Below are 55,195 nucleotides of genomic sequence, written 5' to 3'. Positions count from 1 at the left end.
ACCCGGGCGCCCACTTCGGCGACCCGCCGGACTTCGTGGAGTGCTGGCCGCGGCACTGCGTGGTGGGCACCCCGGGCGCGGAGTTCCACCCCGACCTGGCCACCGACCGGATCGAGGCGATCTTCCACAAGGGCGAGTACGCGGCCGCGTACTCCGGCTTCGAGGGGCACGCCGAGGGCGGCGAGAGCCTGGCCGACTGGCTGCGCCAGCGTGGCGTGGACCGGGTCGACGTGGTGGGGATCGCCACCGACCACTGCGTACGGGCAACCGCCCTGGACGCCGCCCGGGAGGGCTTCGCCACCACCGTCCTGCTGGACCTCACCGCCGCCGTCGCCCCGCCCACCACGGACGTCGCGCTGCGGGCGATGGACGGCGCCGGGGTGACCCTGCGTGGGGAGCCTGTGATCAGGGCCGCATGAGGCCGTAATTCGTTGGCGGGTGTCGTACCTCCGGCCGAGGATGTCCGGCGGAGGTACGCACCGACATGAACCTGAAGCCTTACCGGGAGGCGCTCGCCCTGCCCGGTCTCCGGTCGTTGCTGCTGGTGTCGGTGCTCGCCCGCGTCCCGCTCACCGCCACCGGGGTGACCCTGACGTTCTACGTCGTGCTCGACCTCGGGCGCGGCTACGGAGCGGCCGGGCTCGTCGGCGCGGCGATCACCGTGGGAGCCGCGATCGGCGGCCCGCTGCTCGGCCGCCTGGTCGACCGGCGCGGCCTGCGGCCGGTGCTCGTGCTGACCGGGATCGCCGAGGCGGTCTTCTGGTCCACCGCACCGATGCTGCCGTACCCGGTGCTGCTGCCCGCCGCGTTTCTGGCCGGCTCGCTCGCCCTGCCGATCTTCTCGGTGATCCGGCAGTCCATCGCCGCGATGGTGCCGCCGGAGCGGCGCCGCCCCGCGTACGCGCTGGACTCGATGTCGGTGGAACTGTCGTTCATGGTCGGCCCCGCGCTGGCCGTTGCGGCGGCCACCGCGATCTCCCCGCGCACCACGCTCCACCTGGTGGGCGCCGGCATCGTCGCCGCCGGCATCGCGTTCTGGGTGCTGAACCCGCCCATCCGCGGCGGCGGCGAGCCGGCCGGCCCGCAGCCGCGGGTGCCCCGCCGGTCGTGGCTCACCCCGCGCCTGCTCGCCGTGCTGGCGGTCAGCGCCGCCGGCATGCTGGTGCTCGGCGGCACCGACGTGGCGGTGGTCGCCGTGCTGCGGGAGAACGGCGACGTCGGGTGGACGGGCGTCGTCCTCGCCGTCTGGGCGGTCGCGTCGCTGGTCGGCGGCTTCGCGTACGGGGCGGTCACCCGCTCCTTCCCGCCGCTGGTCCTGATGGCCGCCCTCAGCCTCTGCACCATCCCGGTCGGGCTGGGCGGGGCGCACTGGTGGCTGCTCTGCCTGGCGCTGATCCCCGCCGGGGCGCTCTGCGCGCCGACCATCGCGGCCACCTCGGACGCGGTCAGCCGGCTGGTCCCCGCCTCCGTACGCGGCGAGGCGATGGGCCTGCACGGCTCGGCGGTCACGATCGGCATGGCGATCGGCGCACCCCTCGCGGGCGCCGTCATCGACGCCTCCGCACCGGCCTGGGGCTTCGCGGTCACCGGCGCGGTCGGGGCGCTGGTGGCGCTGGCCGTGCTCCCGATCGAGCTGCGCCGCCGCCGCACCGCCGCCACCCTCGCGCCCACCCCCGAACTCGTCCCGACCCCCGCCACCTGACCCGGCGCCCCCGGCCCGACGGCCCTGGCTGAGCGGCCCTGGGCCGATCCCGGCAGTCCGGCGGGGCACCGGGCAGGCGACAAGATCGGTTGATGCCCAGCCGGTGTCCATGCGCCGTGTGGCCCGGTTCTCCATCAACTGATCAGGAGGCCCGCGCTCAGGCTGTGGCGCTGGGCGGGGCCGCCGGGGTGGGCGGCAGCGGAGGGGTCAGGGCGACCCGGTCCGGGTCGTCAGCGCCTGCCCCCGCCACGGGGCGTACCCCTCGCAACGCCGACGGGCGCCGCCCCGGGTGGGGTGGCGCCCGTCGTACGTGGTGCGGAGCGTCAGCGCCGGTCGGCGTCGCTCGCGGTGTCCTCGCGGTAGCTGGCGCCGCCGTCGGACTCGCTGGTCAGCGGCTTGGCGCCGCCCTCCGGCGGGCCGGCCAGGCTCTGGCCGCCGGCCGCCAGCTCGGGGAACTTGAGGTCGAACGCCGGCCGCTCGGAGCGGATCCGCGGCATCCGGTCGAAGTTCCGCAGCGGGGGCGGGGAGCTGGTCGCCCACTCCAGCGAGTTGCCGTGACCCCACGGGTCGTCGACCTCGACCACCGGGCCGGCCTTGTACGACTTCCAGCAGTTCCAGATGAACGGCAGGGTCGAGATGCCGGTGATGAACGCGCCGATGGTGGAGACCATGTTCAGCGTGGTGAAGCCGTCGCCGGGCAGGTAGTCGGCGTACCGGCGCGGCATGCCCTCGTTGCCCAGCCAGTGCTGCACCAGGAACGTGGTGTGGAAGCCGATCATGGTCAGCCAGAAGTGCACCTTGCCCAGCCGCTCGTCGAGCATCCGGCCGAACATCTTCGGGAACCAGAAGTAGATGCCGGCGAAGACGGCGAACACGATCGTGCCGAAGAGCACGTAGTGGAAGTGGGCCACCACGAAGTACGAGTCGTGCAGGTGGAAGTCGATCGGCGGGCTGGCCAGCAGCACGCCGGTGAGACCACCGAAGAGGAAGGTGACCAGGAAGCCGATCGAGAAGAGCATCGGCGTCTCGAAGCTGATCTGGCCGCGCCACATGGTGCCGATCCAGTTGAAGAACTTCATACCGGTCGGCACGGCGATCAGGTAGCTCAGGAAGCTGAAGAACGGCAGCAGCACCTGGCCGGTGGAGAACATGTGGTGCGCCCAGACGCTCATCGACAGGCCGGCGATGGCGATGGTCGCGGCGACCAGGCCCTTGTAGCCGAAGATCGGCTTACGGGAGAAGACCGGGATGATCTCGGAGATGATGCCGAAGAACGGCAGCGCGATGATGTACACCTCGGGGTGGCCGAAGAACCAGAAGAGGTGCTGGTAGAGCATCGGCCCGCCGGTCGCGGGGTCGTAGACGTGGGCGCCCAGGAGCCGGTCGGCGGCGAGCGCCATCAGCGCGGCGGCCAGCAGCGGGAAGACCAGGATCACCAGGAGACCGGTGACCAGGATGTTCCAGGTGAAGATCGGCATCCGGAACATCGTCATGCCGGGCGCGCGCAGGGTCAGGATCGTGGTGATCACGTTGACCGCGCCGAGGATCGAGCCCAGACCCGAGATGACCAGGCCGACGACCCACAGGTTCGCGCCCACGCCGGGCGAGTGCTCGACGGAGCTCAGCGGCGCGTACGCGGTCCAGCCGAAGTCGGCCGCGCCACCCGGGGTGAGGAAGCCGACCATGGTCATCGTGCCGCCGAAGAGGAACAGCCAGTAGGCGAAGCTGTTCAGCCGGGGGAACGCCACGTCGGGCGCGCCGATCTGCAGCGGCACCACGTAGTTCGCGAAGGCGAACACGATCGGCGTCGCGAAGAACAGCAGCATGATCGTGCCGTGCATGGTGAACAGCTGGTTGTACTGCTCGGGCGACAGGAACTGCAGCCCGGGTCGGGCCAGCTCGGCCCGCATGATCAGGGCCATCAGGCCACCGATCATGAAGAACGCGAACGCGGTGACCATGTACATGATCCCGATCTGCTTCGCGTCCGTGGTACGCAGCAGCCGCGCGATGGCCGACCCCTTGACCGGCGCTCGGACCGGCCAGGGCCGGGTCACGACCGGCTTGGGTGCGACGGTGGTCACGAGTGGCCTCCGGTTCTGGGTTGTCCCGCTCGGCACGCGCTGGTTATCTGCGGGCCGTCATCCGCAAGGAGGATAGTCCCCGGCAGGTGGCTACGCCGCGTGGGGTGGTCGGGTAGCCTGCACGGCCCCGACGCACCGGGCCCTCGGCCGCCGGCCGCTACAGCGGGCCGAGCAGCAGCCGGTAGTGCTCGCCGAAGATCCGGTCGCCGCGCCCGCGCAGCAGCGGGTCGCGCAGCGCCGGCGGCACGTCCCGGGTCCGGTTGCGGTCCCGGGTCCGGTCCCGCACCCATCGCGTACGCGGGCGACGACGACTCTCGTACGCCGCCAGGGCCGCCTCGACGTCGCCTCCGGTCGCGTGGAGGGAGTCGGCGAGCACCACGGCGTCCTCCAGCGCCATCGCGGCGCCCTGGGACAGCGTCGGTGCGGTGGCGTGCGCGGCGTCCCCGACGAGCAGCACCCGTCCCCGGGACCAGCAGCCCAGCTCCACCTCCTCGGTGACCGCGACGTGCACCCGGTCCAGCGCCTCCAGCACGGCGGGCACCGGTCCGCCGTAGTCGCCGAAGAGCTCGCGCAGCCGGGCCGTCGGGTCGGCCGGCGCGACGGTGCCGGCCTCGTCGGCGTAGCAGTGCAGCCGTCCGGCGCCGATCGGCACGACCAGGAAGCCGGCGCGCTGGCCGAGCAGGGCGGTCCACTCGGCAACCGGGGGCCCGTCGCGCACCACGCTGCGGTAGACGACCTGGCCGGCGGGTCGGGGCGGACCGCCGAGCGCGGCCAGGGCCCGGATCGAGGAGCGCGGCCCGTCGGCGCCGACGACGAGGTCGTACTCGGCGGCGGTGCCGTCGACGAAGGTGACGCCGACGGAGTGCGGCAGCAGGTCGACGGCGCGCACCTCGGTGCCGTGCCGCACGGCGCCGCCAGCGCCGGTGAGCAGCACCCGGTGCAGTTCCGTCCGGGGCAGCGCCCGGCACTCGCCGACCCCGGACCAGAGCGCGTCGAGATCCACCTCGCACAGCGGCGCCCCGGCCGCGTCGAGGAACCGCTGCCGGTGGATGACGTGCCCGAGCGGGCGTACGGGCCCGTCGAGGTCGAGGCGGCACAGCGCCCGGGCCGCGTTGCCGGGTAGGTAGAGACCGGTCTCGGCGTTCTCGCCCGGGGGCAGCCTCTCGGTGACGTCGGGGCGGAAGCCCGCCATCCGCAGCGCCCGGGCCACGGCCAGACCGGCGATGCCCGCGCCGACGACGAGGATGCGCAGGGGAGAGCCACCCATGGTGGTGTACGCCTCCGGAGGGGTTCGGCACGCGTTGGAGGCAAGACACTACTCGGCGCAATCGGCACACACCAGAGTCAATCGTCCCAGGCGAAACACTCCTCGGCGCCCGCCGCGCCCGCTTCGGAGGACGACCTGCCGCCGAGCGACTCGGGCGTGACAAACCTCACTTACCTCTCCAATACCCCAGGCCCGTTGCGCTGCGGTTTCAGAGATGTAAATGTGTCGAAGGGTTGTGGGAGCGCTCCCGCGCCCGCCGACCGACTCCGTCCGGCGTTCCGCGCCGAAGCCGAAGGAGCATCATGAAACGTCCACTCCGGGCCCTCGCGGCAGCCGCGCTGCTCGCCGCCGGCTCGATCGTCGCCGTGGCCCTCGGCGGCACCGCCAGCGCCGACACGCAGATCTGCGAGCAGTACGGCTCCACCACCATCCAGGGCCGCTACGTGGTGCAGAACAACCGCTGGGGCACCACCGCCCAGCAGTGCATCAACGTCACCGGCAGCGGCTTCGAGATCACCACCCAGAACGGCAGCAACCCGACCAACGGCGCGCCGACCGCGTACCCGTCGATCTTCCTCGGCTGCCACTACACCAACTGCTCCCCGGGCACCAACCTGCCGATCCAGGTCAGCCAGATCAGCAGCGCCACCAGCAACATCGCCTACCGGTACGTCAGCAACGCGATCTACAACGCCTCGTACGACATCTGGCTGGACCCGTCGCCGAAGCGCGACGGGGTGAACCAGATGGAGATCATGATCTGGCTCAACCGGCAGGGGCCGATCCAGCCCATCGGCTCCCCGGTCGGCACCGCCACCATCGACGGGCGGAGCTGGGAGGTCTGGCGCGGCAGCAACGGCTCCAACAACGTCATCTCCTACCTGGCGCCGTCGGCGATCAGCAGCGCGAACCTCAACCTGCTGGCGTTCATCAACGACACCCGCAACCGGGGCGCGATCACCAACTCCTGGTACCTGACCAGCATCCAGGCCGGCTTCGAGCCGTGGCAGGGCGGCGCCGGCCTCGCGGTGACCTCGTTCTCGGCGGCGGTCAACGGTGGCGGCAACCCGCCGCCCACGACCGCGCCGCCCACCACGCCCCCGCCGAGCACTCCCCCGCCGGGCGGCGCCGGGTGCGCGGTGAAGTACACGCCGAACTCGTGGAGCAACGGCTTCACCGCCGACGTGCAGATCACCAACACCGGGTCGAGCCCGATCAACGGCTGGACGCTGGCCTACAACCTGCCCGCCGGGCAGCAGATCACCAGCTCGTGGAACGCCACGGTGAGCCAGAGCGGTTCGGCGGTGACCGCGCGGAACATCAGCTGGAACGGTTCGCTCGCCCCGGGCGGCACGGCCAGCTTCGGCTACCAGGGCACGCTGAGCGGCGCGTACGCGTCCCCGACCAGCTTCACCCTCAACGGGGTCACCTGCTCACGCGCCTGAGGACGCACCGACACGGTGCGGGGGCGCAGCCTTGCGGCTACGCCCCCGCACCGTTACGAACGCCTACGTCCCCGGAGTGCCGGGGCAACAGCATCACCATTGCCCCGGCCGCCCGTTCGGAACCAGCTATGAATCGCCACCTCTGCGATGCACGACGCTCGACAGCTGCTTCATGAAGGAGCCCAGCCTGTCCGACATGTCGTCCGGCACCGTCTCCACCTTCGCACCAGCGGCGACATGCTCACCGAACGCAAAGAGAGCCTCCCACAGCCACGAGGCCGTCACTCCTGGAACAGCGGGTTCACCGCCGACGTGCAGATCACCAACACCTCGTCGAGCACTATCAACGGCTGGACGCTGGCCTACTCCCTGCTCTCCGGGCAGCGGGTCACCAACTCCTGGAACGCCACGGTGAGCCAGAGCGGCCAGGCGGTGACGGCGCGCAACATCAGTTGGAACGGCACGCTCAGCCCCGGCGGCACGGCGAGCTTCGGCTACCAGGGGACGCTGAGCGGCGCGTACTCCTCGCCGACCAGCTTCACCCTCAACGGCGTGGCCTGCTCCCGGTCCTGACAGCGTGATCGAGAGGGCGTGACCGGCCGCCGGTCACGCCCCCTCGCCCGTTCCCCGGTCCACCGCACGTTTCAGCACGGCGGTCGCCTCCCGGAAGGCCGCGATCAGCCTCGATCTCTCCCGGCCGACCATCGCCACCCGTCCGCCCGCCGCCCGGTGCGCCTTCTGGAAGTCGATCCACGCCTCGTACGTGGTCCGGACGGCCTCGCCGGTCTCCCGCCCCACCTCGAACCGCCGACGTAGCGGCAGGGGCGGATCAAGGCGGCCCATCCACAACTCGAGCCGGGCCTCCGCCGCGAGGAACTCCGCCGCGACCTCCACGATGTCGTTACCGGCGATGTTGCTGCCGATCACCTGGACACCGAGGTTCAGCGCAGGTGAGACAGTCGGAGCATGCAGATCGTCGGGAGCCTCCCACTTCGGAGGCTGATCCTTGAGCCACTCCCAACCCTCTGACGGCACGCCCACCCCTCCCGCCCACGAGCAGCACCCGTGGGGTGATCTCTAGCGTCTATCCGTCCGGGCCAACCCGGCGGGCTTTCGAGCAGAAAGAGGGAGACGTGGACTCGGCCACGTCTCCCTCTTTCACTTGCCGCTTATCTAATTATTCAAGGCACTCAGACAGGTGCTATTCGGTCAGCTCTTTGGCGGGAACACCACTCCGGCGCCCCGCACGACGGACCGGAATCAGATTCCTCCCGAGAAGTCCGTACCCGAAGATGCATCCTGTGCTGTGCGCTCGTTACCGCCACCACCCTTGCCGCGAATGGTGCCCTTTTTGCCACGACGCTCGCTCGACATCTGTCGTATGGCACGTCGAGCAGCCTCCCTACGAGCTTCAGGATCGTCCTCGACGCGGACTCTGCGCCTTCGTCTGAGAAGTAGCAGACCTCCCGCCAACGCCCCTCCGCACAGGAGCACAGCGAGCATCAGCCAGATCGACCTACCCACGACATCCTCGTTCGATCGACGACCGGGTCATCGTACTCGATGTCGACGCCACCTAGCGACCCCTGTTTTTCCACTTGGCCCAGACGCCGAGCACGAGAATAATAGCTCCGCCCACTGGATCCGTTTGACCCTTGACGTTTTTGATCGCATTCATCTCGGCGTTGATACCGCGGGCGATCGAGGTACGGGTGGTTTCTTGCGTGCGCAACTCATCCGCGAAGGTGATGCGCCGGTTTGCCTCCTCGGGAGCGCCCTCGTCAAGCCCCGGCGCCCCATCAGTTGCGGGCGCCCCGTCCGGACAGGTGCACTGCTGCGGTTCACGCAGGTCACCACTCGGCAGGCCAGTGGGGCCTCCGTGCACCGCACAAGACGAGTTGTGCACAAGGAGCGACTTCTCACCAGCGAGCACATAGTACGTGTGGATGTCGTCGACAGTCAGGTTGTGGACCTGTGCCGGCTCCGTCCACTGCCGGGTCGCGCTGATCTGCACGTGGGTACCGGCCGAGGTGCGCAGCCACTGACCAGCCTTCAGATCGGCGGCCTCAACCCACTCACGGAGTTCGGGCACCCAGAACGGGTGGTTACCAGTGGCGACGACAGTTCCGGTGGCGTCGCCCTCGTCGCCGTCGGGGTCGATGGTGACCTCGACCAGTGCTTGGTGCCCTGGCCGATGATGGTCGCCACCACCGGTTTGGTCGTCGTCTTGCCGGTCACCGGATCGGTCACCAGCACGACGTCACCGGTCTTGACGTCCTCGATCGGCTTGCGCGACCCGTCGGCCATCACCACCAACGTGCCCGGCACGAAGCTGTTCTTGCACTTGATGAATGCCTTCGCCTTGTCGACCAGATCGACGAGCAGGCCCTTGACGCGGCTGGCCAGCGCGGCGGCCTTCTCCCACTTCCATGGCGCGCCGTACCTGGCGGCCAGCTTGCCGAGCGCACCACCGAAGGCCGACGACACCACGTTGACCGCCGTGGCTATGCAGCCGTCCATGTCGCCCTTGAGGAAGCAGTCCAGGGCATCGGTGATGCCCAGCTCCTCCATCGCGATCTTCCCCAGGGCCTTGGCGATGTTGAGCATCCTCGCCTTGGCCTCGGCGATGCGGCGCTGCCGCTCCTTCTCCGCCGCCGCCCGTGCCGCCGCGGCCCGCTCCTCGGCCGACGCCCGCGGGTTGTTGTGCACGTTCTTCGTCGGCTCGTCCGGGTCGTACGCGCCCGAGCAACCACCGCAGCCGTCGTTGTGGCCCTTGACCTTGTGGTAGTTGCCGTACATGTCCTCGTAGTCGGCGCCCGGGCCGCAGACGTCGTCGGAGCACGCCTTCAGCCCGTCGGGGTCCGAGTACGAGATCGGGTTGTTGTTGGCGTACGCGTACCCGTTCATCTGCTGCGGGTCGTTGACGTCGATGATCGGGTCGACCGAGATGAACCGGCCGGCGATCGTGTCGTACTCGCGAGCGCCGATGTTCACCAGGCCCGTCGTCGAGTCGATGTTCCCGTTGACGAAGCCCTTCTCCGTCGGCCATTGACCCGGCGCCGGTGCCGTTCCCCGGCTCTCCCCGAATGGGGTGGTCCGCCGGTGCGTGATCGCGCCGGCCCCGTCGACGGTCGCCTGGCCGGTGCCGTGGTGGTCGCTCGCCACGTACCGGATGCCGTCGGTCTTGCGGACCAGCGTCCCGCCACCCGGCAGGCCGTAGTAGCGGGTCGCGTCGGTGACCCGGGTCTGATGGTTCAGCCGGATCTCCATGCCCGGCAGGTAGAGGGTGGTGGCGTTCGGCTCCTTGCGCAGTATCCGGGAGCCGTCGACGTCGTACGTGAAACTGGTCTTCTTGCCGGCGGCGTCGGTTACCGATTCGAGGTTGCCCTCCGCGTCCCAGACCAGGGTCTGGTCCTCGCCGGTCCTCGTCCGCTTCGTGGTGTTGCCGGCCGCGTCGTACTGGTAGGAGTGCAGCCGGTCACCCGCCGGGGTCGACTCCGTCATCTGGCTCAGCGTGTGCGGCTGCGCCTGGCCGGCGGCGGGGTAGGTGTAGGCGTGGTGGTACGGCGCGAGGCCGCCCACGCCGGTCACCGAGGGGCCGCCGGCGCAGGGGTCGGTCGCGGTGCTCGCCGACGTCCACGCCCGGTCCACGCGGCGCAGGTAGTCGTAGGTGAAGCACTGCGTGTCCTGCGTACCGGACGGGTTGTTCACGATCCGCTGGATGTTGCCGGACGCGTCGTAGGTGTAGCGGGCGTCGATGTCGACGATCGGGGCAGACTCGCGGTCCAGCCGCTGACGGGTGAGCCGCTTGGAGCCCTGCTCGTACTCGCCGGGAGGCGATTCTCGGCGCAATCCCCGGCTGTCGCTCGGGACACTTCTCCCCGCCCCGTCCACTCACACCGGAACAGCTGCCGGAATCCCCCACGACAGGGTGCGCCACGGTCCCCGGAATGGCACCGCGACCATGGCACGGTCGCACTCCCGCGGGCCGCGGAGAACGACGAACCGACAGGTCGGAGCCGAAGTGAGGCGGACGGCACCGGCCACCGTGGAAGCTACGGTGATCGCCGTCGGCCACGCCCACGCGACCCGGGCCGGAGGGCGACCGCCCCTCGGCACCTCGCCCCCTCATCAAGACGTGCGTACGGCGGCTCCCCGTCCCCCGGGAGCCGCCGTACGCGAGGGGTGGTCGGCCCGTCAGACCCGGGTGAGCCGGACGGCGTCGGCGATGACGAGGCCGGCGGCGGAGCTCCACCGGCTGACCGCGACCCGGTTGGCGTCCCCGGCCGGCAGCGTGAACGTGCCGAGGGAGCGCCACTGCCCGCCGGTCGCCGCCTGGTTGACGATGACCGTCCGGTTGCCGGTGGTGGTGGCAACGATGTACGGCGTCGCCGTGTTGTAGCCGGAGACCGCCGGCCACCAGGCGTCGACCCGGTAGTTCGCGGTCGCCGGGACGTTGAACTTGTACCAGGCGGCGTCGCTGGCGGCGACGGGCTGGGCGAAGCGGTAGTCGGTCCCGTAGCGCTGGGCCGAGTACGCCGAGGTGCCCCAGCTGGCGCTGGCGGTGAAGCGTCCGGCGGTGGAGTTGTCCACCACGGAACTCCAGGTGTTGCCGCCGCCCGCCATCTTCGCGGCGACGTCGGCGCGCATCGTGTTCAGGTCGATGAAGGACGGGTCGATCTTGCCGCTGGTGCTCGTCTCGCGGTGGCCCCGGGCGTAGCTGGCGTCCTTGCCCAGCCGCTTGAGCACGGCGGCCGTGGCGGCGATCGACGCGTTGTACTGCGCCGCCGTCATCTCCTGGTTCACGCCGTTGTAGTCGATCTCCCACCCGATCATCAGGGTGTTGCCGTCGCCGGCGGGGATCGGCCCGCTGCCCCGGCTGACGCCCGCGTGGTTGCAGCGCCCGGCGGAGATGACGTGGAAGACACCGTGGTAGTCGACGAGGGCCTGGCAGAGCGGGCCGGGCAGGTCGGAGCGGCCGTTGATGCAGACGTTGAGCGCCGGGTGCGGGTTGCTGGCGCTGGAGGTGGCGGCGGTGTGGTGCCAGAGCACGCCGATCGGGTCGAACGAGCCCGCGCGCATGCGGTTGAGCCAGTCGCCCTCGACGACGACCTGGACGCCCGCTCCCCGCAGGACGTCCACCAGCCAGGGAATGGTGGCCATCAGGACTCCCCGAGCAGGTCGGCGAGGCACTCGGCCTTCGGCGCGGCGAGCGGCGCGGCGCTCGCCGTGGCGGGCTTGGCGGCTACGGCCACCGCGGTGGCCACCAGGGCCGACATGCCCAGCACCCCGCGTCGGGGGAGGCGGGCGGGTCGTGACGCGTTCATGGCGCTCCTTCAGACAAGGGCGGAGGGGTTCCGACTCATCGATGAACTGGTGACGCGCACGGTATATCGTCACGAGCATCTATGTCGATACCCTTCATCGCCCCTATTCAGGCTGAAGGAATTTGGCAAAGACGGACCCCGGACCGGGCCTTCGCTCCGGGTGCCGGAAGGGGTTCGTCAGGGGTTGCCGAGGGCGTCGATGTCGCGCATCTCCTCGGCGGTCAGCGAGAAGTGGAAGATGTCGGCGTTGACGCGGATCCGCTCCGGGGTCACCGACTTGGGGATGACCACGATCTCGTGGTCGACGTGCCAGCGGAGCACCACCTGGGCCGGGGAGACGTCGTGCGCGGCGGCGATGCGGGTCAGCACCGGATGGGCGAGGTCGCTGGTCTTGAACGGGCTGTAACCCTCCAGCATCACTCCCCGGTCCCGGTGCTCCTTGTGCCGCTGCCGGTCGTACAACGAGGGGCTCCACCGGATCTGGTTGACGGCCGGGTTCTCCTCGGTCGCCTGGATCAGCTCGTCGAGCTGGCCGGTGCCGTAGTTGCTCACCCCCACCGCGCGCGCGAGCCCCTCGTCCCGGGCGGCGAGCAGCTCGCGCCAGACGGGGATGTTGTCCGCCGGATTCTCCGGCGGCCAGTGGATCAGCCACAGGTCGACGTGGTCGGTGCCGAGCGCGGTCAGGCTGGCCTCGAGCGTCTCCCGCTCCCGTCCGACCCGGTCCGGCGGCAGCTTGGTGGTGACGAAGACGTCCTCGCGGCGCAGCCCGCTCTCCTGGACCGCCCGGCCGACCTCCTCCTCGTTGCCGTACATCGTGGCGGTGTCGACGTGGCGGTAGCCGGCGTCGAGCGCGGCGAGCACCGCGTCGTACCCGGCCTGGCCGGTGGCCTGCCAGGTGCCGAAGCCGAGCAGGGGCATCCGCCCCTCGCCCGGGAGCGCAACAGTGGGCTGGTCCTCGTGGTCCATGCCGCGGTCTACCCGTGATGACCCACGACATGCCCGGGCAACCGGACACCCGGGCGGCCGGCGGGTCGGCGCGGATTGCCGGAGAATGCGGATGTGGCTGACCCGCTGGAGGAGTACCGGCGCAGACGGGACGCGGCGCGCACCCCGGAGCCGGTGCCGAAGCGGCCCCCGGGGAGTAAGCGGCCCGCCGACGGCACGGCCCGGTTCGTCATCCAGCAGCACCACGCCCGGAGCCTGCACTGGGACCTACGCCTGGAGCACGAGGGGGTGCTGGCCTCCTGGGCGGTGCCGCGCGGGCTGCCCCGCGACACCGGCCGCAACCACCTCGCCGTGCACACCGAGGACCACCCGATGGAATACCTCGACTTCCACGGCGAGATCCCGGCCGGCGAGTACGGCGGCGGCCGGATGACCGTCCACGACCAGGGCACCTACCACTGCGAGAAGTGGCGCGACGACGAGGTGATCGTCGTGCTGGACGGCGAGCGCACCTCCGGGCGGTACGTCCTCTTCGCCACCGGCGGCAGGGGCGGGCGGGACTGGATGGTCCGGCGCACCGACCCGCCGCCCGAGGGCTGGACGAGCATGCCGGAGCTGGTCCGTCCGATGCACCCCACCCGGGCGGCGAAGCTGCCGGCGGACGAGCCGGAGTGGGGCTACGAGCTGCGCTGGGACGGGGTGCGCGCCGTCGCGTACGTCTCGGGTGGGCGGCTGCGGCTGCTCGCGGAGGACGACGAGGACGTCTCCGGGACGTACCCCTGGCTGCGAGAGCTGGCCGAGGAGCTGGCGCCCACGGAGGCCGTGCTGGACGGCGTCCTGGTGCGCATCGACCGGGCCGGCCGGGTGCGGCCGGCGCGCGGCGGACGCCGGACCCCCGACGCCCAGTACCTGATCTTCGATCTGCTCTGGATGGAGGGCGTGACCAGCCTCGACCTGCCGTACGCGCAGCGCCGGGAGCTGCTCGACGGCCTGGCGCTCGCCGGCCCGCACTGGCAGACTCCGCCGTGGTTCCCCGGTGCCGGCCGGGAGGCGCTGCGGACCGGGCGGGAGCAGGGGCTGCCCGGGGTGGTGGCGAAGCGCCTGGACTCGGTCTACGAGCCGGGCGGGCGCAGCCGGCGCTGGCTGAGCATCGACGCGAGCCGAGACACGAGCTGAGACGGCGAGGAGCATCGTGTACCTGACGCACCTGGAGTGCCCGCGCTGCGGGCGGGAGCACGACGCCGCCAAGCTGACCAACCTCTGCGACTGCGGGTCCCCGCTGCTGGCCCGCTACGACCTGGCGGCGGTGGCGAAGGTGCTCACCCCGGAACGGTTCCCGCTGCGCCCGGCCGACCTGTGGCGCTACCGCGAGCTGCTGCCGGTGGCCGACCCCCGGCACGAGACCACGCTGGGCGAGGGCTGGACGCCGCTGCTGCGCACCCCGACCTACGGCGCGGAGATCGGCATCGCGGACCTGCTGGTCAAGGACGAGGGGTTGACCCCCACCGGCTCGTTCAAGGCGCGCGGCGCGGCGGTGGGCGTCAGCCGGGCCCGCGAGCTGGGCGTGACGCGCATCGCCATGCCCACCAACGGCAACGCGGGCGCGGCCTGGGCCACCTACGCCGCGCGGGCCGGGCTGGGCGCGACCATCGTCATGCCGCTGGACGCGCCGGCCATCTGCCGGCGCGAGTGCGTGGCCGCCGGGGCCGACCTACGCCTGGTCGACGGGCTGATCGGCGACGCCGGACGGCACGTCGCGGGGCTGGTCGCCGACTCCGGCGGCGCGATCTTCGACGCCGGCACGCTGCGGGAGCCGTACCGGCTCGAAGGCAAGAAGACGATGGGGTACGAGATCGTCGAGCAGCTCGGCTGGCAGGTGCCGGACGTGATCATCTATCCCACTGGCGGCGGGGTCGGCCTGATCGGCATCCACAAGGCGCTGCACGAGCTGCGCGAGCTGGGCTGGATCGAGGACAAGCTGCCCCGCCTGGTCGCGGTGCAGTCGACGGGCTGCGCGCCGATCGTCCGCGCCTTCGCCGCCGGTGAGCAGCGGGCGCGGCCCTGGGCCGACGCGCACACCGTGGCGTTCGGCATCACCGTGCCCGCCCCGCTCGGCGACGAGCTGATCCTCGACGCGCTGCGCGCCAGCGCCGGCACCGCGATCGCCGTGGACGACGCCGAGATCCTGGCCGACCTGCGGGACTTCGCCGCCCGCGAAGGGCTGCTGCTCTGCCCGGAGGGGGCCGCCTGCCTGACCGCCGCCCGGCACCTGCGCGCCGGCGGCTGGATCCGGGCCGGCGAACGCGTGGTGGTGCTCAACACCGGAGCCGGCGTGAAGTACCCGGAGACGGTGGACGTCACCGACGTGCCGGTGCTGCCGGCGTGACGTGTCAGGAAGGGACCTCTTCCGGTGGGGGCCCTTCCTGAGCCCGCGGTCAGTCCGTGGTGGGGTCGGTCAGCCGCCAGGCGGCGCTGACCAGGCCGATGTGCGACAGCGCCTGCGGGGTGTTGCCGAGCTGCGCGCCGGAGCGCGGGTCGATCTGCTCGCTGAACAGGCCGATGTCGTTGGCGTGCCCGAGCAGCCGCTCGAAGAGCGCCTCGGCCCGGCCCTGCTCACCGGCCAGGACCAGGCACTCCACCAACCAGAACGAGCAGGGCAGGAAGCCCGCCGGGTCGGTGTCCCAGCGGCGGAGGAGTCCGGCCCCGGCGCCCAGCCCGCGCTCGACCGCCTCGATGGTCGCGCGCATCCGCGGGTCGGTCGCCGGCAGGAACCCCACCAGCGGCAGCAGCAGCACCGAGGCGTCCAGCTCCGGCGAGCCGAACGCACCGCCGTACGCGCCGGTCCGCTCGTGCCAGCCGTCGCGCAGCACGGCGGTCCGGATCTCGTCGCGGATCCTCGCCCACCGCCGGGCGTCGGCCCGGTCGCCGAGCCGGGGCGCGAGCCGCACCGCCCGGTCCAGCGCCACCCAGCAGAGCACCTTCGACGTGAGGTAGTGCCGGTCGGTGTCCCGGGTCTCCCAGATGCCCCGGTCGGGCAGGTGCCAGGTGGCGGCGACCTGCTCGGCCAGGCCGAGCACCATCTCGCGCAGCTCGGTGTCGAGCGTCTCCCCCAGGTGGTCGCGCAGCCGCCAGACCGCCGAGAGCACCTCGCCCGGCACGTCGAGCTGGCGCTGCCGCCAGGCGTCGTTGCCGACCCGCACCGGCAGGCTGCCGCCGTAGCCGCGCAGGTGGGCGCACTCGTGCTCGGAGACGTCCCGCTCCCCCTCCAGGCCGAAGAGCACGGGCACGGGGTCGGGGCCGACCCGGCCGATCGAGCGGGCCGCCCAGGCGAAGAGCCGGGACGCCTCGGACGGGCAGGCGGCCACCCAGAGGGCGCGCAGCGTCATGGCGAAGTCGCGCAGCCACGAGTAGCGGTAGTCGTAGTTGCGGCCGCCGCCGATCCGCTCCGGCAGCGACGTGGTCAGGGCCGCGGCCACCGCGCCGCTGCGGGCGTACGTGAGGCCGGTGAGCACGGTCGCGCTGTGCCGGACCTGCTCCCGGTAGCGGCCGTCGTAGTGGTGCGACTCGCGGTAGGCCTGCCAGGCCTGCACCGTCTCGGCGAGCGCGGCCACCGGCTCCAGCCGGACCGGCACCGTCCCGTACGCCTGCCCGTACGCCACGTCGAAGCCGACCACCTGCCCGGCGGAGACCTCGAACTCCTGCCGGACCCGGTCCCGGTCGACGTGCGGCGGCACCCCGCCGGTGTGCAGGGCCAGCACCACCGGACCGGCTGCGGCCAGCACCCCGCCGTCGGGCTGCCCGTGCAGGTACGGGGTGAGCAGGCCGTACTCCGGGCGGGGGCGGAAGTCGAGCGACATCCGCACCCGCCCGGCCAGTCCCTCCACGACCCGTAGCAGCACCGCCGGGGAGTTCATCCCCAGTTGGTGGCCACGGGCGCCGAGCTCGGCGGCGAGCGCGTCGGTGACCGCGACGCTCCCCTCCGGCGTGTGGTGCACGGTGCGCAGCACCAGCGTGTCGGCCACGTACGCCCGCTCCACCCGGTGCCCGGGAAGCCCGGCGGCGGTGGGCGCCAGCCGGAAGTGCCCGGCCTCCGTGTCGAGCAGGCGGCCGAAGACCGACGGGGAGTCGAACCGGTCCGGACACCACCAGTCGATCGAGCCGTCCCGACCGACCAGGGCACCCGAACGGCAGTCGGAGAGGAACCCGTAGTCGGAGATCGCCAGTTGGTCCACCCGCTGCGGGTACCCCGTTCCGGCCGCCTCAGGCGGCACCGACGGTCAGGAGGTGGGCGGCTCGTCCTCGCCGGCGGCCTCGGCGGCGTCGGCCTCCTCCTTGGTCCGGTGCACCGCCTGGTCGGCGTGCTCGGGCGGGCCGTAGACCGTGTAGAGCACCAGCGGGTTGGGGCCGGTGTTGACGAAGTTGTGCTTCGTGCCGGCCGGCACCACCACCAGGTCGCCCTGCACGACCTCGCGCTTCTCCCCCGCCACCTGCGCCTCGCCCGTACCGCTGACGAAGGTCAGGATCTGGTCGATGTCCTCGTGGACCTCCTCGCCGATCTCACCACCCGGCGGAATCGTCATGATCACCAGCTGGGTGTGCTCACCGGTCCACAGCACCCGCCGGAAGTCCGGGCTCTTCTCGGCGACGGTCGCGATAGTGAAATGCTCCATGCCGACGCACATACCCGCTGCGGCCCGACGCCACGCCGGGACTCGCAGATGGTGGAATTCGCCACTCCTCGGGGGTTTCGATCCCTGATGGACGGGGATCGAGGGAGTAGCCGGCGCACGGTGGCCGGTCGAGCCAGGTCCCCGCTGGCGTACCGCCGTACGGCTGCGGTGGTGGGAGACGGCCAGAGCGCGGCGACGTTCCGATCCTCGGGATCCGAACGGCGCCGCGCGCTCGTGTCCGGTTCAGTCGTCGTCCTCGACCGACACCGGCTCCAGCCCCACGCAGCGCAGCTTCAGCTCGAACTCCCCGGACGGGCCGGCGAAGGCGACCTCCACGTCGTCGTCCGGCCCCGGCTCCGCGTCCGAGACCCGGTAGCCCGGCGCGGGCGTCCAGGAGACCAGCCGTACCCCGCCCGGCCCGCACTCGACCACCGCGCTGCCACCCGTCGTGGCGAAGGCCCGACGTGCTCCCGCCGGGGTCGAGCCCGTCGCTCCCGGCGACGGCGGCCCGCCGGTCCCGCCCGCCGTCGGGGACGACGGGCCGCCGGCCCCGGGGACGGTGGGCCCGGGCGAGGCCAGGGCCCGCTCGATCTCCTCCTGGCTGAGCACCCCGCCCGGGGTGCCGGCGATGCTCTCCCCCACCCACCGGATCGCGGCCACCCCGATCAGGGTGGCGAGGGCGGCGGTGGCCAGCCACCCGGCGACGGCGAGGAACGAACGGCGGCGCATGCCCCGAGTCTGACCGATCCGAGGTTGGGACGGGCACCGGACGAGGCTAAGGGAGGGTTAACGTCCGGGCCGGCGCGCCGCGTGGCGGCTAGCCTGCCACCTGTGGCCCGCCTGCTGCTCATCGAGGACGACCTGACGATCCGCACGCCGCTGCTGCGGGCACTGCGCGAGCGGGGGCACGCGGTGGCCGCCGCCTCGACGGCGATGACCGGCCTGCGCGACGCGCTGGACGACCGGCCCGACCTGGTGGTGCTCGACCTGGGACTACCCGATCTGGACGGCCGCGAGCTGCTGCGGATGCTCCGCGCGGTCAGCGCCGTGCCGGTGATCGTCGCCACCGCCCGCGACGACGAGACCGAGATCGTCGGAGTGCTCGACGCCGGGGCGGACGACTACGTGGTGAAGCCGTTCACGGCCGCGCAGCTCGACGCGCGGATCCGGGCGGTGCTCCGGCGCGGGAGCGGGTCCGCCCCGGAGGAGGACCCGGCACTGGTGGTGGGCGGGCTGCGGGTCGACCCGCGGTCGCGGCAGGTCACCCTGGACGGTGCGCCAGTCGAGCTGACCCCGCGCGAGTTCGACCTGCTGCACCACCTCGCGGGCCGGCCCGGCCAGGTGGTCACCAAGCGGGAGCTGCTCGCCGAGGTGTGGCGGGTCCCGTACGGCGGCGCCGACAAGACCGTGGACGTGCACCTGTCCTGGCTGCGACGCAAGCTCGGGGAGAGCGCGCAGGCGCCCCGCTACCTGCACACCGTCCGGGGCGTCGGGGTCCGGCTCGAAGCGCCGGGGAGCGCCGGATGAGGGCCCGGCTGGCGCTGCTGGTCGCCGCGGTCAGCGTGCTCACCCTGGTCGCCTTCCTGGTGCCGCTGGCGCTGCTGGTGCGTACGGTCGCGGCGGACCGGGCCACCGTGCGGGCCACGGCCGACGCGCAGAGCCTCGTCACCGTCGTCGGTACCGCCGACACCGCGACGATCCGGCTGACCGTCGACCAACTGGCCACGGAGTCCGCGCGGCCGGTCACGGTGTTCCTGCCAGACGGCACCGTGCTCGGCGCCCCGGCCCCCCGTACGGCCGCCGTGGCGCTGGCGGAGCGGGGGCAGAGCCTCACCGCCGAGTCCGGGCGGGGGCGCGAGGTGGTGATCGCCGTGCAGGGCCGCCCGGACGGCACCGGCGTGATCCGCACGGTGGTACCGCCCGCCGAGCTGACCGCCGGGGTGACCCGGTCCTGGCTGGTCCTGGCCCTGCTCGGCGTGCTGCTGGTGCTGATCGGGCTGGCCGTCGCCGACCGGCTGGCCCGCACCCTGGTCCGGCCGATCGGTGAGCTCTCGGCGGTGTCGCACCGGCTGGCGAACGCGGAACTGGCCGCGCGCGTCACGCCCGCCGGGCCGCGGGAGCTGCGCGAGGTCGCCGGCGCCCTCAACCACCTCGCCGGCCGGATCCAGGTGCTGCTGGTGCAGGAGCGGGAGGAGGTCGCGGACCTCTCGCACCGCCTGCGCACCCCGCTGACAGCGCTCCGCCTGGAGGCCGAGTCGCTGCGCGACCCGGAGGACGCCGCCCGGGTGACCGCGGCCGTGGACGGGCTGGAGCGGGCGGTCACGGGCCTGATCCGACAGGCCCGGTGGCGGGTGCCGACGGCCGGAGCGGCCAGCGCCGACGCGGCGGCCGTGGTGGCCGAGCGGGTGGCGTTCTGGTCGGTGCTGGCCGAGGACACCGGGCGGGCCGTGACGCTCGACCTGGCGCCTGGGCCGCTGCCGGTGGGCGTACCCGCCGACGAACTGGCGGCGGCGGTGGACGCCCTGCTCGGCAACGTCTTCGCGCACACCCCGGACGGCACCGCGTTCACCGTCCGGCTGACGGCAGAGGAGGCGGGCCGGGCGGCGCTGGTCGTGGCGGACGAGGGCCCGGGGATGCCGCCCGGCACGATCGGCCGGGGCGCGAGCACGGCCGGCTCGACCGGCCTGGGCCTGGACATCGCCCGCCGCGCCGCCCAGTCCAGCGGTGGCCGCCTCACCCTGCACGCCGCGCCCTCCGGGGGCGCCGAGGTGCGCCTCGAACTGGGCCCGCCCCCGTCCTGACCCGTCCTCCGGTCCGGGCCCGGACAGGCTTAACCCGGCCTTAGCGTTCGGGCAGCGTGGCGCTATCCGGACGGGCGCGATCCTGGGAACCAGCAACCGAGGAAGGGTGAACGAGATGAAGCGCAAGTCCCTGATGCTGGCGTCGCTCGGAGGCGCGGCCGTGCTCGTCGTGACCGGTGCGACCTTCGGCGTCGCGGCGGCCGACAACGGCGCGGCCCGGGCGACCACCCTGGCCGCCGCCACCACCGCCCCGACGACCCCGGCCACGCCGGGCACCCCGAGCGGCACCGGGAGCAGCGCCCCGGCGACGAGCGGCGCCCCGACCGCCAGCGGCACCCCGGCGGCGCCCGGCTCCCCGTCGGGCAGTGCTGCGCCGGCCACCGGCGGCGACGCGGTGAGCGAGCAGCGGGCCGGCGAGATCGCGCTGGCCCGGGCGGGCGGCGGCAAGATCGTCGAGGTCGAGCGCGAGGACGAGGACGGCCGGGCCGTGTGGAGCGTCGAGATCGTGGCCGGGCAGACCGAGCACGAGATCGACGTCGACCGGGGCGACGGCACGGTGGTCAAGGCCGAGCAGGAGCCGGTCGACGACGACGATGACGACGACGACCGGGACGACGACGATGACGACTCGGACGACGACGACGGCGACGACGACTGACCCGTGGCCGGTAGCGCCGCCGTCCCGCACTGCGGGGCGGCGGTGTCGTCGTTGCGGGCTGCGGCGGCGGTGTCGTCGTTGCGGGCTGCGCGGCGCGTGGGTGCGGCGGGCGGGCCCGGCCCAGGAAACGGCGCCGGCGACCCGACGCCCTCCGGGCGAGCTGTCGCCGCCGGATGCCGCCCGCCCCGGCGGGCGGGACGGGCCGGTCGGCCCTGTGACCGACACCGATGTCTGGCTACATTGGGGTATGGTGCCCGCCCACGAGGGCCGGGCGGCGGAACCGGTCTACCGCCCCATCCTCGCCAATCGGCGGGGTGAGCTGGAGGCGCTCGGTCATCTCGACGACGTCGTCGCCCCCCTGCTCGCCCCGGTCCTCCAGGTGTCCGTCCTCGACCAGTTCACGCTTGACGTGCTCCGTCGGCTGCCCGACGGGCTGCTCACGGCGGTCGACGTCACCGGCCTGCCCGACGTCCCGGAGGCCGAACTGGTCCGCTGGGGCGTACCGCTGGTGCCGGTGATCGGGCTCGCGGACAGTGACCGGCGCCTGGTGGCGCACGGTGCCGCGGCCCGGGCCCACGCCCAGCGGGCGGTCGTCCGGCTGCGGGTCGGGCACGATCGCGCCGGCCCGGACGCGGCCACGGCGGCGGCGGAACGGGTCTGGCGGCTCACCGGCCTGGTGCCCGAGCAGTGCGACCTGCTCCTCGACGCGGGCGACGTGTGCTGCCGGGCCGACGTACGGGTGGCCGAGCCCCGGGTCCGCCGGTTGTCGGAGTGGGCCCGCCGGCACGCCTGGTCCTCCGTGAGCGTGGCGGCGGGCGGGATGCCCCCGGCGGTGTCCGCCCTGCCCACCGACGAACCGGTGCGCGTCGACCGCTGGGACTGGCAGCTCTGGCAGCGGCTGGCCGACCTCGGCGTCGGGTACGGCGACTACGGCGTCGGCTCCGCGGTGCCCGGCGCCGACCAGGCGGGAGACCGGCTGCCCACCGTCCGCTACACCACCGACGGCGCCTGGTGGGTGTACCGCTGGTCGCGCCGGGGCGGACGCGGCGACGACCGGTTCGCGGACCTGTGCCGCACCGTGGTCTCGGCGCCGCACTGGCCGGCCACGGGCGCGGCCTTCTCCTGGGGTGACCACGAGATCCTGCGGCGGGCCCGCCGGGGTGCCGGTGCCGGGTCCGCCAGCAACTGGGCGGCGTGGAGCACCTCGCACCACCTGGCGCACGTGCTGGCCGCGCTGCCGCAGCGGGGGCGGGAGTCCCGGCCGTGGCGATCCGATCAGGCGCCGCCGGAGCGGGGCCGTCCCGCCCGGCCGCACCGCAACGGGGAGACCCGCCGGGCCGGCTGAGCGTCTCCCCGCCGGGCACCGGTGCGGAGGCGGCGCCCGGCCGTCACTGCTTCTCGGTGAACCCGAACTGCACGATGCCCTCGTCGTCGACGCTCGCGTCCACCGACGCGTCGCCGAGCAGCTCGGCGGCGTCGGAGTCCAGGAAGATGCGGGCGCCCTGGTTGTCGACCACGTGGTCGCCCTCGATCGGTTCGGCGACCAGTTCGACGGTGAGCGAACCCGCGTCGGTGTCGGCGGCGATCCGCACTCCGCCGTCCTCGGCGACGTCCTGCTGGTTGGCGAGGTCTCGGATGACCAGCACGGCGTTGTCGGTCATGGTGAGCATGGCGGAACTCCTCGTGGATTCTCGGATTCGCGGTGCGGGACCGGGACTCGGCCCGCGGGCGAGCACACGTGGGAGGCGATGGAAGGGCGACACTCACATCGCCGTCGCGCTTCGGGGCAGCTCAGGGCCCCTCCACGGCCTACGGTGCCCCCTGCCGGGGCATCCGTCAAATAGAGCGGGGTCAGTGCACGGCACGGGCCGGGGCGAACCGGGCCCGGATCTCGCGTACCGCCGCGCGGCCCGCCCGGTTGGCGCCGATAGTGCTCGCGGAGGGGCCGTACCCGATCAGGTGAATCCGCTCGTCGGCGACCACCCGGGTGCCGTCCATCGTGATACCGCCGCCCGGCGCGCGCAGGCGCAGCGGCGCGAGATGGTCCAGCGCAGCCCGGAAACCGGTGCACCACAGGATCACGTCGGCGGGCACGAACCGCCCGTCGTCCCAGGCCACCCCGTCCGGCGTGATCCGGTCGAAGACGGGTAACCGGTCGAGCACGCCGCGCTCGCGCAGCCGGCGCAGTTCCGGCGTGAGCGGCAGCCCGGTCACGCCGACCACGCTGTCCGGCGGGCGGCCCGCGCGTACCGCCGCGTCGACCAGGGCCACCGCCGCGCGCCCCCGCTCGGAGGTGAACTCCTCGTCGCGGAAGTCGGGCGGGCGCCGGGTCACCCAGGTGGTGCCGGCGGCCACGGTGGAGACCTCGGCGAGCAACTGCACGGCCGACGTCCCGCCGCCCACCACCACGACCCGCCGGCCGGCGAACTCCGCCGGTCCCCGGTAGTCGGCCGTGTGCAACTGCCGGCCCCGGAAGGTCGACCGGCCGGGGTAGTGCGGCCAGAACGGTCGGGTCCAGGTGCCGGTGGCGTTGACCAGGGCACGGGTGGTCCAGGAGCCGTGGTCGGTGTGCACGGCGAGCCGGCCGTCGGCCCGGTCGCGCACCTCCCGGACCCGCACGGGCCGCCGCACCGGCAGGTCGAACTCGCGCTCGTACGCGGCGAAGTAGGCGCTGACCACCTCGGCCGCCGGCCGGTCGGGTCCCGCCACCGGGAAGGGCAGGCCGGGCAGGTCGTGGAAGCCGTGCACCCGGTCGAGCCGCAGCGTGGGCCAGCGGTGCCGCCACGCCCCGCCCGGCCCGTCGCCCCCGTCGAGGATCACGAAGCCGTCCCCGGGGGCGAACCCGGCGCGGGCCAGGTGGTGGCCGGCGGAGAGGCCGGCCTGCCCGGCCCCGATCACCAGCACGTCGACGGAGCGCTCGTCCATGCCGGGTACAACACGGGCGGGCCGGCCCCGCTGCCCGCCGGGAGCGTCTCGCCGGTCACAGCCCGCCGGGCCCACGGAAATTTCTTTCCATCGACGCTCTTTTCTGGCAGATACCTGCATGGCAGCATCACCCCATGCATCGTCGTCTCTTCCCCCGGACGCTCGCGCTGGTGGCACTCGTCGCCGCCGCAGCCACGGCGGGCGCGCCCACCGCCACCGCCGAGTCCCCGACCCCCGCGGCGACCCGGCTGAACGCCACCATCGACGCGATCCTCGCCGACAGCCGGCTGGCCGGGGCGCAGGCCTCGGTGGTGGTCAAGGACGCGACCACCGGAGAGACGGTCTACCACCGCAACGGCGACCGCCGCCTGGTGCCCGCCTCCAACACCAAGCTGCTGACCTCGGCGGCGGCGCTGGAACTGCTCGGGCCGGGCCACCACTTCAGCACCGAGGTGCGGACCAGCGGCGCCCGCCGGGCGGGCCTGGTCTCCGGCAACCTCTACCTGCGCGGCGGCGGCGACCCGACCATGCTCGCCGCCGACTACGACGCGCTGGCCGCGCGGGTCGCCGCCGCAGGCGTCCGGGTGGTCACCGGCAACCTGGTGGCCGACGACACCCGCTACGACAGCACCCGCCTCGGCCCCGACTGGACCTGGGACGACGAGCCGTACTACTACGCCGCGCAGGTCTCCGCCCTGACCGTGGCACCGGACACCGACTACGACGCGGGCACCGTCATCGTCCACGCCGCCCCCGGCGCGACCGCCGGCGCGCGTCCGGTCGTCACCACCACCCCGGCCACCCGGTACCTGAAGATCGACAACCGGGCCGAGACGGTCGCCGGCGGGGAGACGTCGGTCTCCTTCGAGCGCGCGCACGGCAGCAACACGGTCGTGGTGACCGGGCAGATCGCGCTCGGCGCCACGCCGGCGAACGACTGGGTCAGCGTCTGGGAGCCCACCGGCTACGCCGCCGACGTCTTCCGGTCGGCGCTGCGCCGGCACGGCGTACGGGTGCTCGGTCAGACGGTGCTCGGCCAGGCCACCCCGGAGGGCGCGGCCGAGGTGGCGCGGCACCGCTCGATGCCCCTGGCCCAACTGATGGTGCCGTTCCTCAAGCTGTCCAACAACGGGCACGCCGAGGTGCTGACCAAGGAGATCGGCCGGGTGCTCTCCGGCTCCGGCACCTGGTCGGCCGGGCTGACCGCGATCAGCGAGTACGTCGCCGACGCCGGGATGGACACCGGCACGCTGCGCCAGCGCGACGGCTCCGGGCTCTCCCGGCGCAACCTGATCCCCGCCGACGAGTTCGTGGACCTGCTCACCGCCGTGCGCGACGAGCCCTGGTTCGACACCTGGTACGCGGCCCTGCCGGTCGCCGGCGAGGCGGACCGGTTCGTCGGCGGCACGCTGCGCAGCCGGATGCGGGGCACGGCGGCGGCGGGCAACGTGCACGCCAAGACCGGCAGCCTGACCGGCGTCTCCGGCCTCTCCGGCTACGTCACCGACGCCGACGGGCGGGTGCTGGCGTTCTCGATCCTGCTCAACAACTACCTGGCCTCCTCCGTGAAGACGCTGGAGGACCAGATCGCGATCGCCCTGGCCTCGTACACGGGCAGGGGCGTGACCGGCGCGCGGGCCGCGGCCCCGACGGCGCCCGACACCCCCCGGGTCCCGGAGGGCGTGGAGTGCGCCTGGGTCAAGCCGAACGCCTGCTGACCGGCCGGCGGGGCCCGGTGCGGGGGCCCCGCCGGCGCTCAGGCGCCGGGGCGGTGCGGCAGCTCGGCCGCCGGGTCGCCGCGCTCGATCAGCGCGGCGATCTCGGCGGGACGCAGGCCGCGCTGCGCCAGCACCCGGGCACCCCAGCGGTGCAGCCGGCACGGGTGCGGGCTGGCGTCGTTGCGGCAGACCGTCCCGCCGGACCAGTGCCGGGGCGCGTGCACCACGACCGCCCGCACGGCGAACTGGGCGTCCTCGACGGTCACGTACGGCGGCAGCGGGATATCCCGGAGCACCTCCCCGGACGGCTCCCCGGCGCCCCGGGGGGCGGTCGGACGGACGGTGCGGGCGGTGACGCTGCTCATCGGTGTGGCCTCCACAAGGGATGGTCGGAGATGGACAGCAGAAAGTTACGACAGGCGCGACGCGGCGCGACGGACAAACTGTCCCGCAGGGTGGACACGGACCCGCCCGCCGGCACCGGACGGCGGTCCGGGCGGGACCACCGTCGGGGCGGAGCCGCCGGTCAGCCGGCCGCCCGCTCCCGCAGCCGGGCGGCCGTCCGGCGGGGGTCGTAGTCGGGGGCGACGCCGTCGACGATCAGCGCCGCACCCGGGATGTGCCGGGTGCGCAGCGGCAGGATCTCCTGGTACGCCGGCGAGTCGTACCAGGCCCGGGCCCGGTCCAGGTCGGGGAACTCGATGATGACCACGGTGCCCGGCCAATCGCCCTCCCTGACCTCCACCTCGGCGCCGTGCACCCGGAACCGGCCGCCGAACGGGTCCAGCGTGGCCTGGATCCGCTCGATGTAGGTGAGGATGTCCTCGTGGGCCGGGGTGTCGTAGAGGTGGGCGAGCGCGAACGCGGGCATGGTGCCTCCCGGGAGCCGGTCCGCCCGGCCGGACGACCGGGGCGGTACGCCGAGTCTCCCGCCGGCGCGTGCCCGGCGTCGATTACCCGTGGGGTAACGACGGCAGGTCGCCCCGCTCAGACGCGGTCGAGCACGACGACGGGGATCTCCCGGTCGGTCTTCTCCTGGTACTCGTCGTACGCCGGCCAGATGGCGGCCATCGTGGACCACATGCGCGGCTTCTCCCCCGCCGTCGCGGTACGCGCCCGCGCGGTGAACCGCTCGGCGCCCACCTGCACCTCGACCAGCGGCTCGTCGAGCAGGTTGAGGTACCAGGCCGGGTGCTTCGGGTCGCCGCCCTGCGAGGCGACGACCAGGTAGGCGTCGCCGTCGCGGCCGTAGATCAGCGCGGTGCGGCGCAGCTTCCCGCTGCGCCGTCCCCGGGTGGTCAGCAGCAGCGTGAAGACCCCGGGCTGCCACTCGTGCCCCTCGGCGCCGCCGGTCTCGACGTACCGCCGGATGTGGTCGGCCACCCAGCCCTGCGGGCTGTCCAGCACCTGCTCGCCCATCGGCCCTCCCGTTCGCCCTCGCGCACCCGGTCGTCGCGATCACGCTACTCCGGGCAGCGGCCGGTCGCCGGGCGAACGGGGCCGCCCGGGCACCCGGGTCATCCCAGCGCGACCGCCTGGACGCCGACGTTGCCGCAGTCGTCACTGAACGCCTGCTCCACCGTCCAGGTCAGCACCAGCCGGCTGCCCTTCGGCGCCTGGAACCGGATGGTGAACTCGGTGGACCGGCTGGTGTGCCGGTCCTCGATCCGCAGGGTCCGGCTCGGACCACCGACGGACAGGCGGGCGTCCAGCCGGCCCCGGGCCATCCACACCCCGCCGTACAGCCGGACGGTGCGCGCCTGGCCGTCGGCGGCCACCGCGAGCGTGAAGCCGCTGCCGGCGCCGCACCGGTAGACCCCGTGCGGCGAACCGCTCGCCGACGCCACCGGGCTGCCGTCGCGCCAGCTGAAGCTCTCCTGGTTGTCGTCCCAACCGCCCCGCCGGCCGGTGCCGCCCTCGTCGCGGATCTCGCCGGAGCCGCCGCGCTTGCGGACCGTCGACTCCGCGCCGCGCAGGCCCCAGTGGAGCCAGTCGCGGCGGCCCACCGTGGTCAGGTCGACCTCGCCCGGCGCCTCGGCCATGCTGGCGGCGAGCACCGCCCGCACCGGTGGCGCCGACGTCGACGGCGTGGGTGGCGTGGGTGGCGTCGGGGACGGGCTCGGCGGACGCTGCCGGGGCCGCAGCCCGGGCGAGACCAGGCCGGCGTCGAGGTCGCGCCCCTCCACCCCGGGAAAGCCGCTCGGCCGGCCGGCGCCCGCCGGTACGTCGCCGGCGGTCTCCCCGCCCGGCTCGGGGTCGCCGGCGGTCAGGTACGACACGAGGGCGAACAGGCAGGCGACCACGGCGATCCCCTCGACGGCCCACCGGCGGCGCTGCCTGGCCCGGGCCAGCCGCCGCAGGCCGGTGCGGGTGTGCCCGGCCGGCGGAAGGGGCGGTTGCCGTGTCCCGGGCGGGGCTGCCGGGTCGCCGTGTCCCGACGGCCGGATGTGCTGTCGGGTGAGGTCTTCCTCCGCCACCGGCCCTCCACTCCCCACCGGCCCCGGCCGGACGCGGACGTCCATTGTGGGCGGCCCGCGCCCGCACCGCCACGTCCGTCGCGCCGGACGGACGGGCGTGTCCAGTTCGTCACCGGACGGTAGCGGACATCGACCAGGACGGTGGTCTCGGGTCGGTGCCGCCGGCCCGGCAGGCGATCCGGACGCCCGGGGTCGGCTCTCTCAGCGGATCTCGAAGCCCAGCGCCTGCGCGATCACCATGGCCTGCGCGGCGTCGACGATCGCCCCGGCCCGCTCCACCGCCGTCGGGTCGAGCGCGGTCAGGTCGCTGCCGCGCAGGTCGGCCCCGGTCAGCCGGCAGCGGTGCAGTTGCGCGGCGGAGAGGTCGACGCCGGTCACCGTGGCCCCGGTCAGGTTGGCCCCGGTCAGGTCCGCCTCGCGCATCCGCACGTCCGTGATGCGGACCCCGCGCAGGTCGGCCCCGGGCAGCGCGACGAACGACCAGTCGCCGCCGGCGACCGTCAGCGGTCGCAGGTCGCACTGGGTGAAGGTGCTGCCCACGAGCTTGCAGCCGGTGAACTCCGCCTCGAAGAGGTTGCACCGCTGGAAGGTGCAGCGGGTGAAGGCCGAGTCGGTGTGCCGGGAGGAGTTGAAGCGCGTGTTGCCGAAGGTGCAGCCGTCGAAGACCGCGCCCCGGCTCACCGCCTCGGACAGGTCGACGTCGAAGAACGTGCAGCGGACGAAGTGCCGGTCCACCAGCTCCTCGGCGTACCAGTCCTCGTTGCGGAAGGTCTCGTCCTCGGTCAGCTCGGGCATCGGGCCAGGCTATCGAGGTGGTGGGACAACGGCGGGCTGCCCCTTCCGGCGAGGCGTACCGGCTAGTAGTTTCGGCGACGTGAGTGTGGCACGCAGCATCGACCCGGACCAGATCGGCTTCGACCCGGCGCGGTTGGCGCGCATCGACGAGCACTTCGGCAGGTACGTCGACGACGGTCGCCTCGCCGGCTGGCAGGTGCTGGTCACCCGCCGCGGCGAAATCGCCCACTCGTCGACGTACGGGCTGCGCGACGCGGAGGCGGGCAGGCCCGTCGAGGCGGACACGCTCTGGCGCATCTACTCGATGACCAAGCCGGTCACCTCCGTCGCCGCGATGATCCTGTGGGAGGAGGGCCGCTTCGAGCTGACCGACGAGATCAGCCGGTGGCTGCCCGAGTTCGCCGACCTGCGGGTCTACTCCAAGGGCTCGGCGCTCAAGCCCTTCACGGTGCCGGCGGCCGAGCCGATCCGGGTGTGGCACCTGCTCACCCACACCGCCGGCCTGACGTACGGCTTCATGCAGACCTCGGTGGTCGACGGCATCTACCGGGCCGCCGGCTACGACCTGTACCCGCCGGCGGACGTCGACCTGGCGACGGCCTGCCAGGCGTTCGGCGAGCTGCCCCTGCTGTTCCAGCCCGGCACCGCGTGGGGCTACTCGGTCGCCACCGACGTGCTCGGCCGGCTCGTGGAGGTGGTCTCCGGGCAGAGCCTGGACGCCTTCTTCGCCGACCGGATCTTCCGCCCGCTGGGCATGACCGACACGCACTGGTGGGCCGAGGGCGACACCGCCGACCGGCTCGCCGCCCTCTACGCGCCCGACCCGCGCACCGGCCGCGCGTTCCGCTACGACAAGCTGGGCGCCCTGGCGTACGAGAAGCCACTGCTGCTCTCCGGCGGCGGCGGCCTGATCTCCAGCGCCGCCGACTACCACCGGTTCACCCAGATGCTGCTGCGCGGCGGCGAGCTGGACGGGGCACGCCTGCTGGGGCCGCGCACGGTGCGCTTCATGACCCGCAACCACCTGCCCGGCGGGCAGGACCTGGAGACCCTCTCCGCCGGTGGTTTCGCCGAGACCACCCTCGACGGGATCGGCTTCGGGCTCGGCTTCGCCGTGGTCGACGACCCCGTGCCGAGCCGGGTGCCGAGCAGCCCCGGCGAGTACTACTGGGGCGGCGTGGCGAGCACGGCCTTCTGGGTCGACCCGGCCGAGGAGGTCACGGCCCTGTTCTTCACCCAGCTCATGCCGTCGAGCACCTACCCGATCCGGCCGCAGCTGCGGCAGCTCGTCTACTCCGCCCTGGTCGACTGAGCCGGGTCACCGCTGCCGGCACTCCTCCGTCCCGTCCGGGGACGTCCAGCACTCCGTGCGCACCCCGGCCGCGCCGGTGACCCGGAAGGGGCGTCCCGCGTCGTCGACCGTGACGGTGCCGATGCGTCCCTGCGCAGCCCAGTCCACCTCGACCTTCCAGTCGCAGTCGCAGTTCTCCGTGTAGCCGATGACGAGGAACGTCTCGGCGTCGGACAGGGACACCCGGTACGGGAAGCGGATCTCCCTGCGCTCGTGCTCGGGGACGAACTCCTCGCCCTCCTCGAACAGGCCGGCCGTGAGCAGGGGAGGATCCTCGTCCAGGGTCGCGTGGACCCACCGGTAGGCCGTCGGGCCGCCTCCGCCCGGGGCGGCGAACACGCCCCGCAGGGCGGGACGCCGCGCCACCACCCGCACCCGCAGGTCGGTGAGGGTCACCTGGGCCTCGTCGACCCCCTGCACCGTGAAGGAGACGTGCTGCCGGGAGGCCGGCACTGCGGCGGCATCCCTGGCCCACCGCGACCAGTCTTCCGACCAGGCCGGCCGTGCGGGGACGTGCGCCAACGGCGCCTCGACCACCCAGCCGTCCGGCGGGTCGTGGCCGACGCGGACCGCGACCGTGAACGGCAGCGCGTCGGGGTCGGGCGGAGGCGGCGGGGGCGTGACGGGAAGGAGTCCCCAGGCGAGGAGCCAGGCGGTCAGCATCGCCGTGACGACGGCCGCGAGGACCCCGGCGAACCAGCGGCCGGCGGGCGGCCCGGCAGGCGAGAGCCGGCGCACCAGTGCCCGCACCCGGTCGGACCGGGCCGGCCTCGGCCCCTCCGACTGCCCCTCCACCGGACCGGGACGCCCGGTCGGCGCTTCGGGCGGGTCACGTTGCTCCGTCATGGCGCCACCCCCGCCTCCAACGTCACGGTCCGACACCAGTGCACCCCGAAGCGTGCGACGACGCAAGGGGCGGTTGCGCCGCGCGGGATCCACGGTCCGCCAGCGCGCGATGTCGCCGGTCAATAGCCTGGAGACGAGCCACGTCCGCCGGGCCGGACGGGCCTGGCGGGAGGCGGTATGAGCAACATCGTCGTGTTCGGCGCGGGTGGCACCGCGGGATCGCGGATCGCCGCCGAGGCGGTGGGCCGGGGGCACCGGGTCACCGCGGCGGTGCGCCGGCCGGAGGCCACCTCGTACCTGCCGCCGGCGGTCACGGTGGTCACCGGGGACGCCACCAGCGAGCGGAGCGTACGGGAACTGGCGCCCGACACGGACGCCATGGTGGTGGCGATCGGCGGCGGTGAGCACGCCCTGTGGCTCGACGCGGCGCGCAACCTGGTCGGCGCGCTGCGCGGCATGCCGGCCGCGCCCCGGATCATCCACGTGGGCGGCGGCTCGACCCTGCTCACCCCGAAGGGCACCCGCTACCTCGACGAGCCGGACTTCCCCGAGGAGTACCGCGAGGCGGCGCGGGGGCAGGCCGAGGCCCTCGACTTCTACCGCTCCTCGGCCGACGGGGTGACCTGGACGTACGTCTCGCCGCCGCCGCTGGAGTTCCATCCGGGCGAGCGCACCGGGCACTACCGCACCGGCGGCGACCAGCCGGTGACCGACCACGAGGGCCGCTCGGTGCTCAGCTACGAGGACCTGGCGGTGGCGATCGTGGACGAGATCGAACAGCCGCGTCACGAGAACGCCCGCTTCACCGCCGCGTACTGAGTGGCGCGGGGCGGCCGCAGCGGTGCCGTGGGCGCTGGATCAGTCGGCGAGGCGGGCGGGGAAGCCGCCGGTGGCGATCGGGCCCCAGGCGTCGATGGTGACCCGGATCAGCGACTTGCCCTGGCGGACCATCGCCGCCCGGTACTCGTCCCAGTCCGGGTGCTCGCCCGAGATGCAGCGGAAGTACTCCACGAGCGGCTCCAGCGCCGCCGGCAGGTCCAGCACCTCGGCGGTGCCGTCGAGCTGCACCCACGGGCCGTTCCAGTCGTCGGAGAGCACGCACGCCGACACCCGTGGGTCGCGGCGGATGTTGGCGACCTTGGCCCGCTCGGGATAGGTGGAGATCACCAACCGGCCCTCGCCGTCCACCCCGGCGGACACCGGGGACGACTGCGGCCGACCGTCGGCGCGGGTGGTCATGAGCACCACCCGGTGCCGCGGTCGGAGGAACTCGGTCAGCCCGGCCCGGTCGATCCGGGTGTTCGTCGCGATGCTGCGTGCCATCGTTCGTTCCTACCAGGGCTTCCGTCGCACGGCGACCGCACCGGACGGAACGGGCCCGACGCACACCGGGATCGCGCGGCGGCCTCAGCGGGGTCGCGGGGCGGCGCGGTTGGCGGCGGGCTGGGCCGGCACCCGGGGGCGGACCGAGGGCCGCCAGGCGCGGCCGTTGGCGTAGATCACCCGGAAGCCGAGGTACGAGGCGAGGGGCGCCCAGTGCGCGGAGCCCATCCGCAGCTCGGCGGCGTTGTGGCGCTGCCCGTTGGCCAGCACGTCGAGCAGGACGGTCTCGAAGGCGGCCGACTCGACCCAGTCCACCTCCCGGGTGTACCCGCAGATCAGGGCCGCTCCGGTGGCGTCGAGGAAGTCCCGCAGCACCGCGTCGGAGGCGCGCAGCACCGAACAGCTGCCGAAATAGAGCCGCCGACCCTCGCAGCGGCCCGCCATCAGCTCGGCGACGTCGGCGAGCGCCACCGATTCCCAGTCGGTGAGGCAGAGCCGACTCGGCTCCCCGTGCATGGCGAAGAAGCCGACCCGGTGGTCGGCGTACTGCTTGAGCAGCCAGCGGTCGACGAAGTAGAAGAGTTCGTCGCGGGTGGCCGCGTCCTTGTGGATGAAACGTATCTTCCCGAGCCGTTCGAGCAGTTCCAGGGTGGGCAGGACGGAGCCGCGCTCGTTGAGGTCGCGGTGCCACTGGCCCTCGATGCAGAAGACGCCACCACGTGCCATGCCGCCCCCTCCCCCGGTCCCGCCGGCGCTGACGTTACCGGGTCGGGCCGGCGGGAGAACATCACCCGGCGCGTGCCGACCTGCGGCCTTGCGTGCGGTTCGCGCTTTCCTGTGGCCTGTTGCCGATCAATGGGCGTTTCGCAATTCGCGTAATGCCCAGGCAACACCCAGGAACGGCGAATCGTGAGGACAATTCTCGTTAATCGCCGCGAACCATCCGTCGGCCTGCCAGGGTGGAAATGCGGGACGGGCAGGCCGATGTCCCGGATGCCACCCCATTCCCACTCCTATCGGGAGGACTTCTGTGCGCGTTAACACCCTGAAACGGGCGGCTGTCGCATTCGCCCTGGCGTTGCCGGCAGCCGCTGTCGCCACGGTGGTCGCCGCGCCAGCGGCCCATGCCGACGGCTGCTACACGTGGCAGCGCAACCTCTACCAGGGGCGCTCCGGCGACGACGTCCGCCAGTTGCAGATCCGGGTCGCCGGGTGGGCCGGCAACCGGGACATCGTGGAGAACGACGGCCGCTACGGACCGAAGACCGCCGCCGCGGTCAAGCGGTTCCAGGCCGCGTACGGGCTGCGCGCCGACGGCATCGCCGGACCGCAGACGTACGGCAAGCTCTACGACCTCCAGGACGACGACTGCACGCCACGGCACTTCAGCTACAGCGAGATGGACGACGGCTGCGGTCGCGGGGGCTGGAGCGGCGGTCCGCTCTCCGCCGCGCAGACCCGGCAGAACGCGCTGCGCACGATGTGGAAGCTGGAGGCGTTGCGGCGCAGCCTCGGCGACAAGCCCCTCCTCGTCAGCAGCGGTTTCCGCAGCCGCGCCTGCAACAACCAGGTCGGCGGGGCGTCCGACAGCCAGCACCTCTACGGCAACGCCGCCGACGTGGTGTCGCGCACCAGCTCGCTGTGCCAGATCGCCCGCGACGCCCGCAACCGGGGCTTCAGCGGGATCTACGGTCCCGGTTACCCGGACCACGACGACCACGTGCACGTGGACTCGCGGCGGGAGAACAACAGCGACGACACCTCGAACACCACCAGCTGGTCCGCGCCGGACTGCGGCATCGGCGCCGGCCGCGACTGAGCCGGTCGGACAGGCCACGCCGAACCGGGCGGACAGGCACCACGCGCCGAGCCGGTCCGGACAGGCCACGCAGAGCCGGACGAACGACGACGCCGGCCCGGGCGCGGGTGCCACCCCGCGCACCGGGCCGGCGTCGTGTCCCCGGGTCCCGCCGAGCGGGCGTACCTCCGCCCGGCGTGCCGGGGACCGGCGGCCCCGCCGGCGGACGAATCCGCTCAGCTCGCCCGGGGCCAGCGCGGCGCGGGGGCGGGGGGAGCCACCGGCCGGGCGGGGGCGGCGGGACGGGCGCCGGGCGCGACCGCGCGCGGGCCGCCCGGGTGCCCGCCGGTGGTACGTGGTGCGCGGGTGGTCGGCGCGGGGCCGGTCACCGTGAACGGGAACGGCACGTGCACGAAGGGGTTGCCGTGCCGCACCAGGGCGTCGATCTGTCGCTCGTTGAGCCCGTGCCGCGCCAGCACCCGCCGGCCCCAGCGGTGCAGCCGGCACGGGTACGTCGCGCCGTCGTTGCGGCACAGCGGCCCGGCCGGCCACTCCTCGGCGGCGTGCACCACCACCGCCCGGACCGCGAGCCGGACGTCCTCGGGGGTCAGGGGCGCCGGCACCGGCACCTCGCCCAGGATCTGGTCGATGGGATCCGTCGACTGCTCACCAACCCGCACGGCAGGCCTCCCGTGGCTCCGGCAGCGGTGCGGCTGACCCGCCGCACCGCATCCTCGGCGACTGGTACGGCCCCCGCCCCCGGAAGGTTCAATCGCGCCTCAGACGAGGCCGGCGTCGTGTACCAGCAGGGCGACCTGGACCCGGTTGTTCAGGCCGAGCTTCACCAGCAGCCGCGACACGTACGCCTTGACGGTCGCGACGCTCATGAACAGCTCGGCGGCGATCTCCGCGTTCGTCCGGCCCTGCCCGAGCGCCACCGCGACCTCGCGTTCCCGGTCGCTGAGCCCGGCGAGCTGCCGCAGCGCCCGCTCCCGGCGCGGGTCGGGGCCGCCCGCCGCGCCCGGCGCGGTCACGTGGTCGATCAGCCGGCGGGTCACCGCCGGGGAGAGCATCGCCTCGCCCGCCGCCACCCGGCGCACCGCCCGCACGATCTCGGCCGGCGGGGTGTCCTTGAGCAGGAAGCCGCCGGCCCCCGCCCGCAACGCCCGGAGCACCTGCTCGTCGGCGTCGAAGGTGGTCAGCACCAGCACCTCGGGCGGGTCGGGCGACGCGCGCAGCGCCTCGGTGGCCGCGAGACCGTCGAGCCGGGGCATCCGGATGTCCATCAGCACCACGTCCGGCGCGCAGGCGGCCACGGCGGCGGGCACCTCGCTGCCGTCGGCGGCCTCCCCGACCACGAGCAGGTCCGGCACCCCGCCGAGGATCATCGACAGGCCGGCCCGCACCAGCGCGTCGTCGTCGACGAGCAGCACCCGTACCGGCCGGCCGGGGTCGGGGCCCGGCCCGCTCACGCCGGCCACGGCAGCCAGGCGGCCAGGCGGAAGTCGCCCGCGTCGTCCCGCCCGTACTCCAGCCGGCCGCCGGCCAGGCTGACCCGCTCCGCGATGCCGACCAGGCCGGTGCCGGCGCCGGGGATCTCCGGGCCGGCGATGCCGCCGACCGGCCACCGGTTGCGGATCTCCACGGTCAGCCCGTCGCCGGGGGCGCCGGCCACGTCGACGGTGACCGCCGCGCCGGCGGCGTGCTTACGGGCGTTGGTGAGCCCCTCCTGCACGATCCGGTAGACGCTGCGCCCCACCGCAGCGGGCACCCGTTCCGCCAAGGTGACCACCTCGCGGACGCCGATCCGCGCCCCGGCCGACCGGGACTCCTCGACGAGCGCCGGCAGATCGCCCAGGGTGGGCTGCGGTCGCTCGGGATCCTCCTCGGCGGTGGTCTCCGCGCGGAGCACCCCGATCACCTCGCGCAGATCCTGCAACGCGGCGTGGGCGCTGCCCCGGATCACCCCGGCCGCCCGCGCCACCTCCTCCGGCGGCGCGTCCGGCCGGAACTCCAGCGCGCCGGCGTGCAGGCTGAGCAGCGAGATCCGGTGCGCCAGCACGTCGTGCATCTCGCGGGCGATGCGGGTGCGCTCCAGGTGCCGGGCCTGCGCCACCCGCAACTGCTGCTCCGCCTCGGCCCGCTCGGCGCGCTCGCGCAGCGACACGACGAGCTGCCGCCGGGCCCGCACGAACATCCCCCACGCCAGCACGGAGAGGCTGAGCACCACCCCCCAGACGGTGGTCGCCCAGTACGGCATCTGGGGGTCCGGGCGCAGGTAGCTGAAGGCGAAGTTGGTGACCAGGCCGGCGGCGGTCAATCCCAGCGCGACGGCCGTGCGCCGGTGCACCACCACGGTGAAGTAGATGATCAGCAGCGGGATCGCCGCCGCCATCGAGAACAGCGTCAGCGGCACGGTCGCGACGGCGAGCCCCACCGGCCACCGGCGCCGCAGCCAGATCAGCGCGCAGCAGGCGAGCCCAAGCAGGGCGTCGACCGGGACCATCCAGCGCTGCGGCAGCGGCGTGGCGAACTCCGGGTCGGCCGAGGCCGCGTCGGCCGTGGCGAGCAGGACCCAGCCGAGGGAGAGCAGGAAGCAGAAGCCGTCCACCACCCAGTCGCGGGTGGTGCGACGCGGCCCCCGCCCCACCCGCGCCGCCGGATCGACGCTCAGCGCCCCCGGCAGCAGCCAGGGGTGCTCCGGTACGGCGGCACTGGTCACGCGACCATGCTAGGCAGCCGCCCGGCGAACCGACCAGCTACCAAAGTCGAGACCCTGGCGTCGACCAAGGTAGCCGCCGGACGAGACCGTCGGCCGCAGCGCGCGACCGGGTGGCTCCGGCAGCGTGGCCGGCATGATCAGCGTGGAACACCTCACCAAACGGTACGGGCGGCACACCGCCGTCGACGACGTGTCGTTCCGCTGCGAGCCGGGCACCGTCACCGGCTTCCTGGGACCGAACGGCGCCGGCAAGTCCACCACCATGCGGATGATCTGCGGGCTCACCCCGCCCAGCGGCGGCGGCGCGACGGTCGGCGGCCGGCCGTACCGGGAACTGCCCAACCCCGGGCGGGAGGTCGGCGTGCTGCTGGACGCCTCGGCCCAGCACGCCGGGCGCACCGGGCGGGAGGCGCTGACCGTGGCCGCGGCGACCATGGGCGTGGACCGCCGGCAGGTCGCCACCAAGCTCGACCTGGTCGGGCTGAACGAGGTCGCGGCGAAGCGCCGCCTCCGGGCGTACTCGTTGGGGATGCGGCAGCGGCTCGGCCTCGCGCACGCGCTGCTGGGCGACCCCCGGGTGCTGATCCTCGACGAGCCGGCCAACGGCCTGGACCCGGAGGGGATCTTCTGGATGCGCGGCCTGCTGCGCGACTTCGCCGACCGGGGCGGCACCGTGCTGCTCTCCTCCCACCTGCTGCGCGAGGTGGAGGCGGTCGCGGACCAGTTGGTGGTCATCGGGGGCGGCCGGATCGTGGCCCAGGGCGACAAGGCCGAGTTGCTGGCCGGCGGCGGGACGCTGGTGCGGGCCCGCGACGGCGGGGCGCTGCGCGGCGCGTTGGAGCGGGCCGGGCTGACGGCCACCGAGGGCACCGAGGGGCTGCTGGTCCACGCCGACGCCGAGGCGGTCGGGCAGGCCGCCGCCGACGCCGGCGTCGCCCTCACCGAACTGCGGTCCGCCGGCAGCGGCGGCCTGGAACAGCTCTTCCTCACCCTGACCGCCGGCGCGTCGACCCAGGAGGCCGTCCGATGACCACCGCCACCACCGCCAGCCCGCCCGCCACCACCGCGCCCCAGCGCCATTCCGGCGTACGCCGGCCGTCGCTGCTCCGGCTCACCGGCGTGGAGCTGCGCAAGCTCGTCGACACCCGGGCCGGGCTCTGGCTGCTGATCACCATCGGCCTGCTCGCCGCCGCCCTCGTGGTGGTCCAGTTGATCTGGTCGGACGACGCCGAGCAGACCTTCCCCAACTTCTTCCTCCCCTCGATGCTGCCGATCGGCCTGCTGCTGCCCGTGCTGGGCATCCTGTCGATCACCGGGGAGTGGTCCCAGCGCACGGCGCTCACCACGTTCGCCCTGGTGCCCCGGCGGGGCCGGGTGATCGTCGCGAAGCTGGTCGCGATGGTGCTGGCGGCCCTGGCGTCGGTGCTGGTGAGCCTCGGCGTGGCCGCCGTCGGCACGCTCGTCGCCGGCGCCACCGGCGGCGCCGGCACCTGGCGCATGGAGTGGGCCCTGGTGCTGCACGCCGTGGCGCTCCAGGTGGCCAACGTGCTGATGGGGGCCGGCTTCGGTCTGCTGCTGCTCAACACCCCGCTGGCGATCGTCGGCTACCTGCTGCTGCCGACCGTCTGGTCGATCCTCGGCGAGATGATCCGGCCGCTGCGCGGACCGGCGGGCTGGCTGGACACGGGCCGCACCATGGAGCCGCTGCTCACGCCCGACGTGACCGCCGGGCAGTGGGGACGGTTCGCCGTGTCGCTGCTGGTCTGGCTGGCCGTGCCGCTGGTCGCGGGGCTGGTCCGCACGCTGCGGCGCGAGGTGTCCTGACGGTGGACGGCTACGGTGCGCCCACCGTCGTCGACGGCGGCGCGGCGGAACTGGCGATCCTCTGGGGCGGGTTCCCGGCACTCGGCGCGGGCGCCGGGTGGCTGCTCGTCGCCGGCGCGGAGTGGATCGCCGGGCTGTCCTGGGCTCCCGCGCAGGACCTGTTCGAGCTGGTCGCCCGGCTGCCGGACCCGCAGGCCGGCATCGGCGGGCTGGCCGTCGGCACGCTGGGCGGCCTGCTGGTCGCCGCCGTCGGCACCGCCGAACGGCTCGCCGTCACCGTCGACACCGAACGGGTCCGGCTGCGCCGCGACCGCAAGGACCGGCAGGTCGGGCGGCGACCGGTGCGCGCCGTCTTCGTCGACGGCAAGGACCTGGTGCTGCTCGGCGCGGACGACGAGGAACTGGTCCGGGAGCGGTCGGACCTGGCCGTCGACCGGCTGCGCGACGCCTTCCGGACGCACGGCTGGCCGTGGACCGACGGCGACCCGCACCGGGACGCGTACCGGCGGTGGGTGCCGGACCTGCCGGGGCTGCCGACCGGCGCGGACGCGCTGCTGCGGGCCCGGCAGCGGGCGCTCGACGCCGACCGGGGTGGCGAGGCCCGGGAGCTGCGCGGCGAACTGGGCCGCACCGGGGTGGTGGTCCGCGACGACGGCCGGCGGCAGTACTGGCGGCTGACCCGTGCCGCCCCGCGTCCCCGGCCGGAGGACGCGACTTCGGCTGAGCCGGAGGTCGAGGGCCGGTAGCGTTGCTCCCGACGGGTCCCGGGGCACGGGGAGCGCGCGATGACCGAGCAGCAGCCGTACCGGGTGGTGGCCCGGCACCCCGGCTTCGAGCTGCGCCGCTACCCGGCCCACCTGGTCGCCGAGGTGCGGGCGGAGGGGGCGTTCGAGCAGGCCGCCCGGGACGCCTTCCGGCCGCTGGGCGCGTACCTGCGCGGTGCCAACCGCGCGCGGCGGGCGACCGACCGGGAGACGGGCCCGCAGACGATCGCGATGACGGTCCCGTTCGTGCAGGAGGAGGGGGACCGGCCGGGCCACTGGCTGGTGTGGCTCGTGATGCCGGCGGGCCTCACCGCCGACACGCTGCCCGAGCCGGCGGACCCCCGGGTGCGCACCCGGTTGGTCCCGGCACAGCTCGCCGCCGCGACGCGCTTCGCGGGCCGCTGGACGGCCCGGGCGTTCGACCGGCGGGCGACCGCGCTGGGCCGGGCGGTCACCGCGGCCGGGCTGCGCCCCACCGGCGCGGTCCGGTACGCGCGCTTCGATCCGCCGTGGAAGCCGTGGTTCCTGCGCCACAACGAGGTCGTGCTGCCGATCGCCGAGTGAGCCGGGTGCCGCGGCCCGGCACGGGGCGCTCCCGGCCGGACCGGCGCGGCTACCCCCGCCGGGGTACGCCCGCGGGCCGGGGCCGAGGGCTGGTCACCGACGCCAGCAGTTCGTCGAGCGCGTCGACCTCGGCCCAGCCGTTCACCGCGATCCGGCCGGCGGCGTCGACGGTCACCTCGACCCGGTCCGGGCTGTGCGACACCTCGTCGAGCAGTCCCGGGAAGCGGTCGCCGAGCAGCACGAACTCCTGATTGGTGGAACCCACCCAGGGCCGCCGGCTGTCGATCCGATCGGCCAGGAACGGCCCGGCGACGAGGAGGTCGGTCGCCGCCAGCAGCGCCGCGACGTCGTCCCGGCCGGCGTCGACCGCCCGGTGCAACTGCGCCCGGGTGTAGCCCGTGAAGGTCATCACCGAACGCCCGGCGGCGCGTACCCCGGCGGCGACGGCCGCCAGCGGGGCGGCCTGGTCGAAGGGCTCGCCGCCCAGCAGGGTCAGCCCCTCGGTGCCGGCGTCGAGCGCCCGGCGCACCAGATCGGCGGGGGCGACCCGGTCCCCGCCCCGGAAGCTCCACAGGTGCGGGTTGAAGCAGCCGGGGCAGCGGATGGCGCAGCCCTGCACCCAGACGGCCGTCCGCTCGCCCGGGCCCTCGGCGCGGGTGGCGGCCAGGAAGCGCGCCACCGCCACCGTCTCCACCCCCACCGGCGGGCGCGGTCCGGGACCCTCGTCAGACATCGAGGACCCGGCCGGGCGGCGGCCGGTCGGGCGCCGGCCCGGCGGGCGGGACGCACTCCACGGCGTCGCGCAGGCGCGCGTACTCGTGGGGGGCCAGGTTGGCGGCGGCGGCGAACTCGGCCAGGCTGCCGAAGGACCCGCGCCGCTCCCGCTCGGCCAACACCTGCCGGGCGCGCTGCGGGTCGAAGCCGGGCAGCGCCGCGAGGTCGCCCGGCCCGGCCGCGTTGACGTCGACCGGTGGTCCGGCCGGCGGCCCGGAGGCCGGCGCGTCCGGCTGCCCCGGGGCCGGCGCGTCCGGCTGCCACGGAAGCGACGTGATCGGCCCGGTGGGAAAGGGGTCGACGGCCGGCGCCAACGTCGGGTCGGCCGCCAGCGGCGGATACCCCGTCGACGTGGGCGGATGTCCCGTCGTAGAGGCGGGCGGGTACACCGGCGACCCCGGCGGATAGGCCGACGACGCGGGCGGATAGGACGGCGACCCCGGCGGGTAGGACGACGATGCTGGCGGGTAGGACGACTCGGGCGGGTAGGACGACGACCCCTGCGGGTACGCCGGCGAACCCGGCGGATAGGCGGGCGACGCGGGCGGGTACCCCGGCGGGTAGGCCGGGGACGGGTAGCCCGCCGTCGAACCGGGCTGATACGTCGGGGACATGCCCGGGTAGGGATGGGGGATCGGGCCGGCGGGAGCCGCCCCGGGCAGCGGAGCCAGCGGGTACGCGCCGCCGGGCCACGCCGTCGCCGCGAACCTGGCGCGGCGGTCCGTGAGCCAGCGCAGCCACGCCGGATTGATCAGCGCGGCATGCAGGATGCTGGCGATCCACACGGCCAGGAGCACGCCGACCGCCCAGTCGCTGAGGGCGCTCTCCTGGTCCGACTCGCCGACGACGAGGAACGCCGCCGAGCCCACCACGGTGTAGAAGATGCCGGGGAGCCACCACGCCGCGCGCTGGGCCCGCAGGCCCACGTAGATGAATCCGAGGCCGCCGAGGCAGCTGCACCCGAGGACGGGCAGCAACAGCCACCAGCTCTGCAACACCTGCCACGTCGTGCTCGGCCGGGGGACGGCCGGGGGCGGCCAGCCAGGGTTAGGCGCGTTCGACATCGCGCTGCTCCTGCCGCTCGGGCACGGCGGCGCGGTCGCGGTCGGCGGTGTACGCGCTGCGTACCGTGCGGGCCGCCAGCAGGTCCTCCAGCACGGCGATGTAGTCGAGGCACCCGTCGCCGAGCACGTCCCTGGTCTCGGCGCTCACGACGCCCTCGCTGGTCACGGTGACCACGATCCGCGGCTGCCCGCCCATCACGACCTGCCCTCGACGGCGAACACCAGGCGGACGCTCGCGTCCTCGGTGACCTGTTCGGACTCCAGCCGCAGCCCGGCGGCGGGGGCCTGCTCGCGCAGCCGCTCCAGCACGGCCCGCTGGACCTGCCGCCCGTACGCGGCGTCGATGGCCCGGACCGCCTCGACGGCCCGCGGCTCGTCGACCTCGCCCGTGAAGTGCGCCGACCAGATGCCGTCCTCGCCGCGCCGGAAGCCGGCCCGCACGTCGGCCCAGTCCGCGATGACGGCGTCCGGTTCGGTGGTGACCACCGCGCCGGTGTCGCGCAGCGCGGCGACGAGCAGCGTCTCGTCCCGCATCCGGGTCTGCACCTGGCAGACGACGTGCCCCTCCCCGTCCCGTCCGGCGGTCGCGGCGTGCGTCGCGGCGACGGCGGCGACGGCCAGCGGCAGGAGTATCAGTGAGACGCTCATCGGGGCCCCCTCCCTCGGTTTCGACCCACAGACTAGAACTCGACCGCTCGCCCGCCCTGCCCCCGTTGCTGCCCCGGACCGCCGGGGCGGGCGCCGCCCGGGCCGACGGGACGACCACCGAGGTCCCAGTCCTCGGCGGCGGTGGCGGCGACGGCGCGGGCGTCGGCCCAGGAGCGTACGGCGTCGATGCGTTCCGCCTGGGTGACACTGAGCGGCACCATGCTGACCAGTGCCCGGACCAGGTCGTCGCGGCGCAGCGGACGCCGTTCGGCGAAGGCGTCGAAGAGCCCGCCGACGACGGCCTGCTCGATCTCGGCCCCCGAGTAGCCCTCGCTGAGTCCGGCGAGTTCGCCGAGCAGGGCGTCGTCGGGCGTCAGGGCACCGGCGACGGCCGGGTTGCGCAGCCGCCGGGCGAGGTGGACCCGCCAGATCGACGCGCGTTCCGCGCGGGTCGGCAGGTCGACGAAGAAGATCTCGTCGAAGCGCCCCTTGCGGAGCAGTTCCGGGGGCAGCCGTTCGAAGTCGTTGGCGGTCGCGATGACGAAGACGGGCCGGGACTTCTCCTGCATCCAGGTCAGGAAGGAGCCGAAGACCCGGGCGGAGGTGCCGGAGTCGTTGGCCCCGCCGACGAAGCCCTTCTCGATCTCGTCGACCCACAGCACGCAGGGTGCGGTCGCCTCGGCGGTCCGGATGGCGGTGCGCATGTTCTGCTCACTCGACCCGACGAGCCCGGCGAAGACCCGGCCGACGTCCAGCCGCAGCAGCGGCAGGCCCCAGGCCGAGGCGATCGCCTTCGCGGTCAGCGACTTGCCGCAGCCGGGCACGCCGGTGATCAGGACGCCCCGGGGCGCGGGCAGCCCGTACGCCGCCGCCTCGGCCAGCCAGGAACCGTCCCGCTTGGCCAGCCAGCGTTTCAGGTTCTCCAGCCCGCCGACGTCGGCGAGGTCGACCGGGGCGTCGACGAACTCCAGCAGCCCCGACTTGCGTACGGTCTGCCGCTTCTCCTCGTGCACGACCGCGAGGTCTCTGCCGTCGAGCACGCCGTCGTTCACCATGGCGCGGGCGAACGCGTTCTCCGCCTCGTGCAGGGTGAGCCCGAGGGCCGCCTTGGCGAGCCGTTCCCGGCCGAGGTCGTCCAGGGCGACGCGGATCCGGCCGCCGGCGGAGTTGGCGGCGATCATGCCGTCGAGCACCCGCCGGATCTCCGTCTCGGTGGGCAGCGGGAAGTCGATGATCGTCACGTCCTTCTCCAGCTCCACCGGGATGTGCAGCACCGGCGAGACCAGGACGAGGGTGCGCGGCACCGGGCCGGCCTTGAAGGCCGCCACCACGTCCCGCAGCCGGCGGACCACGCCGGGGGTGCCCGGCCGGTCGCTGCTGCCGTGCGCCGGGTGCAGGTCCTTGAAGATCAGCACGCTGGGGTGGTCGAGGCGCAGCACGGCGGCCAGCGCGTCCTCCGGGTCGGTGGTGCCCTTGCGGGCGACGCCGTCGGGCTGCACGAGCCCCGTCGTCAGCGACCAGGTCCACACCGCCCGTGGCGTGCGGACGAGGGTGGCGTCCCGGGCGACGGCGCAGACCTCGGCGACCACCCGCTGTTCCTCGGACGACTCGACGTAGAGCACCGGGAAGCGCGCCTTGAGCATCTGCGACAGTGCGTCACGGAACGGCACCACCACCGTCGCCCCCTCCCACCCCACCGACGAGCAGCGCGACTCTAACAGCCCCCGCCCACCGCCCACTCCGGCGTCGATCATGGGATTGCCGGCGGGGATTCCGGCATTTCCCTCCGCCAACCTCGTGGCCGCCGGCGGGGGTCAGGCGGCGAGGATCAGGATGGCCAGGATCGCCAGGAGGGCCGAGAACGCCGCCGAGGTCAGCCGCCGCCACGGCGGTGCGCCGCCCAGCGACGGCAACCCCCGCCAGCGGTACGCGGCCAGGACGATCCCCGCCGCCGAGACGCCGGCGCCGAGCGGCCAGAGCCAGCCGGGAACCATCGACCAGTCGCCGAGCCGGTGGCCGAGGGCGGGGTAGAGCACCGCCCAGGCGACGGCGGGCGCCAGGGTCAGCCGGTCGGGGGCCCGGCGGGTGGTGCCGAGCAGGCTCAGCCCGCCGAGGAAGGTGAGCACCACCGCGAGCCCGGCGCCGATCCAGACGGGCAGCGGCGGGCCGTCGCCGTCGGCGTCCCGCGCCGGCACGCCGAGCAGCCGCAGCCCGATCGGCTCGACGCCCTTGGCGGTGTTGCCGAGCACCACCACGCCCCGCCCGGTGGCCCGCTCGAAGCCCAGGTAGGCGTGGAAGCCGCCGGTGGCGCCGTTGTGCCAGACGATCTCGCGGTCGCCGTACCGGGTGGTGAACCAGCCGTAACCGATCCGGTTGCGGTCGTCCTCGGTGAAGCGCGGGGTGGCCGCGTCGGCGCCGGGCGCGGTGCCGGCGAGCGTCGCGCCGAGCAGCCGGGCCAGATCCCCGGCGGTCGACCAGGGGCCGACTCCGGCCGGCGCGTAGCCGCCGCTGACCCAGGCCTCGACCGCGCGGCCGCCGGCCGTGGAGCCCTCGGCGCGCCCGGGCGGCAGGGCGTCGGCGTCGGTCGCCACCACTGTCGACGTCATGCCGAGCGGTCGCAGCAGCTCACGGTCGAGCAGTTCCGGGTACGACGTGCCGGCCCGGGTGGCGAGCGCCTGCCCGAGCAGCGCCACGCCGAGGTTCGAGTAGTGGACCTCTCCGCGCCCGTCGCCAGGCTCCTCCTCGCCGGCGGCGTCGAGCAGCCACCCGGCGTCCCGGCCGGCGTAGGGGTTGCCGCCGGTGAGGTTCGCCCACCAGGCCCCGACCAGGTCCCCGACCGAGGTGGTCGCGAGGCGGGGCAGGCCGGAGCGGTGGCTGGCCAACTCGGCGAGGGTCGCCTCGCGGGTGGGCCCGCTCAGCTCGGGCAGCACGGCGCCGACCGGGTCTTCGGGGCGTACCGCACCGGTCGCGGCCTGCCGGGCGAGGAGCATCCCCGTCATCACCTTGGTGATCGAGCCGATCTCGAACGGGGTGCCCGGCTCCACCGGGCGGCCGGCCCGGTCGCGGTCGCCCAGGCCCGCGGTGCGGACGCGGCCGTTCTCCAGCACAGCGACGGCGAGGCCACGGTGGCCCCCGGCGTCGGGCAGCGCCGCGCGGACGTCGGCGGCCAGCGAAGTGTCGCCGGTGCTCTGCCGGGTCAGCCGGGGCTCACGCGGCATGATCCCGAGGGCCGCGACGGCGCCGACGAGACCGACGACCAGGGCGAGGACGATCGGCTTGCGCATGGTGCTTCCCTCCGTCGGGGGCTTTCGGCGGGTCGGCGCCCACCGGACCGGGCGGGGCTTCGACCGGGCGGCGGGGTGCGGCGGGTCAGCGGCGGGTGGCGGTGAGGATGGCCAGCAGCGGCACGACCCGCTCGGCCGGGACGGCGTAGTGGCCCCGGCCGGCGCTGCGCAGCCAGCCGGCGGCGGTGAGCTGGCGCAGGTGGTGGTGCAGCTGGCCGGTGGTGCCGAGGCCCTCGATCTCGGCCAGCTCGCCGGTGCCGTGCCGGCCGCCGAGGATCTCCCGCAGCAGGCGCAGCCGCACCGGGTGCGCCAGGGCGGTCAGCACGCCGGCCAGTTCCGTCCAGTCGCCGGCGAGCACGTCGTCGACCATGAGGCCGTACTGCCAGTCGTAGCGCTGGTCGTCGAGGCGGACGGTGCCGGTGTAGAGCACCGCGCCGCCGCCGTCGGCCGGGATCCGTTGCTTCAGCCCGTCGAGCGCCCAGAAGGCGTCGCCGGTCGCCGGGGGCGGCTCGGCCGGGGGCGGCTCCGCCCCGAGTCGCTCCGTCAGGGCCGCGACCTGCGCCTCCAGCGCGCTCAGCCGCTCCTCGATCTCCGCCATACGTCGATAGTACGAACTTACGTAGTTACGTGCAAAGGCGGACCGCCGGAGCGGGTGCCGCGCCGGTCCGCCGGCCCGCTACCGTTCCCGGTCTGGGGAGGTGCCGGTGTACGTCGTATCGGTGATCAATTACAAGGGCGGGGTCGGCAAGACCACCGTCACCGCCAACCTCGGTGCCGAGCTGGCCAACCGCGGGATGAAGGTGCTGCTCATCGACCTCGATCCGCAGGCCAGCCTCACCTTCGGCTTCTACGACCCCGACGACTGGCGGGACCGGCTGCGCGACGGCCGGACGGTGAAGCGCTGGTACGACGGCCTGCGCGGGGACACCCCCGCGACGACCCTGGGCGAGCTGGTCGTCTCCCCCGGCCCGGCCAACGCGCGACTCAGCGGCGCCGGCCGACTCGACCTGATCGCGTCCCACCTCCAGCTCGTCGACATCGACCTGGCGCTGGCCCGGGCGGTGGCCGACGGCGACGAGTACGACGCCGAACTGTTCCGGGTGCGCGGCTCCCTGGCCGAGGGGCTGCACGACGACGCGCTCGGCGGCTACGACATGGTGCTGATCGACTGCCCGCCGAACTTCAACGTGGTCACCCAGTCGGCCATCATCGCCAGCGACCACCTGCTCATCCCGGCGAAGGCCGACTACCTGTCCACGCTGGGCATCGACTACCTGCACGGCAACGTCCGGGAACTGGTCGACCAGTACAACGCCGACGCCCGCCGGTTCGCCACCACCCGCCGACACCACAAGGTCGCCCCCGACGTGGCCGGCGTGGTGTTCACGATGATCCAGCTCATGGCGCAGCGGCCCATCGCCGCCCACCAGGGCTACATGGACCAGGTCCGGGCGCTCGGCCTGCCGGTCTTCCCCACCCCGCTGCGGGAGAACGTCACCGTGTTCGCCACGAACACCCCGCGCGGCGTGCCCGTGGTGCTCCGCGACCGGATCGCCACCCCGGCGGTCCGCGACGAGCTACGCCGGCTCGCCACCGAGTTCCTCGACCACCTCCAGCCCGAGCGGGCCGGGGCGTGACCGACCCGACCCGCGACGTCGCCGACCTGGTGGCCGCGCTGCTCCGGGGGCTGCCCGCCGCCGACCTCGCCGCACTGACGGAGGGGCGGGCCCGGCTCGCGGTGGTACCGGTCGACCCGGCCCCACCCGCCCCACCGCCCGCCGGAACCACCCCCGCCGGGCACCCGGCCACCGCACGCGCCGACCGGCCCAGTCCCGCCGGGCAGCCGGCCACCGAATCCGCCGGCCGGGGCGGGGCCCCCGCGCGCCCGTCAGCCCGGCGGGCGGCGTCCGCGCCGGACCCGGTGGCGGCCCGGGCCGCGCTGGCGTCCATGTCCCGCCGCGACGACGGTACGGCGTACCTCTCCGGCTGGACCGCCCGTGACCTGCGGGTGCTCGCCGCGAGCCTGGAGTTGCGCGGCGTCGGCGGGCTGCGGAAGGCGGACCTGGTCGCCCGCATCGTCGACCGCACCATCGGCTTCCGCCTCGCCTCCGCCGCCATCCGCCGGCTCTGACGCCGGACCCGCCATCCGCCGGCTCTGACGCCGGACCGGAGCGGACGCCGTCTCCGGCATCCGCGGGGTCCCCGGCCCGGCTCCGCCGCGCCGTCCGGGCACCGGGCACGGCGATGGCCGGGCCTGCCCGGCCCGGCCATCGCCCACCGTCGCCCGCTGACGCCCCGGGTACGGCCCTTCCACCAGACACCGTCGCGCTGGTACGGCGGCCGGCCACCGACCGGAGGCGGGCAGGTCGGGTGGCGGTACGACGGGCCGGTGGGTCAGCCGGTCGCGCAGGCCAGTCCGTCGAGGGTGAAGCCGGCCGGGCGGTCGTTGCTCGTGGACCACCCGGCGAGGAAGCCGAACTCGACCGTCCCGCCGGCGGGCAGGGCGGAGTTCCAGGACGTGGGGGTGACCGACACGTCCAGGCCGTCCTGCCGGACCGTGCCGTTCCAGAGCTGGCTGATCCGCTGCCCGTCCGGGAACCGCCAGCGCACCGTCCAGCCGTCGTGCGCCCGCCCGCCGGTGTTGGTGATCCTGACGCTCGCCTGGAAGCCGCCCGGCCACTGGTTGGAGACGGTGTACGTCGCCCGGCAGGCGTCCGGCCCCCCGGTCGGCGTCACCGTCGGCGAAACGGTGGGGCTGACGGTCGGCGAGACCGTCGGGCTGACCGTCGGCGTCGGGGTGGGGTTGATCCGGGTCGGGTCGACGATCCCCCAGTACGCCGACTTGGCCTGGAGTTCCGTGTCGAACAGCAGCGGCGCGTCCTTGCGGGCCACCGGGAAGGTGTCCAGCCAGGTGTCGTCGTCCGCCAGCCCCCACAGGGTCACCGAGGTCAACTCGTCGGCGTAGCGGCGGTAGAGGGCGAACAGGTCCCGGTACCGGTACGCCTGGGTCAGCAGCCGGTCGGCCGGCGGGGTGGGAAAGGATTCGCTGCTGTCGACGTAGATGCTGACGTCCATCTCGGTGACCTGCTGCTCCACCCCGAGCGGGACGAACGCCTGGAGCATCGCCTCGGTCTCGGCGATCGACGGCCACTGGACGTTGACGTGCATCTGGTGCCCGACGCCGTCGATCGGCACCCCTTCGGCGCGCAGCTGGCTCACCAGGTTGCGCAGCTTGTCGCGCTTGGCCGGCACGTTGGTGTTGTAGTCGTTGATGTAGAGCTTGGCCGTCGGCGCGACCTCCCGGGCCACCCGGAACGCGGTACGCAGGTAGTCCAGCCCGCTGATCTCGTACCAGCGGCTGCGCCGCAGCCCGTCGGACTGGTTCTCGTCGACCACCTCGTTGGCGACGTCCCAGACCCCGATGGCGTCGCCGTAGCGGCCGACGACCGCGCGGATGTGCGCCTCCAGCCGGGACAGCAGCAGGGCCTTGTCGGCCGGGTCCGAGGTCAGCGGGGTGCCGTCGGTGTCGGTGAAGACCCAGGCCGGGGTCTGCTGGTGCCAGACGAGGGTGTGTCCGCGTACCGCCAGGTCGTTGTCGGTGGCGAAGCCGACCTGCGCATCGGCGTCGCCCCACCGGAAGGTGCCCTCGGCCGGCTGGGTGGCGTCCCACTTGAGCGCGTTGCCCGGGGTCACCGTGTCGAAGTGCCGGCGCAGCAGGGTGGCCTGGTCGCCGATGATCTGCCGGTTGCCGATCGCCGCCCCGATCGGGAAGTCGGCGGCCAGCACCTCACGCAGGGCCGGGATGTCGGTCTGCACCGGCTTGGTCGGCTGGGACGCCATGGTGAAGTCGTCGATGTGCAGGTCGGCGGTGCCGCTGGCGGTCTCCACGTACGCCGACAACCCGTCCACGTCGTGCGCGAGCACGTACGTGCCGGTGAGCCGGACCCAGGCATCGGCGGTGACGGCGGTGTCGCCCACCACCTGGTCGTAGGCGGAGGTGCCGCCGGAGTCGCGTTGCACGCTGAGCCGGACCTGGCCGGGCGACTGGCCGGCGGCGAGCCGCACCCACACCGTCAGCGTGTAGCGGGTGCCCTTGACCATCTCGTCGAGCAGGTCGAGGGCGGGGCCCTGCCAACTCGCGGTGCGGCCGGAGGCGAGCAGGCTGCGGGTGCCGCCGTGGGCGACGGCGGTGCTGACCGCGACGGTCTCCCCGGCCCGGGGCCGGAAGCCCTCGGTGGTGCCGTCCTCGAAGGTGGCGTCGAGCACCACGACGGGGTCGGCGGCGCGGGCGGGCGGGCTGGTCAGTGGAACGGCGGCGGCCACGGCGACGGTGGCGAGGCAGGCCAGGGCCAGCAGCCCCGGCAGAAGGCGGTGACGGCGCGTCCAGGGAGCGCGCATGGCGGTGTCCTTCCGGTACGGATGGGTGCGCGCGGACCGCTGGGCGAGGTCTCTCGCTTGGGGCGGTCGCACGCCGGTCGACCGGCATGAGCCCGCATGCCGGTGTCCGTGGTCCCGCTCCGCTCGCGGCACCCGTTGCCGGGGGCCGCTGTCGAGAACCGATGGTACGGATCACGGACCCGGCACTCCAGCACGGAGTGCTGAGCGGCGGGCCCCGCCCCGGCGACGACGGCCGCGACCGACGTCGACCCACGCCCTAGGCTGGCCCGTACCGGCGGGTCGAGGAGGTCGTGTGGACAGGTGGGTCGCGTTGCTGCGCGGGGTCAACGTCGGCGGCGCGAAGGTCGCCATGGCCGACCTGCGCCGGCTGGTCACCGGCCTCGGCCACCACGACGCGCAGACGTACCTGCAGAGCGGGAACGTGGTCTTCGGCAGCACGGTGCGCGACGCCGACGCGCTGGCGCGGGGCATCGAGCGGGCCATCGCCGACGAGCTGGGGCTGACGGTGCCGGTGCTGGTGCGCAGCGGCCGGGAACTGGCGGCGGTGGCCGGCGGCAACCCGTACGCCGGGCGGGAGGACGACCCCACGCGGCTGATGGTGGTCTTCCTCGCGACCGCGCCCGACCCGGCCGCCGTGGCCGCCCTGACCGTGCCCGACGGCGAGAACGTGGCGTTCACGGTCGCCGGGCGCGAGGTCTACCTGCACCATCCCGACGGCGGCTACGGCCGGTCGAGGTTCACCAACAACCACCTGGAGAAGAAGCTCGGCGTGGTGGCGACCACCCGCAACTGGCGCTCGGTGCGGGCCCTCGCCGAGATGTCGACGGGCTGAGCCCCCGCCGTCCGGTCCCGCATCGGCAGCCGACCCGGGCGCGACGACGGGCCGGGGGCTGCCGCCCGCGGCCCGTCGCGCGTTGCTCAGAAGTGGTACGCGGTGTGGTACTCCGGCACGATCACCCGGCTGCGCGGCGAGACCCGGCGGATGGCGGCGAGGAACGCGTCCAGCCGCTCGCGGTCCGTCGGCGCCATGGGCACGGGGTTGCGCAGCTCGGTCTCGAAGTTGTCGAAGTGCACCGGCACCACGACCTTCGGCCGGTCCAGCGCGTCGAGCAGCCGCTCGGCGTAGTCGGCGGTGACCGTGGTGCTCGGCAGCGCCAGCATGGCCACATCGGGGGCCAGCCCGGTCAGGTTCCGCTCGGCGAAGTCGCTGGCGCCCATGAAGAAGACCGACGGGCCGCCGGGCACCCGTAGCTGGTACGCGAGGGTGTCGCCCTCGGGCAGGTCGGCGATGGTCTCCGGCTTCGCCGGCTGGCTGACCCGTACGCCGGGGAAGGCCATCGAGTACGACTTGTTGCGGCTGTGCAGGGAGCTGACCACCTCCACCGTGTACGCGCCGAAGTCCAGCACCTCCCCGCCCCGCACCGGGCTGAGCTGCCCCGACGGCAGCCCGTACGCCAGCCCGAGGTGGTAGGCGGTCAGCGTGCCGAAGACCCGGGCGCCGGTGCGGCCGGCGATGTGCGGCACGTCCATGTAGTGGTCCCAGTGGGTGTGCGTGACGAGCACCGTCTCGGCCCGGTCCACCAGGGAGTCCACGACGTCGGTGCGCACCTCCAGCTTCTTGGTCTGGTCGAAGGCGCCCCTGAACAGCCCCGTGTCGATCCGGCTGAGGAAGGGGTCGACCAGGACGGTCCGGTCGCCGACGTCAATGCGCCAGGCGGACGTACCCCACCAGCGGAAGCTGACCGGGCCGCTGCGGCGGCCGGCCGGTGCGGCGGCGACCGGCGCGGTGGCCGGCGGCGCGGCGTGTGCCGGGCCGGTCAGGGCGGCGCCGACGAGCCCGCCGGCGGATACCAGCGCGGTGCTGGCGGCGGCGTCGCGGAGGAAGCGGCGGCGGTCGATGTTGGGCATGCGGAACTCTCCCCGTCGTGGTGCTGATCGGTCGGTGCCGAGCCAACCAGCACGACCCCCGCCAGGTCCAAGATCCATGCCCGACACGGTCGATATCCCGACGCATATCGGAGCAGCTCAGCGGGGTCGTCGGCACCGCCCTGCGGCCGACAGACTCAGCCGGCGCGCAGCCCCTCGACGGCGGCTCGGGCGGCCTGGCCCATCGCCAGGTCCACGTCGATGCGGCGGGTGGCGAGCTGCGTGGCGCGGACGAAGACGGCGACGGCGTACCGCCCGCCGTCGGGGTACTCGGCCACGCCCGCCTCCAGGTGCAGGCCCGGCAGGGTGCCGGTCTTGCCGGTCACCCGCACGCCCGGCGGGAAGCCGGCGGCCAGCCGGGTCCAGAAGAGCTGCCGGGCCATCCAGCCCCGGACCATCGCGCACGCCTCGGGCGGGCCGGCCTCGTCGCGCCAGATCAGGCCGAGCAGCCGGGTGATCTCCCGGGCGGTGCTCGACGTGGTGTGCGCGGGATCGAACATCCGCATCGCGCGGACCCGCTCGGGCGGCAGGGTGGGAAAGATCCGGGCGAAGTCCGCCTCCGTCCGCGCGCCGACGTCGGCGAGCATCGTCTCGACCAGGTGCCGGGGACCGCCGGCGATCCGGGTACGCGGCAGCCCCAGCTCGGCGGCGAGCATCGGCAGCACGTCCGCCCCGACCCGGCGCAGCAGCAGGTCGGCGGCGGTGTTGTCGCTGACCGACATGGCGAAGTAGGCCAGGTCCCGCAGCGACACCTCGGCGTCGTCGGCGCAGCCGGCGATCCCCCACCCGCCGAGCCGGTCGTCGGCGGTGACGAGGACCCGTTCCCGGGGGTCGAGCTGGCCGGCGACGACCTGCCGGGCGAACTCCAGCACCAGCAGCACCTTGAAGATCGAGGCGATCACCACCTGCTCGTCCGCCCGGACCGCCACCTCCAGCCGGCCGCCGGGCTCTCCCGGACCGGCACCGCCGCCGGCCGCGTCGAGGTCGACGACGTGCAGGCAGCCGGTGACCCCGGCCCGCTCGAAGATCTCCACGATCCGCTCCGCCACCACACTGCGCACGGTAGCCGCTGCCCCGCCCCCGCCCACCGCGCGCCCGCTGGACGCAGCGCTCGGCCGCTCGGCCGCTCGGCCGCTCGGCACCAGATCTTGGTAGAAAAGTGCCCCCCGAGGGGCGCTTCGGTACCAAGATCTCGCGCTGGCGTAGGGTCCGGCCGTGGACCTGCTCCGGCACCTGCGGCACTTCGTGGTGGTCGCCGACGAGCTGCACTTCGGGCGGGCGGCCGAGCGGCTCGGCATGGCCCAGCCGCCGCTGAGCCAGTCGGTGCAGCGCCTGGAGCGGGAGTTGGCGGTCGAACTGTTCGACCGGTCCCGGCGGCAGGTGCGGCTGACCACCGCCGGCCAGTTGCTCGTCGGCGAGGCCGAGGAACTGCTGGCCGGGGAGGGCCGGCTGCGCAACCTGATGCGCCAGGTGCGCGACGGCGTGTCGGGGGTGCTCCGGGCGGGGGTGCCGCCGGAGACACCGGCCGTGACCCTGCGCGAGCTGCTCGACCGGCTGGCCGAGCGCGCCCCCGGGCTCGACGTCGACCTGCACGAGCTGACCAGCGGCGAGCAGGAGCGGATGCTCAGCGAGGGGCGGCTGGACGTCGGCCTGCTCCACCATCCCGTCACCGACGACGGGCTGCGCCTCGGTGCCGCCGTCGACGTACCGCTGGGGGTGCTGCTGCCGCGCGCCTCGGCGCTGGCCCGGGGACGGGAGGTCGAGCTGGCGGCGCTGGCCGGACTGGACCTGGTGACCGCGCCCCGGGCCACCGCGCCCGGCTGGCACGACCACCTGCTGGAGGTCTGCCGCCGGCACGGGTTCACGCCGGGGCGGGTCCGCCCGGCGCGGAACCCGGAGTTCCTCTTCGGGCTGGTGCTGGCGGGCGGCGGGGTCGCGGTCGAGCCGGCGGCGACGGCGCGCCGGGAGCCCCGGATCGCCTGGCGGCCGGTCGCCGGGTCGCCGCTCGTCCGGCGCACCTCGGCGGCCTGGCCGCGCCGGGCCGCGCACCCGGCCGCGCCGATGTTCGGGCAGCTCGCGGCGGAGGTGCTGGCCGACGGGTCGGAGCCCCCGGCGCCGCCGCCCGGGCCGGCGCCCCGCCCCTGGCCGGTGCTCTTCGACGAGCCGGCCTGATCACCGGTTGGAAGGCCCCGATCAGGGGTACGCCGAGCGGATCACCGGGCTGGACCGGGGCGAGGCCGGCCGGCAGGGCCCGAACCCGGACACCTTCGACTACGTCCCGGCCTGACGCCCCCACGCCGGCGCACCCGGTCACCCCGCCGGCCCTCCCCTCCCCTGACGCCCGTGGCAGCACCCGCCGCCGACATCGCGCCCCGCCAGTTTCGATCTGGCAGGGCGCTGGCCGCCGTCTCGCGCCCGACGGGTGGAACCGGAGCCGGGAGGGGGAGCCATGACGCCACTGCGCCTCGCCGTGATCATCGGCAGCACCCGGGAGGGACGGGCGGGCGACCGGATCGGCCGCTGGTTCGTCGACCGGGCGCGGCGGCGCGACGAGTTGGCGGTGACGGTCGTCGACCTCGCCGACCACGACCTCCCCGCGAGCTGCCCGGCTGAGCCGACTCCCGCGATCGGCTCGTTCGTCGCGCAGATCGCGCGGGCGGAGGCGTTCGTCGTGGTCACCCCCGAGTACAACCACAGCTTCCCGGGCTCGTTGAAACAGGCGATCGACCACGCGTACGACGAGTGGCAGGCCAAACCGGTCGGCTTCGTGTCGTACGGGTGCGGTTCCATCGGCCTGCACGCGGTCGACCAGCTCCGGACGGTCTTCACCGCACTGCACGCGGTCACCATGCGCGACGTCGTCGGTGTCGACCTGCTCGACGGCGCGCCGTCACCCCCGACGGCCGACCGGTGCGAGCGGGCCGCCGACGTCCTGCTCGACCAGCTCCACTGGTGGGGCCTGACCCTGCGCGAGGGTCGCGCCGCGCGCCCGTACGTCTCCTGAACGTGTGACACCTGAGGAAGGTAGGGAGCATGACACGCACCACCGGCCTGGCCATCGAGGCCGAGGGCCTGACCCGGTCGTTCGGGGACAC

Annotated in this window: 56 protein-coding genes and 1 pseudogene (2 of these 57 cut by a window edge); 24 read left to right on the top strand and 33 right to left on the bottom strand. The window is 74.2% G+C overall.

Annotated features, from left to right (window positions below):
* Positions 1 to 419: the 3' portion of an isochorismatase family protein gene (locus tag ABZ573_RS05655; protein ID WP_151453616.1), read on the top strand. Its footprint begins 163 nt before the window's first position; only the last 419 of its 582 coding nucleotides appear in the window; its start codon lies off the left edge, out of view; its stop codon occupies positions 417 to 419.
* A 65-nt stretch (positions 420 to 484) separates the two neighbouring features.
* Positions 485 to 1,702: an MFS transporter gene (locus ABZ573_RS05650; protein ID WP_358115869.1), complete on the top strand. Its 1,218-nt coding sequence runs from the start codon at positions 485 to 487 to the stop codon at positions 1,700 to 1,702.
* Positions 1,703 to 2,025: 323 nt separating this feature from the next.
* Here the strand turns inward: ABZ573_RS05650 and ctaD are convergent, their stop codons facing one another.
* Together ctaD and ABZ573_RS05640 are read right to left on the bottom strand one after the other, a co-directional pair.
* Positions 2,026 to 3,786, bottom strand: coding sequence for a cytochrome c oxidase subunit I (ctaD, locus tag ABZ573_RS05645; protein WP_132233840.1), 1,761 nt, complete (start codon positions 3,784 to 3,786; stop codon positions 2,026 to 2,028).
* Between the two features lie 157 nt (positions 3,787 to 3,943).
* On the bottom strand, positions 3,944 to 5,053 hold the full coding sequence (locus ABZ573_RS05640) for an FAD-dependent monooxygenase (RefSeq protein ID WP_358115866.1): 1,110 nt from the start codon (positions 5,051 to 5,053) through the stop codon (positions 3,944 to 3,946).
* Positions 5,054 to 5,355: 302 nt separating this feature from the next.
* Between ABZ573_RS05640 and ABZ573_RS05635 the strand changes: the two genes are divergently transcribed.
* Both ABZ573_RS05635 and ABZ573_RS05630 read left to right on the top strand, forming a co-directional pair.
* Complete coding sequence (locus ABZ573_RS05635) at positions 5,356 to 6,498, top strand: cellulose binding domain-containing protein (RefSeq protein ID WP_358115863.1); 1,143 nt, start codon at positions 5,356 to 5,358, stop codon at positions 6,496 to 6,498.
* Between the two features lie 237 nt (positions 6,499 to 6,735).
* Positions 6,736 to 7,071 carry a cellulose-binding domain-containing protein gene (locus tag ABZ573_RS05630; protein ID WP_327030638.1) on the top strand — a complete coding sequence of 112 codons (336 nt, stop codon included), beginning with the start codon at positions 6,736 to 6,738 and terminating at the stop codon, positions 7,069 to 7,071.
* Between the two features lie 33 nt (positions 7,072 to 7,104).
* On the opposite strand, the gene ABZ573_RS05625 is transcribed toward ABZ573_RS05630, so the two are convergent.
* The 5 genes and pseudogenes from ABZ573_RS05625 to ABZ573_RS05605 form a co-directional block, all read right to left on the bottom strand.
* Positions 7,105 to 7,425 carry a hypothetical protein gene (locus ABZ573_RS05625; protein ID WP_327030637.1) on the bottom strand — a complete coding sequence of 107 codons (321 nt, stop codon included), beginning with the start codon at positions 7,423 to 7,425 and terminating at the stop codon, positions 7,105 to 7,107.
* Positions 7,426 to 8,392: 967 nt separating this feature from the next.
* Positions 8,393 to 10,326 (bottom strand): annotated as a pseudogene (locus ABZ573_RS05620) (polymorphic toxin-type HINT domain-containing protein); the annotation flags it as partial.
* 369 nt (positions 10,327 to 10,695) lie between these two features.
* On the bottom strand, positions 10,696 to 11,661 hold the full coding sequence (locus ABZ573_RS05615; protein ID WP_151453612.1) for an N-acetylmuramoyl-L-alanine amidase: 966 nt from the start codon (positions 11,659 to 11,661) through the stop codon (positions 10,696 to 10,698).
* A complete protein-coding gene (locus ABZ573_RS05610; RefSeq protein WP_165947736.1) occupies positions 11,661 to 11,825 on the bottom strand; it encodes a hypothetical protein in 165 nt (54 codons plus the stop codon). Before ABZ573_RS05610 ends, ABZ573_RS05615 begins: the two co-directional genes overlap by 1 nt.
* Before the next feature lie 177 nt (positions 11,826 to 12,002).
* The gene (locus ABZ573_RS05605) at positions 12,003 to 12,791 is read right to left on the bottom strand and encodes an aldo/keto reductase (RefSeq protein ID WP_358115858.1); all 789 of its coding nucleotides are present in this window, start codon (positions 12,789 to 12,791) and stop codon (positions 12,003 to 12,005) included.
* A 93-nt stretch (positions 12,792 to 12,884) separates the two neighbouring features.
* Between ABZ573_RS05605 and ABZ573_RS05600 the strand changes: the two genes are divergently transcribed.
* Complete coding sequence (locus ABZ573_RS05600) at positions 12,885 to 13,946, top strand: DNA polymerase ligase N-terminal domain-containing protein (RefSeq protein ID WP_358115855.1); 1,062 nt, start codon at positions 12,885 to 12,887, stop codon at positions 13,944 to 13,946.
* 16 nt (positions 13,947 to 13,962) lie between these two features.
* The gene (locus tag ABZ573_RS05595; RefSeq protein ID WP_327030635.1) at positions 13,963 to 15,156 is read left to right on the top strand and encodes a threonine synthase; all 1,194 of its coding nucleotides are present in this window, start codon (positions 13,963 to 13,965) and stop codon (positions 15,154 to 15,156) included.
* Between the two features lie 49 nt (positions 15,157 to 15,205).
* Here ABZ573_RS05595 and ABZ573_RS05590 read toward each other — a convergent pair whose 3' ends face one another.
* The 3 genes from ABZ573_RS05590 to ABZ573_RS05580 all read right to left on the bottom strand — a co-directional run bounded on the left by ABZ573_RS05590 (position 15,206) and on the right by ABZ573_RS05580 (position 18,169).
* The gene (locus ABZ573_RS05590; protein WP_358115851.1) at positions 15,206 to 17,002 is read right to left on the bottom strand and encodes a glycoside hydrolase family 15 protein; all 1,797 of its coding nucleotides are present in this window, start codon (positions 17,000 to 17,002) and stop codon (positions 15,206 to 15,208) included.
* Between the two features lie 45 nt (positions 17,003 to 17,047).
* Positions 17,048 to 17,440, bottom strand: a complete 393-nt coding sequence (locus ABZ573_RS05585) for a cupin domain-containing protein (RefSeq protein WP_121399025.1) — start codon at positions 17,438 to 17,440, stop codon at positions 17,048 to 17,050.
* Between the two features lie 243 nt (positions 17,441 to 17,683).
* Positions 17,684 to 18,169, bottom strand: a complete 486-nt coding sequence (locus tag ABZ573_RS05580) for a septum formation initiator (RefSeq protein WP_327030632.1) — start codon at positions 18,167 to 18,169, stop codon at positions 17,684 to 17,686.
* 102 nt (positions 18,170 to 18,271) lie between these two features.
* Between ABZ573_RS05580 and ABZ573_RS05575 the strand changes: the two genes are divergently transcribed.
* The 4 genes from ABZ573_RS05575 (at position 18,272) to ABZ573_RS05560 (ending at position 22,244) form a co-directional block, all read left to right on the top strand.
* The gene (locus ABZ573_RS05575; RefSeq protein ID WP_151453606.1) at positions 18,272 to 18,967 is read left to right on the top strand and encodes a response regulator transcription factor; all 696 of its coding nucleotides are present in this window, start codon (positions 18,272 to 18,274) and stop codon (positions 18,965 to 18,967) included.
* Entirely contained in the window at positions 18,964 to 20,241 is a 1,278-nt protein-coding gene (locus ABZ573_RS05570; protein ID WP_151453605.1) for a HAMP domain-containing sensor histidine kinase, read from the top strand. Before ABZ573_RS05575 ends, ABZ573_RS05570 begins: the two co-directional genes overlap by 4 nt.
* A gap of 115 nt (positions 20,242 to 20,356) precedes the next feature.
* Entirely contained in the window at positions 20,357 to 20,899 is a 543-nt protein-coding gene (locus ABZ573_RS05565) for a PepSY domain-containing protein (RefSeq protein WP_358115846.1), read from the top strand.
* Between the two features lie 247 nt (positions 20,900 to 21,146).
* On the top strand, positions 21,147 to 22,244 hold the full coding sequence (locus ABZ573_RS05560) for a hypothetical protein (protein ID WP_192581318.1): 1,098 nt from the start codon (positions 21,147 to 21,149) through the stop codon (positions 22,242 to 22,244).
* 43 nt (positions 22,245 to 22,287) lie between these two features.
* Here ABZ573_RS05560 and ABZ573_RS05555 read toward each other — a convergent pair whose 3' ends face one another.
* Positions 22,288 to 22,569, bottom strand: a complete 282-nt coding sequence (locus ABZ573_RS05555) for an adhesin (protein ID WP_132233810.1) — start codon at positions 22,567 to 22,569, stop codon at positions 22,288 to 22,290.
* Positions 22,570 to 22,750: 181 nt separating this feature from the next.
* On the bottom strand, positions 22,751 to 23,824 hold the full coding sequence (locus ABZ573_RS05550; protein WP_358115842.1) for an NAD(P)-binding domain-containing protein: 1,074 nt from the start codon (positions 23,822 to 23,824) through the stop codon (positions 22,751 to 22,753).
* Between the two features lie 134 nt (positions 23,825 to 23,958).
* Here ABZ573_RS05550 and dacB point away from each other — a divergent pair, with 134 nt between their 5' ends.
* A complete protein-coding gene (gene dacB, locus ABZ573_RS05545) occupies positions 23,959 to 25,542 on the top strand; it encodes a D-alanyl-D-alanine carboxypeptidase/D-alanyl-D-alanine-endopeptidase (RefSeq protein WP_358115839.1) in 1,584 nt (527 codons plus the stop codon).
* 38 nt (positions 25,543 to 25,580) lie between these two features.
* On the opposite strand, the gene ABZ573_RS05540 is transcribed toward dacB, so the two are convergent.
* From ABZ573_RS05540 to ABZ573_RS05520, 5 genes are all read right to left on the bottom strand, one after another.
* Complete coding sequence (locus ABZ573_RS05540) at positions 25,581 to 25,907, bottom strand: hypothetical protein (RefSeq protein ID WP_192581317.1); 327 nt, start codon at positions 25,905 to 25,907, stop codon at positions 25,581 to 25,583.
* A 161-nt stretch (positions 25,908 to 26,068) separates the two neighbouring features.
* The gene (locus tag ABZ573_RS05535) at positions 26,069 to 26,413 is read right to left on the bottom strand and encodes a DUF1330 domain-containing protein (protein ID WP_151453601.1); all 345 of its coding nucleotides are present in this window, start codon (positions 26,411 to 26,413) and stop codon (positions 26,069 to 26,071) included.
* 116 nt (positions 26,414 to 26,529) lie between these two features.
* Complete coding sequence (locus ABZ573_RS05530) at positions 26,530 to 26,961, bottom strand: nitroreductase family deazaflavin-dependent oxidoreductase (RefSeq protein ID WP_132233802.1); 432 nt, start codon at positions 26,959 to 26,961, stop codon at positions 26,530 to 26,532.
* Between the two features lie 98 nt (positions 26,962 to 27,059).
* Positions 27,060 to 28,019: a hypothetical protein gene (locus tag ABZ573_RS05525; protein WP_358115835.1), complete on the bottom strand. Its 960-nt coding sequence runs from the start codon at positions 28,017 to 28,019 to the stop codon at positions 27,060 to 27,062.
* A gap of 201 nt (positions 28,020 to 28,220) precedes the next feature.
* The gene (locus ABZ573_RS05520; protein ID WP_151453600.1) at positions 28,221 to 28,814 is read right to left on the bottom strand and encodes a pentapeptide repeat-containing protein; all 594 of its coding nucleotides are present in this window, start codon (positions 28,812 to 28,814) and stop codon (positions 28,221 to 28,223) included.
* A gap of 79 nt (positions 28,815 to 28,893) precedes the next feature.
* On the opposite strand from ABZ573_RS05520, the gene ABZ573_RS05515 reads away from it, so the two are divergent.
* The gene (locus ABZ573_RS05515) at positions 28,894 to 30,126 is read left to right on the top strand and encodes a serine hydrolase domain-containing protein (RefSeq protein ID WP_151453599.1); all 1,233 of its coding nucleotides are present in this window, start codon (positions 28,894 to 28,896) and stop codon (positions 30,124 to 30,126) included.
* Positions 30,127 to 30,132: 6 nt separating this feature from the next.
* Here the strand turns inward: ABZ573_RS05515 and ABZ573_RS05510 are convergent, their stop codons facing one another.
* Complete coding sequence (locus tag ABZ573_RS05510; protein WP_151453598.1) at positions 30,133 to 31,011, bottom strand: hypothetical protein; 879 nt, start codon at positions 31,009 to 31,011, stop codon at positions 30,133 to 30,135.
* Positions 31,012 to 31,188: 177 nt separating this feature from the next.
* On the opposite strand from ABZ573_RS05510, the gene ABZ573_RS05505 reads away from it, so the two are divergent.
* Positions 31,189 to 31,830, top strand: coding sequence for an NAD(P)H-binding protein (locus ABZ573_RS05505; protein ID WP_132233794.1), 642 nt, complete (start codon positions 31,189 to 31,191; stop codon positions 31,828 to 31,830).
* A gap of 39 nt (positions 31,831 to 31,869) precedes the next feature.
* Here the strand turns inward: ABZ573_RS05505 and ABZ573_RS05500 are convergent, their stop codons facing one another.
* Both ABZ573_RS05500 and ABZ573_RS05495 read right to left on the bottom strand, forming a co-directional pair.
* Entirely contained in the window at positions 31,870 to 32,334 is a 465-nt protein-coding gene (locus ABZ573_RS05500; RefSeq protein WP_151453597.1) for a PPOX class F420-dependent oxidoreductase, read from the bottom strand.
* 84 nt (positions 32,335 to 32,418) lie between these two features.
* Positions 32,419 to 33,060, bottom strand: coding sequence for a DUF6642 family protein (locus ABZ573_RS05495; protein ID WP_151453596.1), 642 nt, complete (start codon positions 33,058 to 33,060; stop codon positions 32,419 to 32,421).
* Between the two features lie 304 nt (positions 33,061 to 33,364).
* Here ABZ573_RS05495 and ABZ573_RS05490 point away from each other — a divergent pair, with 304 nt between their 5' ends.
* On the top strand, positions 33,365 to 34,153 hold the full coding sequence (locus tag ABZ573_RS05490; protein ID WP_151453595.1) for a D-Ala-D-Ala carboxypeptidase family metallohydrolase: 789 nt from the start codon (positions 33,365 to 33,367) through the stop codon (positions 34,151 to 34,153).
* A gap of 215 nt (positions 34,154 to 34,368) precedes the next feature.
* Here ABZ573_RS05490 and ABZ573_RS05485 read toward each other — a convergent pair whose 3' ends face one another.
* From ABZ573_RS05485 to ABZ573_RS05475, 3 genes are all read right to left on the bottom strand, one after another.
* Positions 34,369 to 34,812, bottom strand: a complete 444-nt coding sequence (locus ABZ573_RS05485) for a hypothetical protein (protein WP_327030623.1) — start codon at positions 34,810 to 34,812, stop codon at positions 34,369 to 34,371.
* Positions 34,813 to 34,911: 99 nt separating this feature from the next.
* Positions 34,912 to 35,622 (bottom strand): response regulator transcription factor, encoded by a 711-nt coding sequence (locus ABZ573_RS05480; protein WP_327031156.1) that lies wholly within the window; start codon positions 35,620 to 35,622, stop codon positions 34,912 to 34,914.
* Positions 35,601 to 36,854, bottom strand: coding sequence for a histidine kinase (locus ABZ573_RS05475; RefSeq protein ID WP_151456987.1), 1,254 nt, complete (start codon positions 36,852 to 36,854; stop codon positions 35,601 to 35,603). The genes ABZ573_RS05480 and ABZ573_RS05475 overlap by 22 nt, the downstream gene beginning before the upstream one ends.
* 133 nt (positions 36,855 to 36,987) lie before the next feature.
* Between ABZ573_RS05475 and ABZ573_RS05470 the strand changes: the two genes are divergently transcribed.
* Genes ABZ573_RS05470 through ABZ573_RS05455 form a run of 4 tightly spaced genes read left to right on the top strand, consistent with a single transcriptional unit; the run spans position 36,988 to position 40,006 of the window.
* Positions 36,988 to 37,884, top strand: a complete 897-nt coding sequence (locus ABZ573_RS05470) for an ATP-binding cassette domain-containing protein (protein ID WP_151456986.1) — start codon at positions 36,988 to 36,990, stop codon at positions 37,882 to 37,884.
* Complete coding sequence (locus ABZ573_RS05465) at positions 37,881 to 38,678, top strand: ABC transporter permease (protein ID WP_358115828.1); 798 nt, start codon at positions 37,881 to 37,883, stop codon at positions 38,676 to 38,678. Before ABZ573_RS05470 ends, ABZ573_RS05465 begins: the two co-directional genes overlap by 4 nt.
* Positions 38,679 to 38,680: 2 nt before the next feature.
* Entirely contained in the window at positions 38,681 to 39,424 is a 744-nt protein-coding gene (locus ABZ573_RS05460) for a hypothetical protein (RefSeq protein ID WP_358115825.1), read from the top strand.
* Positions 39,425 to 39,463: 39 nt separating this feature from the next.
* Positions 39,464 to 40,006: a heme-binding protein gene (locus ABZ573_RS05455; RefSeq protein WP_151456983.1), complete on the top strand. Its 543-nt coding sequence runs from the start codon at positions 39,464 to 39,466 to the stop codon at positions 40,004 to 40,006.
* Positions 40,007 to 40,055: 49 nt separating this feature from the next.
* On the opposite strand, the gene ABZ573_RS05450 is transcribed toward ABZ573_RS05455, so the two are convergent.
* From ABZ573_RS05450 to ABZ573_RS05420, 7 genes are all read right to left on the bottom strand, one after another.
* Positions 40,056 to 40,739: a 4Fe-4S cluster-binding domain-containing protein gene (locus ABZ573_RS05450; RefSeq protein ID WP_358115822.1), complete on the bottom strand. Its 684-nt coding sequence runs from the start codon at positions 40,737 to 40,739 to the stop codon at positions 40,056 to 40,058.
* The gene (locus tag ABZ573_RS05445) at positions 40,732 to 41,844 is read right to left on the bottom strand and encodes a helix-hairpin-helix domain-containing protein (protein WP_358115819.1); all 1,113 of its coding nucleotides are present in this window, start codon (positions 41,842 to 41,844) and stop codon (positions 40,732 to 40,734) included. Before ABZ573_RS05445 ends, ABZ573_RS05450 begins: the two co-directional genes overlap by 8 nt.
* The gene (locus tag ABZ573_RS05440) at positions 41,828 to 42,040 is read right to left on the bottom strand and encodes a DUF2997 domain-containing protein (protein WP_132233770.1); all 213 of its coding nucleotides are present in this window, start codon (positions 42,038 to 42,040) and stop codon (positions 41,828 to 41,830) included. Before ABZ573_RS05440 ends, ABZ573_RS05445 begins: the two co-directional genes overlap by 17 nt.
* Positions 42,040 to 42,492, bottom strand: coding sequence for a hypothetical protein (locus tag ABZ573_RS05435; RefSeq protein WP_151456979.1), 453 nt, complete (start codon positions 42,490 to 42,492; stop codon positions 42,040 to 42,042). The genes ABZ573_RS05440 and ABZ573_RS05435 overlap by 1 nt, the downstream gene beginning before the upstream one ends.
* Positions 42,493 to 42,524: 32 nt before the next feature.
* Positions 42,525 to 44,189, bottom strand: coding sequence for an AAA family ATPase (locus ABZ573_RS05430; protein WP_358115815.1), 1,665 nt, complete (start codon positions 44,187 to 44,189; stop codon positions 42,525 to 42,527).
* A 117-nt stretch (positions 44,190 to 44,306) separates the two neighbouring features.
* On the bottom strand, positions 44,307 to 45,776 hold the full coding sequence (locus tag ABZ573_RS05425; protein ID WP_358115812.1) for a serine hydrolase domain-containing protein: 1,470 nt from the start codon (positions 45,774 to 45,776) through the stop codon (positions 44,307 to 44,309).
* Between the two features lie 85 nt (positions 45,777 to 45,861).
* A complete protein-coding gene (locus ABZ573_RS05420; protein ID WP_358115810.1) occupies positions 45,862 to 46,374 on the bottom strand; it encodes an ArsR family transcriptional regulator in 513 nt (170 codons plus the stop codon).
* Positions 46,375 to 46,480: 106 nt separating this feature from the next.
* Between ABZ573_RS05420 and ABZ573_RS05415 the strand changes: the two genes are divergently transcribed.
* Positions 46,481 to 47,413, top strand: a complete 933-nt coding sequence (locus ABZ573_RS05415) for an AAA family ATPase (protein WP_132233766.1) — start codon at positions 46,481 to 46,483, stop codon at positions 47,411 to 47,413.
* A complete protein-coding gene (locus ABZ573_RS05410) occupies positions 47,410 to 47,907 on the top strand; it encodes a Rho termination factor N-terminal domain-containing protein (RefSeq protein WP_358115807.1) in 498 nt (165 codons plus the stop codon). The genes ABZ573_RS05415 and ABZ573_RS05410 overlap by 4 nt, the downstream gene beginning before the upstream one ends.
* 263 nt (positions 47,908 to 48,170) lie before the next feature.
* Here the strand turns inward: ABZ573_RS05410 and ABZ573_RS05405 are convergent, their stop codons facing one another.
* Positions 48,171 to 50,174, bottom strand: coding sequence for an endo-1,4-beta-xylanase (locus ABZ573_RS05405; RefSeq protein WP_358115804.1), 2,004 nt, complete (start codon positions 50,172 to 50,174; stop codon positions 48,171 to 48,173).
* Between the two features lie 292 nt (positions 50,175 to 50,466).
* Between ABZ573_RS05405 and ABZ573_RS05400 the strand changes: the two genes are divergently transcribed.
* Complete coding sequence (locus tag ABZ573_RS05400; protein WP_358115801.1) at positions 50,467 to 51,006, top strand: DUF1697 domain-containing protein; 540 nt, start codon at positions 50,467 to 50,469, stop codon at positions 51,004 to 51,006.
* 86 nt (positions 51,007 to 51,092) lie between these two features.
* Here ABZ573_RS05400 and ABZ573_RS05395 read toward each other — a convergent pair whose 3' ends face one another.
* Complete coding sequence (locus ABZ573_RS05395; RefSeq protein ID WP_358115798.1) at positions 51,093 to 52,082, bottom strand: MBL fold metallo-hydrolase; 990 nt, start codon at positions 52,080 to 52,082, stop codon at positions 51,093 to 51,095.
* 155 nt (positions 52,083 to 52,237) lie between these two features.
* Positions 52,238 to 53,152: a serine hydrolase gene (locus ABZ573_RS05390; RefSeq protein ID WP_327030615.1), complete on the bottom strand. Its 915-nt coding sequence runs from the start codon at positions 53,150 to 53,152 to the stop codon at positions 52,238 to 52,240.
* Between the two features lie 163 nt (positions 53,153 to 53,315).
* Between ABZ573_RS05390 and ABZ573_RS05385 the strand changes: the two genes are divergently transcribed.
* The 3 genes from ABZ573_RS05385 to ABZ573_RS05375 all read left to right on the top strand — a co-directional run.
* The gene (locus ABZ573_RS05385; protein WP_151457212.1) at positions 53,316 to 54,272 is read left to right on the top strand and encodes a LysR substrate-binding domain-containing protein; all 957 of its coding nucleotides are present in this window, start codon (positions 53,316 to 53,318) and stop codon (positions 54,270 to 54,272) included.
* A 277-nt stretch (positions 54,273 to 54,549) separates the two neighbouring features.
* A complete protein-coding gene (locus ABZ573_RS05380; RefSeq protein ID WP_358115795.1) occupies positions 54,550 to 55,104 on the top strand; it encodes an NAD(P)H-dependent oxidoreductase in 555 nt (184 codons plus the stop codon).
* A gap of 29 nt (positions 55,105 to 55,133) precedes the next feature.
* Positions 55,134 to 55,195: the 5' portion of an ATP-binding cassette domain-containing protein gene (locus tag ABZ573_RS05375; RefSeq protein WP_151454235.1), read on the top strand. It continues 949 nt past the right edge of the window; 62 of the gene's 1,011 nt are visible here — the first part of the coding sequence; the start codon lies at positions 55,134 to 55,136; its stop codon lies beyond the right edge, outside the window.

Origin of the sequence: Micromonospora sp. NPDC007220 (genome assembly GCF_040634035.1) — a bacterium.
Lineage (GTDB): Bacteria > Actinomycetota > Actinomycetes > Mycobacteriales > Micromonosporaceae > Micromonospora > Micromonospora reichwaldensis.
Note: the sequence above shows the minus strand (reverse complement) of the source record. Positions and strands in the feature narration are given on the sequence as shown.

Coding starts and splice junctions, on each gene's coding strand:
- ABZ573_RS05650 (WP_358115869.1), top strand. CDS start 485: ATGAACCTGAAGCCTTACCGGGAGGCGCTCGCCCTGCCCGGTCTCCGG.
- ABZ573_RS05640 (WP_358115866.1), bottom strand. CDS start 5,053: ATGGGTGGCTCTCCCCTGCGCATCCTCGTCGTCGGCGCGGGCATCGCC.
- ABZ573_RS05635 (WP_358115863.1), top strand. CDS start 5,356: ATGAAACGTCCACTCCGGGCCCTCGCGGCAGCCGCGCTGCTCGCCGCC.
- ABZ573_RS05630 (WP_327030638.1), top strand. CDS start 6,736: ATGCTCACCGAACGCAAAGAGAGCCTCCCACAGCCACGAGGCCGTCAC.
- ABZ573_RS05615 (WP_151453612.1), bottom strand. CDS start 11,661: ATGGCCACCATTCCCTGGCTGGTGGACGTCCTGCGGGGAGCGGGCGTC.
- ABZ573_RS05610 (WP_165947736.1), bottom strand. CDS start 11,825: ATGAACGCGTCACGACCCGCCCGCCTCCCCCGACGCGGGGTGCTGGGC.
- ABZ573_RS05605 (WP_358115858.1), bottom strand. CDS start 12,791: ATGGACCACGAGGACCAGCCCACTGTTGCGCTCCCGGGCGAGGGGCGG.
- ABZ573_RS05585 (WP_121399025.1), bottom strand. CDS start 17,440: ATGGAGCATTTCACTATCGCGACCGTCGCCGAGAAGAGCCCGGACTTC.
- ABZ573_RS05580 (WP_327030632.1), bottom strand. CDS start 18,169: ATGCGCCGCCGTTCGTTCCTCGCCGTCGCCGGGTGGCTGGCCACCGCC.
- ABZ573_RS05570 (WP_151453605.1), top strand. CDS start 18,964: ATGAGGGCCCGGCTGGCGCTGCTGGTCGCCGCGGTCAGCGTGCTCACC.
- ABZ573_RS05565 (WP_358115846.1), top strand. CDS start 20,357: ATGAAGCGCAAGTCCCTGATGCTGGCGTCGCTCGGAGGCGCGGCCGTG.
- ABZ573_RS05560 (WP_192581318.1), top strand. CDS start 21,147: ATGGTGCCCGCCCACGAGGGCCGGGCGGCGGAACCGGTCTACCGCCCC.
- ABZ573_RS05555 (WP_132233810.1), bottom strand. CDS start 22,569: ATGCTCACCATGACCGACAACGCCGTGCTGGTCATCCGAGACCTCGCC.
- ABZ573_RS05550 (WP_358115842.1), bottom strand. CDS start 23,824: ATGGACGAGCGCTCCGTCGACGTGCTGGTGATCGGGGCCGGGCAGGCC.
- dacB (WP_358115839.1), top strand. CDS start 23,959: ATGCATCGTCGTCTCTTCCCCCGGACGCTCGCGCTGGTGGCACTCGTC.
- ABZ573_RS05540 (WP_192581317.1), bottom strand. CDS start 25,907: ATGAGCAGCGTCACCGCCCGCACCGTCCGTCCGACCGCCCCCCGGGGC.
- ABZ573_RS05535 (WP_151453601.1), bottom strand. CDS start 26,413: ATGCCCGCGTTCGCGCTCGCCCACCTCTACGACACCCCGGCCCACGAG.
- ABZ573_RS05530 (WP_132233802.1), bottom strand. CDS start 26,961: ATGGGCGAGCAGGTGCTGGACAGCCCGCAGGGCTGGGTGGCCGACCAC.
- ABZ573_RS05520 (WP_151453600.1), bottom strand. CDS start 28,814: ATGCCCGAGCTGACCGAGGACGAGACCTTCCGCAACGAGGACTGGTAC.
- ABZ573_RS05510 (WP_151453598.1), bottom strand. CDS start 31,011: ATGACGGAGCAACGTGACCCGCCCGAAGCGCCGACCGGGCGTCCCGGT.
- ABZ573_RS05505 (WP_132233794.1), top strand. CDS start 31,189: ATGAGCAACATCGTCGTGTTCGGCGCGGGTGGCACCGCGGGATCGCGG.
- ABZ573_RS05500 (WP_151453597.1), bottom strand. CDS start 32,334: ATGGCACGCAGCATCGCGACGAACACCCGGATCGACCGGGCCGGGCTG.
- ABZ573_RS05495 (WP_151453596.1), bottom strand. CDS start 33,060: ATGGCACGTGGTGGCGTCTTCTGCATCGAGGGCCAGTGGCACCGCGAC.
- ABZ573_RS05470 (WP_151456986.1), top strand. CDS start 36,988: ATGATCAGCGTGGAACACCTCACCAAACGGTACGGGCGGCACACCGCC.
- ABZ573_RS05465 (WP_358115828.1), top strand. CDS start 37,881: ATGACCACCGCCACCACCGCCAGCCCGCCCGCCACCACCGCGCCCCAG.
- ABZ573_RS05455 (WP_151456983.1), top strand. CDS start 39,464: ATGACCGAGCAGCAGCCGTACCGGGTGGTGGCCCGGCACCCCGGCTTC.
- ABZ573_RS05450 (WP_358115822.1), bottom strand. CDS start 40,739: ATGTCTGACGAGGGTCCCGGACCGCGCCCGCCGGTGGGGGTGGAGACG.
- ABZ573_RS05445 (WP_358115819.1), bottom strand. CDS start 41,844: ATGTCGAACGCGCCTAACCCTGGCTGGCCGCCCCCGGCCGTCCCCCGG.
- ABZ573_RS05440 (WP_132233770.1), bottom strand. CDS start 42,040: ATGGGCGGGCAGCCGCGGATCGTGGTCACCGTGACCAGCGAGGGCGTC.
- ABZ573_RS05435 (WP_151456979.1), bottom strand. CDS start 42,492: ATGAGCGTCTCACTGATACTCCTGCCGCTGGCCGTCGCCGCCGTCGCC.
- ABZ573_RS05425 (WP_358115812.1), bottom strand. CDS start 45,776: ATGCGCAAGCCGATCGTCCTCGCCCTGGTCGTCGGTCTCGTCGGCGCC.
- ABZ573_RS05420 (WP_358115810.1), bottom strand. CDS start 46,374: ATGGCGGAGATCGAGGAGCGGCTGAGCGCGCTGGAGGCGCAGGTCGCG.
- ABZ573_RS05405 (WP_358115804.1), bottom strand. CDS start 50,174: ATGCGCGCTCCCTGGACGCGCCGTCACCGCCTTCTGCCGGGGCTGCTG.
- ABZ573_RS05395 (WP_358115798.1), bottom strand. CDS start 52,082: ATGCCCAACATCGACCGCCGCCGCTTCCTCCGCGACGCCGCCGCCAGC.
- ABZ573_RS05380 (WP_358115795.1), top strand. CDS start 54,550: ATGACGCCACTGCGCCTCGCCGTGATCATCGGCAGCACCCGGGAGGGA.